Origin of the sequence: Mesorhizobium sp. M1342 (genome assembly GCF_040317955.1) — a bacterium.
GTDB lineage: Bacteria > Pseudomonadota > Alphaproteobacteria > Rhizobiales > Rhizobiaceae > Mesorhizobium.
Map to the genome: position 1 here is coordinate 1 of NZ_JAMYLI010000009.1, position 55,548 is coordinate 55,548.

56 protein-coding genes and 1 pseudogene (1 of these 57 only partly in view) are annotated in these 55,548 nt (G+C 63.6%); 35 read left to right on the forward strand and 22 right to left on the reverse strand.

From position 1 onward, the window contains the following. Positions 1–120: 120 nt before the first annotated feature. The 4 genes from NKH06_RS10880 to NKH06_RS10895 form a co-directional block, all read right to left on the reverse strand. The gene (locus NKH06_RS10880) at positions 121–639 is read right to left on the reverse strand and encodes a YcnI family copper-binding membrane protein (protein WP_023812487.1); all 519 of its coding nucleotides are present in this window, start codon (positions 637–639) and stop codon (positions 121–123) included. Positions 640–669: 30 nt separating this feature from the next. Then, the gene (locus NKH06_RS10885; protein WP_352440836.1) at positions 670–1,209 is read right to left on the reverse strand and encodes a copper chaperone PCu(A)C; all 540 of its coding nucleotides are present in this window, start codon (positions 1,207–1,209) and stop codon (positions 670–672) included. A gap of 97 nt (positions 1,210–1,306) precedes the next feature. Continuing rightward, positions 1,307–1,663 (reverse strand): DUF2946 family protein, encoded by a 357-nt coding sequence (locus NKH06_RS10890; RefSeq protein ID WP_352440835.1) that lies wholly within the window; start codon positions 1,661–1,663, stop codon positions 1,307–1,309. Between the two features lie 194 nt (positions 1,664–1,857). Further along, positions 1,858–2,760, reverse strand: a complete 903-nt coding sequence (locus NKH06_RS10895; protein WP_023812484.1) for a GntR family transcriptional regulator — start codon at positions 2,758–2,760, stop codon at positions 1,858–1,860. Positions 2,761–2,986: 226 nt separating this feature from the next. On the opposite strand from NKH06_RS10895, the gene NKH06_RS10900 reads away from it, so the two are divergent. From NKH06_RS10900 to NKH06_RS10925, 6 genes are all read left to right on the forward strand, one after another. Next, positions 2,987–4,492: a UxaA family hydrolase gene (locus tag NKH06_RS10900; protein WP_352728086.1), complete on the forward strand. Its 1,506-nt coding sequence runs from the start codon at positions 2,987–2,989 to the stop codon at positions 4,490–4,492. A 61-nt stretch (positions 4,493–4,553) separates the two neighbouring features. Further along, positions 4,554–5,552: an aldo/keto reductase gene (locus tag NKH06_RS10905; RefSeq protein ID WP_023812482.1), complete on the forward strand. Its 999-nt coding sequence runs from the start codon at positions 4,554–4,556 to the stop codon at positions 5,550–5,552. Positions 5,553–5,852: 300 nt separating this feature from the next. After that, a complete protein-coding gene (locus NKH06_RS10910; protein ID WP_023812481.1) occupies positions 5,853–6,845 on the forward strand; it encodes an ABC transporter substrate-binding protein in 993 nt (330 codons plus the stop codon). A gap of 182 nt (positions 6,846–7,027) precedes the next feature. Then, positions 7,028–8,581 carry a sugar ABC transporter ATP-binding protein gene (locus NKH06_RS10915; RefSeq protein ID WP_352893053.1) on the forward strand — a complete coding sequence of 518 codons (1,554 nt, stop codon included), beginning with the start codon at positions 7,028–7,030 and terminating at the stop codon, positions 8,579–8,581. Beyond that, positions 8,578–9,543 (forward strand): ABC transporter permease, encoded by a 966-nt coding sequence (locus tag NKH06_RS10920; RefSeq protein WP_352555806.1) that lies wholly within the window; start codon positions 8,578–8,580, stop codon positions 9,541–9,543. The genes NKH06_RS10915 and NKH06_RS10920 overlap by 4 nt, the downstream gene beginning before the upstream one ends. 66 nt (positions 9,544–9,609) lie before the next feature. Beyond that, positions 9,610–10,626 carry a zinc-binding alcohol dehydrogenase family protein gene (locus tag NKH06_RS10925; RefSeq protein WP_352893055.1) on the forward strand — a complete coding sequence of 339 codons (1,017 nt, stop codon included), beginning with the start codon at positions 9,610–9,612 and terminating at the stop codon, positions 10,624–10,626. Between the two features lie 274 nt (positions 10,627–10,900). Here NKH06_RS10925 and phnF read toward each other — a convergent pair whose 3' ends face one another. Further along, positions 10,901–11,650, reverse strand: coding sequence for a phosphonate metabolism transcriptional regulator PhnF (phnF, locus tag NKH06_RS10930; RefSeq protein WP_023812477.1), 750 nt, complete (start codon positions 11,648–11,650; stop codon positions 10,901–10,903). A 132-nt stretch (positions 11,651–11,782) separates the two neighbouring features. Here phnF and phnG point away from each other — a divergent pair, with 132 nt between their 5' ends. The 3 genes from phnG to NKH06_RS10945 are packed head-to-tail and all read left to right on the forward strand — an operon-like array spanning position 11,783 to position 13,971. Next, on the forward strand, positions 11,783–12,244 hold the full coding sequence (gene phnG / locus NKH06_RS10935; protein ID WP_127297041.1) for a phosphonate C-P lyase system protein PhnG: 462 nt from the start codon (positions 11,783–11,785) through the stop codon (positions 12,242–12,244). Next, a complete protein-coding gene (gene phnH, locus NKH06_RS10940) occupies positions 12,244–12,855 on the forward strand; it encodes a phosphonate C-P lyase system protein PhnH (RefSeq protein ID WP_352893058.1) in 612 nt (203 codons plus the stop codon). The genes phnG and phnH overlap by 1 nt, the downstream gene beginning before the upstream one ends. 3 nt (positions 12,856–12,858) lie before the next feature. Continuing rightward, a complete protein-coding gene (locus NKH06_RS10945) occupies positions 12,859–13,971 on the forward strand; it encodes a carbon-phosphorus lyase complex subunit (protein ID WP_352774972.1) in 1,113 nt (370 codons plus the stop codon). Positions 13,972–13,973: 2 nt separating this feature from the next. Here NKH06_RS10945 and NKH06_RS10950 read toward each other — a convergent pair whose 3' ends face one another. After that, the gene (locus tag NKH06_RS10950; RefSeq protein ID WP_023812473.1) at positions 13,974–14,177 is read right to left on the reverse strand and encodes a hypothetical protein; all 204 of its coding nucleotides are present in this window, start codon (positions 14,175–14,177) and stop codon (positions 13,974–13,976) included. Positions 14,178–14,242: 65 nt separating this feature from the next. Between NKH06_RS10950 and NKH06_RS10955 the strand changes: the two are divergent. From NKH06_RS10955 to phnE (NKH06_RS10990), 8 genes and pseudogenes are all read left to right on the forward strand, one after another. Beyond that, a pseudogene (locus NKH06_RS10955) lies at positions 14,243–15,070 on the forward strand (alpha-D-ribose 1-methylphosphonate 5-phosphate C-P-lyase PhnJ); the annotation flags it as partial. Between the two features lie 134 nt (positions 15,071–15,204). Beyond that, positions 15,205–15,981, forward strand: coding sequence for a phosphonate C-P lyase system protein PhnK (phnK, locus tag NKH06_RS10960; protein ID WP_023760811.1), 777 nt, complete (start codon positions 15,205–15,207; stop codon positions 15,979–15,981). A 322-nt stretch (positions 15,982–16,303) separates the two neighbouring features. Continuing rightward, positions 16,304–17,011, forward strand: coding sequence for a phosphonate C-P lyase system protein PhnL (gene phnL, locus NKH06_RS10965; protein ID WP_023812471.1), 708 nt, complete (start codon positions 16,304–16,306; stop codon positions 17,009–17,011). Then, positions 17,008–17,625, forward strand: a complete 618-nt coding sequence (locus NKH06_RS10970; RefSeq protein WP_128306073.1) for a DapH/DapD/GlmU-related protein — start codon at positions 17,008–17,010, stop codon at positions 17,623–17,625. The genes phnL and NKH06_RS10970 overlap by 4 nt, the downstream gene beginning before the upstream one ends. A gap of 277 nt (positions 17,626–17,902) precedes the next feature. Next, entirely contained in the window at positions 17,903–18,760 is an 858-nt protein-coding gene (gene phnC, locus NKH06_RS10975) for a phosphonate ABC transporter ATP-binding protein (protein WP_352723354.1), read from the forward strand. A 92-nt stretch (positions 18,761–18,852) separates the two neighbouring features. Beyond that, a complete protein-coding gene (phnD, locus tag NKH06_RS10980; RefSeq protein ID WP_023812467.1) occupies positions 18,853–19,761 on the forward strand; it encodes a phosphonate ABC transporter substrate-binding protein in 909 nt (302 codons plus the stop codon). A 57-nt stretch (positions 19,762–19,818) separates the two neighbouring features. After that, on the forward strand, positions 19,819–20,775 hold the full coding sequence (gene phnE / locus NKH06_RS10985) for a phosphonate ABC transporter, permease protein PhnE (protein ID WP_128306075.1): 957 nt from the start codon (positions 19,819–19,821) through the stop codon (positions 20,773–20,775). Between the two features lie 2 nt (positions 20,776–20,777). After that, entirely contained in the window at positions 20,778–22,145 is a 1,368-nt protein-coding gene (gene phnE, locus NKH06_RS10990) for a phosphonate ABC transporter, permease protein PhnE (protein WP_352867432.1), read from the forward strand. 253 nt (positions 22,146–22,398) lie between these two features. Here the strand turns inward: phnE (NKH06_RS10990) and NKH06_RS10995 are convergent, their stop codons facing one another. The 3 genes from NKH06_RS10995 to NKH06_RS11005 all read right to left on the reverse strand — a co-directional run bounded on the left by NKH06_RS10995 (position 22,399) and on the right by NKH06_RS11005 (position 25,684). Next, the gene (locus NKH06_RS10995; protein ID WP_352868789.1) at positions 22,399–23,250 is read right to left on the reverse strand and encodes a sugar phosphate isomerase/epimerase family protein; all 852 of its coding nucleotides are present in this window, start codon (positions 23,248–23,250) and stop codon (positions 22,399–22,401) included. A 40-nt stretch (positions 23,251–23,290) separates the two neighbouring features. Beyond that, complete coding sequence (locus NKH06_RS11000) at positions 23,291–24,478, reverse strand: Gfo/Idh/MocA family protein (protein WP_352868792.1); 1,188 nt, start codon at positions 24,476–24,478, stop codon at positions 23,291–23,293. A 150-nt stretch (positions 24,479–24,628) separates the two neighbouring features. Continuing rightward, entirely contained in the window at positions 24,629–25,684 is a 1,056-nt protein-coding gene (locus tag NKH06_RS11005; protein WP_352679512.1) for a sugar phosphate isomerase/epimerase family protein, read from the reverse strand. A 400-nt stretch (positions 25,685–26,084) separates the two neighbouring features. On the opposite strand from NKH06_RS11005, the gene NKH06_RS11010 reads away from it, so the two are divergent. The 5 genes from NKH06_RS11010 to NKH06_RS11030 are packed head-to-tail and all read left to right on the forward strand — an operon-like array spanning position 26,085 to position 30,336. Beyond that, positions 26,085–26,972: a sugar phosphate isomerase/epimerase family protein gene (locus NKH06_RS11010; RefSeq protein ID WP_023812461.1), complete on the forward strand. Its 888-nt coding sequence runs from the start codon at positions 26,085–26,087 to the stop codon at positions 26,970–26,972. Between the two features lie 60 nt (positions 26,973–27,032). Next, positions 27,033–28,202: a mandelate racemase/muconate lactonizing enzyme family protein gene (locus NKH06_RS11015; protein WP_023812460.1), complete on the forward strand. Its 1,170-nt coding sequence runs from the start codon at positions 27,033–27,035 to the stop codon at positions 28,200–28,202. Between the two features lie 2 nt (positions 28,203–28,204). Beyond that, positions 28,205–28,921, forward strand: a complete 717-nt coding sequence (locus NKH06_RS11020) for a FadR/GntR family transcriptional regulator (RefSeq protein WP_127295118.1) — start codon at positions 28,205–28,207, stop codon at positions 28,919–28,921. Positions 28,922–28,926: 5 nt separating this feature from the next. Beyond that, positions 28,927–29,907 carry a hydroxyacid dehydrogenase gene (locus NKH06_RS11025; RefSeq protein ID WP_352440823.1) on the forward strand — a complete coding sequence of 327 codons (981 nt, stop codon included), beginning with the start codon at positions 28,927–28,929 and terminating at the stop codon, positions 29,905–29,907. Positions 29,908–29,949: 42 nt separating this feature from the next. Further along, on the forward strand, positions 29,950–30,336 hold the full coding sequence (locus NKH06_RS11030; protein WP_352440822.1) for a hypothetical protein: 387 nt from the start codon (positions 29,950–29,952) through the stop codon (positions 30,334–30,336). Positions 30,337–30,354: 18 nt separating this feature from the next. Here NKH06_RS11030 and NKH06_RS11035 read toward each other — a convergent pair whose 3' ends face one another. Then, entirely contained in the window at positions 30,355–31,650 is a 1,296-nt protein-coding gene (locus tag NKH06_RS11035; RefSeq protein ID WP_352893065.1) for an amidase, read from the reverse strand. A gap of 106 nt (positions 31,651–31,756) precedes the next feature. Here NKH06_RS11035 and NKH06_RS11040 point away from each other — a divergent pair, with 106 nt between their 5' ends. After that, positions 31,757–32,104, forward strand: a complete 348-nt coding sequence (locus NKH06_RS11040; RefSeq protein WP_023812455.1) for a GFA family protein — start codon at positions 31,757–31,759, stop codon at positions 32,102–32,104. A 96-nt stretch (positions 32,105–32,200) separates the two neighbouring features. Here NKH06_RS11040 and NKH06_RS11045 read toward each other — a convergent pair whose 3' ends face one another. After that, complete coding sequence (locus NKH06_RS11045; protein ID WP_352893066.1) at positions 32,201–33,415, reverse strand: MFS transporter; 1,215 nt, start codon at positions 33,413–33,415, stop codon at positions 32,201–32,203. Between the two features lie 92 nt (positions 33,416–33,507). Between NKH06_RS11045 and NKH06_RS11050 the strand changes: the two genes are divergently transcribed. The 3 genes from NKH06_RS11050 (at position 33,508) to NKH06_RS11060 (ending at position 36,347) form a co-directional block, all read left to right on the forward strand. Beyond that, the gene (locus NKH06_RS11050; RefSeq protein ID WP_352893067.1) at positions 33,508–34,491 is read left to right on the forward strand and encodes an AraC family transcriptional regulator; all 984 of its coding nucleotides are present in this window, start codon (positions 33,508–33,510) and stop codon (positions 34,489–34,491) included. Positions 34,492–34,790: 299 nt separating this feature from the next. Then, a complete protein-coding gene (locus tag NKH06_RS11055; protein ID WP_352893070.1) occupies positions 34,791–35,762 on the forward strand; it encodes an AraC family transcriptional regulator in 972 nt (323 codons plus the stop codon). A gap of 153 nt (positions 35,763–35,915) precedes the next feature. Then, positions 35,916–36,347, forward strand: a complete 432-nt coding sequence (locus NKH06_RS11060) for a DUF4437 domain-containing protein (RefSeq protein ID WP_127293503.1) — start codon at positions 35,916–35,918, stop codon at positions 36,345–36,347. 13 nt (positions 36,348–36,360) lie between these two features. Here the strand turns inward: NKH06_RS11060 and NKH06_RS11065 are convergent, their stop codons facing one another. The 7 genes from NKH06_RS11065 to NKH06_RS11095 all read right to left on the reverse strand — a co-directional run bounded on the left by NKH06_RS11065 (position 36,361) and on the right by NKH06_RS11095 (position 43,085). Next, positions 36,361–37,464: an ABC transporter ATP-binding protein gene (locus tag NKH06_RS11065; protein ID WP_352612886.1), complete on the reverse strand. Its 1,104-nt coding sequence runs from the start codon at positions 37,462–37,464 to the stop codon at positions 36,361–36,363. Continuing rightward, on the reverse strand, positions 37,464–38,567 hold the full coding sequence (locus NKH06_RS11070; protein WP_023812449.1) for an ABC transporter ATP-binding protein: 1,104 nt from the start codon (positions 38,565–38,567) through the stop codon (positions 37,464–37,466). Before NKH06_RS11070 ends, NKH06_RS11065 begins: the two co-directional genes overlap by 1 nt. Further along, on the reverse strand, positions 38,564–38,785 hold the full coding sequence (locus NKH06_RS11075; RefSeq protein ID WP_027037796.1) for a hypothetical protein: 222 nt from the start codon (positions 38,783–38,785) through the stop codon (positions 38,564–38,566). The genes NKH06_RS11070 and NKH06_RS11075 overlap by 4 nt, the downstream gene beginning before the upstream one ends. Then, on the reverse strand, positions 38,782–39,741 hold the full coding sequence (locus NKH06_RS11080; protein WP_027037797.1) for a carbohydrate ABC transporter permease: 960 nt from the start codon (positions 39,739–39,741) through the stop codon (positions 38,782–38,784). The genes NKH06_RS11075 and NKH06_RS11080 overlap by 4 nt, the downstream gene beginning before the upstream one ends. Before the next feature lies 1 nt (position 39,742). Beyond that, positions 39,743–40,648: a carbohydrate ABC transporter permease gene (locus NKH06_RS11085; RefSeq protein ID WP_027037798.1), complete on the reverse strand. Its 906-nt coding sequence runs from the start codon at positions 40,646–40,648 to the stop codon at positions 39,743–39,745. Between the two features lie 65 nt (positions 40,649–40,713). Beyond that, on the reverse strand, positions 40,714–42,030 hold the full coding sequence (locus NKH06_RS11090) for an ABC transporter substrate-binding protein (RefSeq protein ID WP_127293507.1): 1,317 nt from the start codon (positions 42,028–42,030) through the stop codon (positions 40,714–40,716). Between the two features lie 359 nt (positions 42,031–42,389). After that, the gene (locus NKH06_RS11095) at positions 42,390–43,085 is read right to left on the reverse strand and encodes a TetR/AcrR family transcriptional regulator (RefSeq protein ID WP_352893072.1); all 696 of its coding nucleotides are present in this window, start codon (positions 43,083–43,085) and stop codon (positions 42,390–42,392) included. A gap of 111 nt (positions 43,086–43,196) precedes the next feature. Here NKH06_RS11095 and NKH06_RS11100 point away from each other — a divergent pair, with 111 nt between their 5' ends. From NKH06_RS11100 to NKH06_RS11110, 3 genes are read left to right on the forward strand one after another with little or no spacing between them, the layout of a single operon-like run. Continuing rightward, complete coding sequence (locus tag NKH06_RS11100) at positions 43,197–44,393, forward strand: Tm-1-like ATP-binding domain-containing protein (RefSeq protein WP_128304529.1); 1,197 nt, start codon at positions 43,197–43,199, stop codon at positions 44,391–44,393. Positions 44,394–44,406: 13 nt separating this feature from the next. Beyond that, the gene (locus NKH06_RS11105) at positions 44,407–45,270 is read left to right on the forward strand and encodes a phosphoenolpyruvate hydrolase family protein (RefSeq protein ID WP_352440813.1); all 864 of its coding nucleotides are present in this window, start codon (positions 44,407–44,409) and stop codon (positions 45,268–45,270) included. Positions 45,271–45,276: 6 nt separating this feature from the next. Next, positions 45,277–45,693, forward strand: coding sequence for a cupin domain-containing protein (locus NKH06_RS11110; protein ID WP_352440812.1), 417 nt, complete (start codon positions 45,277–45,279; stop codon positions 45,691–45,693). A 130-nt stretch (positions 45,694–45,823) separates the two neighbouring features. On the opposite strand, the gene NKH06_RS11115 is transcribed toward NKH06_RS11110, so the two are convergent. Further along, entirely contained in the window at positions 45,824–47,014 is a 1,191-nt protein-coding gene (locus tag NKH06_RS11115) for a M24 family metallopeptidase (RefSeq protein ID WP_352440811.1), read from the reverse strand. Between the two features lie 370 nt (positions 47,015–47,384). On the opposite strand from NKH06_RS11115, the gene NKH06_RS11120 reads away from it, so the two are divergent. From NKH06_RS11120 to NKH06_RS11140, 5 genes are all read left to right on the forward strand, one after another. Continuing rightward, positions 47,385–48,995, forward strand: coding sequence for an ABC transporter substrate-binding protein (locus tag NKH06_RS11120; RefSeq protein WP_352440809.1), 1,611 nt, complete (start codon positions 47,385–47,387; stop codon positions 48,993–48,995). Positions 48,996–49,259: 264 nt separating this feature from the next. Beyond that, positions 49,260–50,246, forward strand: a complete 987-nt coding sequence (locus NKH06_RS11125) for an ABC transporter permease (protein ID WP_352612873.1) — start codon at positions 49,260–49,262, stop codon at positions 50,244–50,246. Continuing rightward, positions 50,243–51,073 (forward strand): ABC transporter permease, encoded by an 831-nt coding sequence (locus NKH06_RS11130; protein WP_352440807.1) that lies wholly within the window; start codon positions 50,243–50,245, stop codon positions 51,071–51,073. The genes NKH06_RS11125 and NKH06_RS11130 overlap by 4 nt, the downstream gene beginning before the upstream one ends. Further along, a complete protein-coding gene (locus NKH06_RS11135) occupies positions 51,070–52,074 on the forward strand; it encodes an ABC transporter ATP-binding protein (protein ID WP_352440806.1) in 1,005 nt (334 codons plus the stop codon). Before NKH06_RS11130 ends, NKH06_RS11135 begins: the two co-directional genes overlap by 4 nt. After that, positions 52,071–52,847 (forward strand): ABC transporter ATP-binding protein, encoded by a 777-nt coding sequence (locus tag NKH06_RS11140; protein WP_352440805.1) that lies wholly within the window; start codon positions 52,071–52,073, stop codon positions 52,845–52,847. Before NKH06_RS11135 ends, NKH06_RS11140 begins: the two co-directional genes overlap by 4 nt. 171 nt (positions 52,848–53,018) lie before the next feature. Here NKH06_RS11140 and NKH06_RS11145 read toward each other — a convergent pair whose 3' ends face one another. Together NKH06_RS11145 and NKH06_RS11150 are read right to left on the reverse strand one after the other, a co-directional pair. After that, positions 53,019–53,630, reverse strand: coding sequence for an NAD(P)-dependent oxidoreductase (locus NKH06_RS11145; RefSeq protein ID WP_352440804.1), 612 nt, complete (start codon positions 53,628–53,630; stop codon positions 53,019–53,021). Positions 53,631–53,665: 35 nt separating this feature from the next. Continuing rightward, a complete protein-coding gene (locus NKH06_RS11150; RefSeq protein ID WP_352440803.1) occupies positions 53,666–54,304 on the reverse strand; it encodes a DsbA family protein in 639 nt (212 codons plus the stop codon). A 131-nt stretch (positions 54,305–54,435) separates the two neighbouring features. Between NKH06_RS11150 and NKH06_RS11155 the strand changes: the two genes are divergently transcribed. Then, positions 54,436–55,353: a LysR family transcriptional regulator gene (locus tag NKH06_RS11155; protein ID WP_352440802.1), complete on the forward strand. Its 918-nt coding sequence runs from the start codon at positions 54,436–54,438 to the stop codon at positions 55,351–55,353. A 12-nt stretch (positions 55,354–55,365) separates the two neighbouring features. Here NKH06_RS11155 and NKH06_RS11160 read toward each other — a convergent pair whose 3' ends face one another. Further along, a protein-coding gene (locus NKH06_RS11160; RefSeq protein WP_352440801.1) for a GMC family oxidoreductase crosses the window boundary here: on the reverse strand, positions 55,366–55,548 show its final stretch. It continues 1,434 nt past the right edge of the window; 183 of the gene's 1,617 nt are visible here — the last part of the coding sequence; the start codon falls outside the window, past its right edge; its stop codon occupies positions 55,366–55,368.

Below are 55,548 nucleotides of genomic sequence, written 5' to 3' on the forward strand. Positions count from 1 at the left end.
CCCCGCCCGCGTCGCGGTCTCTGTCCCCGCCGCTGTGTGGGGCGGGGGGGGGGCCTCCCCCCCCCGCCCCCCCCCAACCCCCCCCGCCCCCCCCCCCCCCCCCCCCCCCCGCCTTGGAGATCATTTCTTCGGCAACAGCTTGATGCCGGGTGCCGGGTTTTCCAGCGCGTCCTCATCCTGGCCGGCTGCCGGGATTTCGATCCAGCGGTCGGCGGCCCCATCGCATTCCTGCACAACCGGGAAGTAAAGCTTCTGGCCGACAGGGAGATCCGCCGTCAGCGTCGCGCGGAAGACGAACTCGTCGTAGAATTCATCTGGCAGGCTGCCGCCGCTCCAGTCGACCTCCTTGACCCCGTCGGCAACCGCCTGACCATAGAGCTGGTAGGATTTGTCGTACTTGCCCTTCTTGGTCTGCAGCGTCCAGCCAGGCTTCGGCATCGGCTTCACCGCGATCACCCCTTCCGGAATCTGCACGCGCACGGCGATCGTCGCCTTGCCCTCGCAACCATGCGGCACGCGCAAAACGGCCTTGTAGGTCGACCCAACGGCCGCTTCCTGCGTTTCGAACGTGATATGCGCGAAGGCGGCACTGGTTCCGAGCACGAGAAGTACTGCGGCCGACAAAAGATACTTGTTCATGATGGTCCCTCAAATTTCAAACTGGCCGGGTCAATTGGCGTGATCGTCCATGGCGCCACCGCCCATGCCTTCGACAGCGAAATCGACGCTGACGGCGCCGGCCTTTTCGAAGGTCAGGGTAGCGGAGAACTTTTCGCCCTGTTTGGGTTGCCGCTTCAGGCCGATGAACATCAAATGATAGCCGCCAGGCGCAAGGGCTACCTTGCCGCCGGCCGGAATTTCCAGGCCGCCGGCAACCGGCCGCATGGTCATGACGCCGTCCTTGACGCCCATCTGATGCAGCTCGGCCTTTTCAGAGACATCGGAGGAAATCGACACCAGCCGGTCCGGCGCACTGCCGTTGTTGGTGATGGTGAAATAGCCGCCGGCGACCTTGGCGCCGGCCGGCGTGGCGCGCGACCAGGGGTGGCCGATTTCGAGATCGCCAACCTTGAACTCATGCGCGAGGACGGACTGGGCGCCTGTGAACAGCAGCGCAAGAGCCAGCACGGCAATGCCGACACGCTCTTCGATGCCGCGTAGAATGCCGCCGGGCATAAGACGCGCGGCGTCAGGGAAAAAATAGGACATGGTTGCTCCATGAAGTGAAGGTCGCGCCGTTGCCGGTCGCGAGCAGTTTGATCTTTGGATGGGTACGCCCACGAAAGGTTCCGCCGGGCAAACAGGCTCAGGCCGTCAGCGGCGGCGCACGCGGGTTCGACGGCGAGCGCTCACGCGCAAAGTCGAGATGGATGACCGCCGGAAAAACAAAGGCGACCGTTTTGAAGGAAAGGCTGCCCAGCGCCAGGCCAGCACCGGGCGGCGGCGCAAAGGCCGCCGAAACCATGCTGCAGCCGAGCACGCAGCATGCCGGAAGATGGGACGGCGGCTGGTTGTCTCCGGGAAGCTGGGTTGCGCCCTCATGGGTGCAGATGACGTTGCCGAAGGCGTCGAGCTGCGATGCATTGGGACTGGTGCCGAAGGCGAATGCTCCGAGCGTCGACTGGAGCAACAGCAGATAGGCCGCGACCAGCGCGACCGGCATGCTCCACCGTCTCCTCGATACGCCCAAAGCCCTGCCTCTTAGCAGCAATGAACCATATCTAGCACGGCGCCGGCGGGTGGAAAATCGCCAAATCGCCGCGGCGCCAACGCGGCAGGCTCAATGCATGTCGCCCAAAAGTATAGCGGTTTTGGGACAACGACATGCATGAACAAGACACTGAACCGCGATGCGGTTCAGGATTTTTGCAGCGACCGGCTCTCCGGGATCGAGGTCAGCAATGTCTGGCGCGCCGACTTCAGGTGCTTGCGGCAAGCGGCGTCGACCTTGCCGAGATCGCGTGATTTCAGCGCCTCTATGTAGACCAGATGCTCACCGATCGCGACTTCGTTGCGCTCGCGTTCCTGCGCCTTGTTCCACTGGTAATGGTAGTGGAAGATCATGGCGATGACATCGTAGAAATCGACGATGAAGCGGTTGCGCGACGCCCGGTGGATGAGCCGGTGGAAGCGCTCGTCGAGTTCGGAGAACTCGGTGAAGCGGGTGGCGATGTCGTTTGCCAACTGGCGATGCTCGTCTTCCAGACGGTCGAGATCGGTCCAGACCGCGCTGTCCTGCGGTAAAACGGCAAAGGCAGCCGCCGAGCGCAGTTCGAACATTTCGCGGATTTCGGTCAGCTCCAGCGCGAAGGCGCGGGTAAAACCCTTCAGCACCCAGTGACTGTTGCGACGCTTCTCGATCAGGCCGAAGCGGGAGAAGCGGATCAGGAACTCGCGCACGCTGGTGGTGCCGACGCCGATCTCACGCGCCAGTTCGAGTTCGTTGATCTGCATGCCGGCTTCGGCACCGCCGGCGAGCAGCCGACGCATGAACGACCGTTCGATGATCTCGGCCAGCGTGTCGGTCTCCTCCTCGGGGAAGAAATCATCGGGACGCGTCTCGCGCAGCACCGTCTTGGCGCGCTTGTTCCAGGCGATCAGCCCAGTCTCTTCCATGCGCGCCAGAATGGTGCGCACCGTGGTACGGCTGACGCCAAGCAAGGTACCCAGTTCCGGCTCCGAAGGCAGGCTGCGCGTTTCGTCGAGCAGCCGCAGGCAGCGGTTGTAGGCATCCTTGTAGACGTTGTTGCTCTTCGACATCCCTGATCCGTTGCACCCGTCGCTTGCCGCGGCCGGTTTGAAGCGCGATATGACGTTCCCATGGCCCTGAAAAGCGAATTCGCTTTCCGGAACACCCAAGGCATGCGGAACTCCCCGGTGAAAAAACAATTGACGCAAAACTGTTTTTTCACGATAAAAGACAATATCTCTAAACAGACGCGTGTCAATCCGTCCGCGTAACCCAGGATCACCCAGGAAACCGCCCGTGAACGCCTCCAACTGCATTCTTCTGTCCCCCGCCGACAATGTCGCCGTCGCCAACGGCCGCATCGAGATCGGCACCGCGCTGCCGGGCGGTGCCGTCGCCAGTGTGTTGATCGAGCCCGGCCACAAGGTGGCGATCAAGCCGATCGCCGCCGGCGAGGCCGTGGTGAAATACGCCCAGGCGATCGGTCGCGCGACACAGGATATTGCGGCGGGCGAGCACGTGCATTCGCACAATCTGGTTTTCGAATCCGGCCGCTTGCCGGTCGTGCCGCCGAGCGAGGCCGAGCACGCGACGGAGGCCGACCGCGCCCGCACCTTCATGGGCTATCGCCGCGCCGATGGCCGCGCCGGCACGCGCAACTTCATCGGCATCGTCGCCAGCGTCAATTGCTCGGCCACCGTCTGCCATTCCATCGCCGACACCGCCAACCGCACGCTTTTGCCGAAATACCCCGGCATCGACGGCTTCGTGCCGATCGTGCACGGCCAGGGCTGCGGCATGAGCGGCACCGGCGACGGCATGATGGTGCTGCACCGTACACTCGCCGGCTACGCCCGCCACCCGAATTTCGGCGGCGTGCTGATGGTCGGCCTCGGCTGCGAGGTCAACCAGCTCACCCTCTACGGCCAAAAGGGCGTCGCTGCCGGCAAGCGCCATTTCAACATCCAGGACGCCGGCGGATCGCGCAAATCGGTGGAAAAGGCGATGGGCGTGCTGGCCGAGATCGCCGAGGAAGTCGGCCAGCTGAAGCGTGAGCCGATCCCGGTCAGCGAGATCGTCGTCGGCCTGCAATGCGGCGGCTCCGACGGCATGTCGGGCATTACAGCCAATCCGGCGCTGGGCGCGGCTGTCGATATCCTGGCTGGCGTCGGCGGCATCGGCATCCTCTCCGAGACGACCGAGATCTATGGCGCCGAACATCTGCTTGCTTACCGCGCGGCAACGCCGGAGATCGCGCAGAAGCTCGACGGCTTCGTGAAATGGTGGGAGGACCATGTCGCCAAGCACGGCGCCTCGATCGACAACAATCCCTCGCCCGGCAACAAGCGCGGCGGCCTCACCACCATCCTGGAGAAGTCGCTCGGCGCGGTCGCCAAGGGCGGCCAGACGCCGCTCAACGGCGTCTTCGGCTACGCCGAAAAAGTCACTGGCAGCGGCCTGGTGTTCATGGACACGCCCGGCTACGACCCGGTTTCGGCGACCGGCCAGGTGGCGGGCGGCGCCAACGTCATCGTCTTCACCACCGGCCGTGGCTCCTGCTTCGGCTGCCGTCCGACGCCGTCGATCAAGGTCGCCACCAACTCGACGATGTACCACCAGATGGAAGAGGACATGGACGTCAATTGCGGCGTCATCGCCTCGGGTGAAAAGACCATCGCCGGCATGGGCCGCGAGATCTTCGAACTGATCGTCGAAACGGCTTCCGGCCGCAAGACCAAGAGCGAGGACTTCGGCTACGGCGACAACGAGTTCGTGCCCTGGCATCTGGGCGCAACACTTTAGATTTTACTGATATAAAGTAGACTGCGCGCCGGCCAGTTGGCTGGCCACGGGGAGGTTGTGCATGGAAAGACGCCGCATCGGCCAGACAGCGCTGGAAGTCACCGAGGTCAGCTTTGGCGGCGCTGCACTTGGCGGCCTTTACCGCGCCTGTTCGCGCGAAGCGGCGATGGAGACGCTGCAGGGCGCCTGGGATGCCGGCCTGCGCTATTTCGACACCGCACCCTTTTACGGTTTCGGACTGTCGGAGCGCCGCTTCGGCGACTTCCTGCGCTACAAGCCGCGCGATTCCTATGTGCTGTCGACCAAGGTCGGCCGGCTGTTCCGCCCGGTGTCGGAGGATCAGGTTCCCGATCACTCCTATGTCGATCCGCTGCCCTTCGCGCTCGACTACGACTATTCCTACGACGGCATCATGCGGTCGGTCGAGTTCAGCTATGCGCGGCTTGGCCTAAACAGGATAGACATCCTGTTTGTCCACGACATCGGCGCCTACACCCATGGTGTTGAGAAGACCAAGCTGCACTTTCGCGACCTGATGGACGGCGGCCTCAAGGCACTCGAAGAGCTGAAACGGTCCGGCGTCATTTCCGCCTATGGGCTTGGCGTCAACGAGGTGCAGATCTGTCTGGACGTGATGCGCGAGGCGCCGCTCGACTGCATCCTGCTTGCCAGCCGCTATTCCTTGCTCGACCGCAGTGCCGAAGCGGAGTTGCTGCCCCTATGCCGGGCGCGGCAGACCTCCTTGGTCATTGGCGGCGTGTTCAACTCCGGCATCCTGGCGACCGGGCCGGTGCAAGGCGCACATTTCGACTACCGCCCTGCCAGCCATGACGTGCTCGACCGCGTCGGCGCAATGGAAAGGATCGCCGCCGAGGGTGGCTATCCGCTCGCCGCCGCCGCGTTCCAATTCCCCTTGCATGAACCTGCCGTCGCCACCGTGCTGACCGGCACCGCCAAGCTGGCGAACCTGACGCGTAACCTCCAACTGCTCGACATCGACGTGCCGGAGACGGAATACGCCAGATATCGTCCCCACACGCTGGTGCAGGAGCTGGCGTGAAACTTCATATTCTTGCGGTCACACGAAGGAATGAATATTCCATGTTGACGAAATGTTGGAATTAATATTCCATACATTCCCAGAACGGAACGGAAGCGTGACGGCGTCAATGGGGAGCAGCGCGGTGGATTTGCTTCTGCCAGACCTCGCAAGGACTGATCAAACACCGCTTGCATCGATCTGTTCGATGCATTATCAAAACATGGCAATTGTTTTTTATTGATAAAGTTCTGTTTGGGCCACGCCTATCCGGACGGAGCTTCCGTAACGTTCACCGGGCGACTTTAGGGAGGAAACCTCATGAAATTCGCGACCAGCATTCTCAACCGCCGCGCCGTCATGGCGCTGGCAGCAGCTTCGATGCTCGCCGGCGTCATGCATTCGGCGCCGGTTTCGGCGGCGGACGTCACCATTCCGATCATCGTCAAGGACACCACGTCCTTCTACTGGCAGATCGTTCTGGCCGGCGCCCGCAAGGCCGGCAAGGATCTCGGCGTCAACGTGCCGGAACTCGGTGCCCAGGCTGAAACCGACGTCAACGGCCAGGTCTCGATCCTCGAGAACGCCGTTGCCAGCAACCCGGCGGCCATCGTCATTGCGCCGACCGAGTTCAAGGCGCTTGGCAAGCCGATCGATGAAGCCGCTGCCAAGGTCAAGGTCATCGGCATCGACTCCGGCGCCGACTCCAAGGCCTTCACCTCGTTCCTGACCACCGACAACGTCCAGGGCGGCCGCGTCGCTGCCGACGGCCTCGCAGCCGCCATCGGCGCCGCCAACGGCGGCAAGATCGAGGGCGACGTCGCCCTGATCACCAACGCACCGGGCGCAGGCTCGCTCGAACAGCGCAAGCAGGGCTTCACCGAACAGCTGGCCGCCAAATATCCGGGCCTCAAGCTGGTTGCCGACAAATACGCCGACGGTCAGGCCACCACCGGCCTCAACATCGCCACCGACCTGATCACCGCCAACCCGAACCTCAAGGGCATCTTCGCTTCCAACCTGATCATGGCGCAGGGCGTCGGCCAGGCTGTCGCGGAAAACAGCCTTGGCGGCAAACTGGCGCTGGTCGGTTTCGACAGCGACGAGAAGCTGATCAAGTTCCTCAACGACGGCGTCATTTCCGCCCTCGTCGTCCAGGATCCGTACCGGATGGGCTATGACGGCATCAAGACCGCACTCGCCGCCTCCAAGGGCGAGAAGGTCGAAGCCAATGTCGACACCGGCGCCAATCTGGTGACCAAGGACAACATGAAAGACCCCAAGATCGACGCGCTGCTCAATCCGAAGCTCTGAGCCGTCGCATCCGCAATCGTCTCCGGGGCACCTCGCCCCGGAGACACAAGCTGCCGCACAAACGGCTTGGCAATCCGCACGCCTGAGCTAGGCTGTTTTCGAGGCATATCCTTGCCTCGCCGCGTGCCAATCGTGAGGCCAGCCTGGGGAGCCATCGGGGAGGCCAATCTGGGAGGATTGTCATGATTTCGACGGCGCAGGAACTGCATCCCACACCCGTTCTGGAACCGGGGCGGACCATCCTCGAATTGCGCGGGCTGGAGAAGCGCTATCCCGGCACCCACGCGCTGAAGCCGGTCGACCTCGCCTTCAAGTCCGGTGAGATCCACGCCATCGTCGGCGAGAACGGCGCCGGCAAATCCACGCTCATCAAGCTTCTGACCGGCGTCATGCCGCGCACCTCCGGAGAGATCGCCTGGGAGGGCCAGCCGGCCGCCCTGGCGACGCCGCACGAGGCGATGGCGCTCGGCATCAATGCCGTGCACCAGGAAGTCGTGCTGTGCCGTCACCTGACTGTCGCCGCCAACATGTTCCTCGGCGAGGAGAATTCACGCTTCGGCATCCTGCAGCAGCGCGCTATGGTCAGGCAAGCGCAGACGATCATCGACGACCTCGGCTTCGACCTGCCGGCGCATGTCACGCTCGGCGACCTGACCATCGGCCAGCAGCAGCTGATAGCCGCCGCCCGCGCCACCGTGCGCGGCACCAAATTCCTGATCTTTGACGAGCCGACCGCCTACCTCACCCGCAAGGAGGCCGACCAGCTCTTCACCCTGATCCGTCGGCTGAAGGGCGAAGGCGTGACCATCATCTACATCAGCCACCGCATGGAGGAAGTGTTCGAGCTCGCCGACCGTGTTTCCGTGCTGCGCGACGGCACGCTGGTCGGCACCCGCAACATCGCCGAGACCAACGATGCCGAACTGGTCAAGATGATGATCAACCGCTCGATCGAGCAGGTCTATCACAAGGAGCATTTCACGCCGGGCGCCGCCATCATCGAGGCGAGGAACCTGTCCGGCAAGGGCTTCGAGAATGTCTCGATGACGGTACGCGCCGGCGAGATCGTCGGACTCTATGGCCTGATCGGCGCCGGACGCAGCGAGTTCGTCACCACGCTTTACGGCCGCCACCGCAAATCCGCCGGCCAGATCTTCTGGGACGGCAAGGAGGTGCAGGTCAATTCCGAACATGACGCGATCAAGCTCGGCCTGGCGCTGGCGCCGGAGAGCCGCCGCGACCAGGGCCTCTGCCTCAACCTGCCGGTCGGCTTCAACCTGAACCTCCCGATCTACAAGCGTATCTCGAACAATCTGCTGATTTCGAGCACGCAGGAGAAGACGCAAGCCGATCGCCAGATCGCCGATCTGCGCATCAAGACACCGACGCGCGGCGCGCTGGCATCCAGCCTGTCGGGCGGCAACCAGCAGAAGATCGTCATCGGCAAATGGCTGGCGCACGGCGCCAAGCTGTTCATCTTCGACGAACCGACGGTCGGCGTCGATGTCGGCACCAAGGCCGAGATCTACCGCCTGTTCGGCGCACTTTTGTCAAAGGGCGCCGGCATCATCCTGATCTCGTCCTATCTGCCGGAAGTCTATGAACTCGCCGACACGCTGCATGTGTTCCGGCGCGGCAAACTGGTGGCGACGCACGGTTTTCACGCCGCCAGCCACGAGGATATTCTCACTCAGGCGCTCGCCGAGAAACAAGAAAAGCTGGGAGGACAAATATGAGCACCGAGGCGATTGCCATCGAAAAACCGAAGCGCAACTATAATGTCCTGTTTGGGCTGACGCTTCTGGCGCTGCTGGTTCTGCTCTGGATCCTTCTCTCCGTGGCGACGACGAGCTTCGCCTCCGCCAACAACATGGCCAATCTCTTGCGCCAGGGCTCGATGATCGCCATCATGGCGGTCGGCCAGACCTTCGTCATCATCACCGGCGGCATCGACCTGTCGGTCGGCGCCGTGGTCGGTTTCGCCACCGTGGTCGTGGCCATGATGATCAATGCCGGCTTCCCCATCTGGCTCGCCATTCTGGTGACGCTGCTGGTCGGCGTCGCCATCGGCATGTTCCACGGCTTCGGCATCGTCAAGATGGGCCTGCCGCCCTTCATCATCACGCTGGCGACGCTGACCTCGCTGCGCGGCATCGGCCTTTTGATGACCAACGGCAATTCGATCAACATCAACAGCGACACCTTCACCGCCTTCTCGCGCAATTCCTTCATCGGCATCCCCAACCTGTTCTGGATGGTGATCCTGGTCGGCATTCCGGCCTATATTTTCCTGCACCACAGCCGCTGGGGCCGATACCTGTTTTCGGTCGGCTCCAACGCCGAGGCCTCGCGCCTGTCCGGCGTCAATGTCCAGCGCACCATCTACATGGCCTACACGCTGTCGGGCCTGTGCGCCGCCTTTGTCGGCGTGCTGCTGGCGGCCCGCATCGGCATCGGCAACCCGACGCAGGCCGAGGGCTGGGAGCTGCAGGCGATCGCGTCTTCGGTCATCGGCGGCACCTCGCTGTTCGGCGCCGTCGGCTCGGTGCATGGGCCGCTGCTCGGCGCCTTCATCCTGGCCACCATCAACAACGGCGCCAACCTGCTCAACGTCAACTCTTTCTGGCAGCGCATCATCACTGGCGCGCTGATCATCATCATCGTCTACTTCGACGGCCTGCGCCGCCGCGGCAAGTAGCGATCCCGCAATCAACCGCCGGCCCGCCACACCAACGGGCCGGCGATTTCATGACTGGATTAGCGCATGAAAGCCGTCCTCTGCCGTTCGCCCGGCGATCTTGTCCTTGAAGACCGGCCCGCACCAGAGGCACCGCCTCCCGGCTGGGCGCTGGTGGCGGTCAGCCATGTCGGCATCTGCGGCACCGACTACCACATTTTCGAGGGCAAGCACCCGTTCCTCGCCTATCCCCGCATCATGGGCCATGAGGTGTCGGGAACGATCGTCGAGGCCGGCGACGGCGTCGATCTTGCCGTTGGTGAGCCCGTGGTGATCAACCCCTATCTTTCCTGCGGCAAGTGCATCGCCTGCCGGCACGGCAAGCCCAATTGCTGCGTCAGGATCGAGGTCTTGGGCGTGCATCGAGACGGCGCCATGTGCGAACGGATTCTGGTGCCGGCGCAAAATCTCTATCCCGCCAACGGCCTGTCGCTGGCCGACGCCGCCGCAGTCGAGTTCCTGGCCATCGGAGCGCATGCCGTGCGGCGCGCTCGCGCCGACCCTAACGCCCGCACGCTGGTCATCGGCGCTGGCCCGATCGGGCTCGGTACCGCCATCTTCGCCCGCATCGCCGGGCTCGACGTGACGCTGCTCGACATGAGCAGTGAAAGGCTCGCCTTCGCCGCGAACGAGCTTGGTTTCCAGACCCTCGACGGCTCGCGCGGCGCGGTGCCCGATCTGGTCAAGGGAGCGACATCAGGCGAAGGCTTCGATGTCGTCTTCGACGCCACCGGCAACACCCAGTCGGTGCAGTCGGCCTTCGCCCATGTCGCGCATGGCGGAACGCTGGTGCTGGTCTCCGTCGTCAAGGACGACATCAGCTTTTCCGATCCGGAATTCCACAAACGCGAGATGACGCTGATCGGCAGCCGCAACGCGCTGCGCGCCGACTTCGATCACGTCGCCGCCTCGATCCGCAACGGCGCCGTGCCCCTGGCCAAGCTCGTCACACACCGCACCACACTCGCCGACACGCCGCATGATCTGGCTCGTTGGGCACACGAGAAATCGGGCCTGATCAAGGCTGTGATCGAGGTCGGATAGAGGCGCCTGTTCGACACGAATTCGGAGATCGTTGAGCGCCCAACTTGGTAGATCTGATGCTTTGGCGACTAGCCGCAACATCCATCGCTTCGTCATCCTATGGCGGAGCAAGGAGCGAAGCGGCGCAGACCATAGGATCCATGCCGTGACCTGAGAGCGTTGCTTCGGTGCAGAATTCTGCGCCGCTGCGCTCTTCGCCCGAGATCGCGGCATGGATCCTTGGGTCTCCGCGACGGAGCTGCGCTCCTGCTTCGCCCAAGGATGACGACGTTAGCTACAGCGCCGACAGCTTCAGCTCCACCCGTTCGGCCGGGAAGCGCGACTCGGAAAACTGGATCGGCTGGCCGTCCGGCGTCACGTTGACGGCAACCGTGACCAGCACGATGGCGCCCGGCAGCAGGTCGAGGTCGGCAAGGTCCGCCGCATCGGCATGGCGCGCCGACAGCACGGTCGATTGCCGGAGATAGTCGTCGATGCCGAAACGCGCCAGCGATGCGGTGATCGAGCCGGTTTGCGCCATCGCGGCATCGATGCCGGCAAAGCGCCGGGCCTCGAACCAGCCGGCAGCACGCGACACCGGCCGTCCGTCGGCTTCGCCGCGCGTTTCCAACCGGATCACATCGGCTCCCCTGGCAAGGCCAAGGCCCTCGGCGACGCGCTGGCTGGCCGGCTCGATCGACGAGGCGAGCAGGACGATGTGCCGTTCCGTCGTTTGCCCTTGCAGCCCTGTCGAAAAGCGTGTGCGCGCGCCGATCGGATAGGACAGCCGCTTGCGCGACAGTACGAAGGTGCCGCGCCCCTGCTCGGCCCGCAGCACGCCTTCCCTTACAAGGGCCGATATGGCGCTGCGCACCGTGTGACGGTTGACGCCATAGCGTTCTGCCAGCGCCACCTCCGGCGGCAACGCTGCATTCTCCGTGAAATCGCCGATCGCGATCGCATGCAGGATCTTGTCGGCGATCTGCCGCCACAGCGAAACGCCACTGCGCCGCTCGATGCTGTCCGCTGCCAGCCGCCCGACTATCATTGCCCCAACCTTCCAGCGCCCAGTCTTATATCGCTGTCATCCACCCGTCATGGACACGCGTTAGATAATAGGTATAATTTGTATAGTTGTCTATATCAATAGACAAATTGACAAAGAGGAATGCTGCTGATGCGAGGACAGGAAGCCCGCGACCAGGCCGAGCGCAAGGCCGCCATGGCGACACTGGCGCAATCCAGCGGCGATGACATCGTCCGGCTCTGGAACCAAGCCGGGCTGCCTTCGGACGCCGAGTTGCTGCGCGGCCCTGAAACCGGCCTGGTCACCCTGCGCGGGCGCATCGGCGGCGGCGGCGCTCCCTTCAATGTCGGCGAGGCGACCGTCACCCGCGCCACCGTCCGGCTGCCCTCCGGGCAGGTCGGCCATTGCTATGCGCTTGGCCGCGACAAGCAGAAGGCGAAGCTGGCGGCCATTGCCGACGCGCTGTGGCAGGACCCTGCCCGCCGCAATGAGGTCGAGACCGGACTGATAGCGCCCCTGCGGTCGGCTCTGACCGCAGCGCATGAAAAACGCCGCGCCGAGACGGCGGCAACGAAGGTGGATTTCTTCACCATGGTTCGCGGAGAAGACTGATGGACATTGCAGCGCAATCGATCGAGGGCGGTTTCGCCGATCCGGTCTTCAACGCCCAGACCGTGTTCCGCGCGGTCATGGACGCAATGGCGCGGCCAGGCAGCGTGCAGCCGCTGCCGGCCTTCGCCCGCCCGCCGGCGCCGCTCTCGGCGACCGCCGGCGCCATCGCACTGGCGCTGTGCGATAACGACACCCCGCTCTGGCTCGACCAGACCCTGCAAGCTTCCACCGCGATCAGACCCTGGCTTGGGTTCCACACCGGCGCGCCCGTGGCCAACACACCGGCCGATGCGCATTTCGCCTTCATCGCGGCCCCGGCCGAGATGATGTCGCTCGATGGTTTTTCGCAGGGCACGCAGGACTATCCCGACCGTTCGACCACGCTGATCCTGCAAGTCGGCGATCTCGTGTCCGGCACGCCGCTGTTGCTCGAAGGTCCCGGCATCGAAACCAGCGCCACGATCGCGCCGGCACAGATGCCGCGCCATTTCGTCGAGCAGTGGAAGCAGAATAACCAGCGCTTTCCGCGCGGCGTCGACATCATACTCGCCACATCAGATGGCATTGTCTGCCTGCCGCGCACGACGCGCATCAAGACAATGGAGGCGTAAAAAATGTATGTCGCGGTAAAAGGTGGCGAAGCCGCAATCGCCAACGCCCACAGCCTGCTTGCCGACCGCCGACGCGGCGACCGTTCGGTGCCGGCCCTTCGCCTCGACCAGATCGTCGAGCAGCTGGCGCTCGGCGTGGATCGGGTGATGAGCGAAGGCTCGCTCTACGACCGTGAGTTGGCGGCACTCGCAATCGTCCAGGCGCGCGGCGACCTGATCGAGGCGATCTTCCTGGTGCGCGCCTATCGCACCACGCTGCCGCGCTTCGGCTACACCAGGCCCATCGACACCGCCGGAATGCTGGTCGAGCGGCGCGTGTCGGCGACCTATAAGGACCTGCCCGGCGGCCAATTGCTCGGGCCCACATTCGACTACACCCACCGGCTGCTCGATCCCGAGCTTGCCGCCGGCGCCGACGTCGCCGAGCCCTTGCGGCGCGAGACGGAAGCGCAAGCCATGCCGCGCGTATCGGCGATCCTCGCCCGCGAAGGCTTGATCGAACCGGACGGCGACATGCCGCAGGACCATGTCCCCGGCGACATCACCCGCGAGCCGCTGGAATTCCCGATGGCGCGCGACATCCGCCTGCAGGCGCTGTCACGCGGCGACGAGGGCTTTTTGCTGGCGCTCGGCTATTCCACCCAGCGCGGCTATGCCCGCAACCATCCCTTCGTCGGCGAGATCCGCATCGGCGAGGTCGAGCTTGAGCTCGACGTGCCCGAACTGCCCTTCGCTGTCCCGCTCGGCACTGTCCGCGTCACCGAATGCCAGATGGTCAACCAGTTCAAAGGCTCAGCCAAGGCGCCGCCGCAGTTCACCCGCGGCTACGGCCTGGTCTTCGGCCAGAGCGAGCGCAAGGCGATGGCGATGGCGCTTTGCGACCGGGCGCTGCGCGCCTCCGAACTCGGCGAGGATGTCGTCGCCGCCGCGCAGGACGAGGAGTTCGTCATTTCGCATTCCGACAACGTCCAGGCGACCGGCTTCGTCGAACATCTGAAGCTGCCGCACTATGTCGACTTCCAGGCCGAACTCGACCTCGTGCGCCGCATGCGCGCCGAATACGACGCCCGCGGAAATGCCGACATGCTGGAAGACAAGAAGGAGGCGGCGGAATGAGCCTAGTCGCCCGACCCGCCATCACCGCCACCGCTGTCGTGCGAATGGTCGCCATGCCCGCCACTGTAGCCGCCGCCGATGCCAACGCTCTCGCCATGCGCGCCTTCCCTGGCTGCGGGAAAAACCATTCTTCGGAGGATAAACGCGACCACGCCGACGAACGCCAGCAGCAGAATTCCGATATGCAGCCAAGCGGTCTGGGTCATCCGATTTCGCCCCTGTTTCCGCGTCCTGGACGCCAATTCAATAGCACAATGTGGATGTGATCGCCATGACCGACATCGCCACCTACAACTTCGCCTATCTCGACGAGCAGACCAAAAGGATGATCCGCCGGGCGATCCTCAAGGGCATCGCCATTCCCGGCTACCAGGTGCCGTTCGCCTCGCGCGAAATGCCGATGCCCTATGGCTGGGGCACCGGCGGCGTCCAGGTCACCGCTTCAATCATCGGCCCCGATGATGTCTTGAAGGTGATCGACCAGGGTGCCGACGACACCACCAACGCAGTCTCGATCCGTGCCTTCTTCAAGAAGGTCGCCAACGTCGCGGTGACCACCGACACAGCCAGCGCCACCATCATCCAGACCCGTCACCGCATCCCCGAGCGTCCGCTGACGGCGGGCCAGGTGCTTGTTTATCAGGTGCCTATCCCTGAGCCGCTGCGCTTCCTTGAACCGCGAGAGACCGAAACGCGCAAGATGCATGCGCTGGAGGAATACGGCCTCATGCATGTCAAGCTCTACGAGGACATCGCCAAACACGGCCGCATCGCCACCACCTATGCCTATCCGGTCAAGGTCGAGGGCCGCTATGTGATGGACCCGTCGCCGACGCCGAAATTCGACAATCCCAAGATGCATCGCTCACCGGCGCTGCAGCTGTTCGGCGCCGGCCGCGAAAAGCGCATCTATGCGGTGCCGCCGTTCACCGACGTGGTCAGCCTCGACTTCGAGGATCATCCGTTCGAGGTGCAGACCTTCGACCAGCCCTGCGCGCTGTGCGCGGCCGAGAATGTCTATCTCGACGAGGTCATCCTCGACGACCATGGCGGCCACATGTTCGTCTGCTCGGACACAGACCATTGCGAGAAGCGGCGCAACGCCCCTACCTCCCCCTTGTGGGGAGGTCGCGCCGAAGGCGCGGGGGGTCTTGACCAATCTACGGCCCACTCAACCCCCACCCCGGCGCTGCGCGCCGACCCTCCCCACAAGGGGGAGGGTAAGGAGAAGCAATGACCGACGAACCGCTGCTGCGCGTCTCGGCACTTTCCAAATTCTACGGCTCGCGCGTCGGCTGCGACAACGTCTCCTTCGACCTGTGGCCGGGCGAAGTCCTGGCTGTGGTCGGCGAGTCCGGCTCCGGCAAGACGACATTGCTCAACTGCCTGTCGACGCGGCTGCTGCCCTCCTCCGGCACCGCCAGCTACCGCATGCGCGATGGCCAGTTCCGCGAACTCTACCGCATGAGTGAGGCCGAGCGCCGCTTCCTGATGCGCACCGACTGGGGGTTTGTCCACCAAAACCCGGCCGACGGCCTGCGCATGACGGTATCGGCCGGCGCCAATGTCGGCGAGCGGCTGATGGCGGTCGGCGACCGCCACTACGGCAAGATCCGCGCCACCGCGGTCGACTGGCTGTCGCGCGTCGAGATCGACGAGGACCGCATCGACGACGAACCGCGCGCCTTTTCCGGCGGGATGCGCCAGCGCCTGCAGATCGCCCGCAACCTCGTCACCGGCCCGCGTCTGGTGTTCATGGACGAACCGACCGGCGGCCTCGATGTCTCGGTCCAGGCGCGCCTGCTCGATCTGTTGCGCGGGCTGGTCACCGATCTCGGCCTGGCGGCCATCGTCGTCACCCATGACCTTGCCGTGGCGCGGCTGTTGTCGCAGCGCATGATGGTGATGAAGGACGGCCGCGTCGTCGAAAGCGGCCTCACCGACCGCGTGCTCGACGACCCGCGCGCGCCCTACACCCAGTTGCTCGTTTCCTCGATTCTGCAGGTTTGACGATGAAGTCTCAAAGCGCGTGTTCGCGAAACCTTGGCGCGAGGCACCCCCCTCTGGCCTGCCGGCCATCTCCCCCGCAAGGAGGGAGATCGGCTGTCCCTGCTGCGTTCACCAATTACCAAGGCTGCAAGAAAAGCGCCGCGAGTGAAGCTGCCAATCTCCACCCTTGCGGGGGAGATGGCCGGCAGGCCAGAGGGGGGTGCCTCGCGCCGACACCTCGCAAACACCCGCTTCGAGATTTCACCGTTATTCCGCACATGCAATTCCATTGGCCAGAGGGGGGTGCTGGCCCGCAAACCAACAGCGATTGGAGGACCTTCTGATGCCGACGCCCCTCGTTGTCTCAGACGTCGCCAAGAGCTTCACCATGCATCTGCGCGACGGCATCAAATTGCCTGTTATCGCCGGTGTCTCGTTCTCGATCAGGGCCGGCGAATGCACCGTGCTCGGCGGCCCGTCCGGTGCCGGCAAGAGCTCGATCCTGAAGATGCTCTACGGCAACTACGCCGTCGACGAAGGCCAGATCATCGTCAGCCACGATGACGGGCTGATCGACCTCGCCACTGCCAGCCCGCGCACCGTGCTTGCCGTGCGCCGGCAAACGATCGGCTATGTCAGCCAATTCCTGCGCACCGTGCCGCGCGTTTCGGCGCTGGATGTCGTCGCCGAACCGCTGGTCGAGCGCGGCGAGGATCGCGAGATTGCCCGCGGCAAGGCACGCGCCTTGCTGGCGCAGCTCAACCTGCCGGAGAAACTCTGGGCATTGCCACCTGCGACCTTCTCCGGTGGCGAGCAGCAGCGCGTCAACATCGCACGCGGCTTCATCACCGAGCATCCGATCCTGCTGCTCGACGAGCCGACCGCCTCGCTCGACGCCAAAAACCGCGATGTCGTGATTGAACTCATCGCCGCCAAGAAGGCGGCTGATGTCGCGCTGCTCGGCATCTTCCATGACCACGACGTACGCGAGGCGGTTGCCGACCGCATCATCGACGTCACCGCTTTCGCTCCCGGAAAAATCGCCGCATGACCAGGAAATTGTCCGAGACGCCGCTGGTCCATCCGACGGCGGATGTGCAGAATTCGACGCTCGGCCGCTGGACCGAGATCGCCGACCGCAGCCGGGTGTCGGAAAGCGAGCTTGGCGACTATTCCTACATGATGCAGGACTGCGCCGTCTGGTGCGCGACGATCGGCAAGTTCGCCAACATCGCCGCCAGCGTGCGCATCAACGCCACCAACCACCCGACCTGGCGGCCAACGCTGCACCATTTCACCTATCGCGCCTCGGACTACTGGGACGACGCCGAGCACGAGACAGAATTCTTCGCCCAGCGTCGCGCCAGGCGAGTCACCATCGGCCACGACACCTGGCTCGGCCACGGCTCGACCATCCTGCCCGGCGTCACCGTCGGTGACGGCGCGGCGATCGGCGCCGGAGCCGTCGTCTCGAAGGACGTCGCCCCCTACACCATCGTCGCCGGCGTGCCGGCCAAACCGATCCGTGAGCGCTTCGACCGCCGCACCGCCGACCGTTATCAGGCGCTTGCCTGGTGGGACTGGGATCATGCCAGGCTGCGCGCTTCGCTCGACGATTTCCGGGAACTATCGGCCGAGGCCTTCCTGGAAAAATACGAAGGATAATTCTTCACATCATCGTCATGGCAGCCACATGGCAGGACCTGTTCGATGACTCTCTCAAGCTTTTTCGAGCAGCAGGCTCCCGTGATCGAAATCAAAACTCCCGCCTTCTGCGGCTTCAGGGACATGGAGCACTTCGAGGACCTGCTGGCCCTGGGCCGGCCATAACTCCACACCTGTGGAGCGTAACAAAACTGACATCACCGCGACACGGCAGGTTCATGTGGCTGCGTTAGGCGAGTGCCTGACGATCAATATGGTCCAGACTGGAACCTGCCCCATGTCAGCAAATTCCGCCACGCTCGAAATCCGCGGTGTCAGCCGCCGATTTGGTAAGAACACCGCCGTCAGCGACATCAACATTGCGATCCCGCAGGGTCAGATGGTTGGCATTATCGGCCGTTCGGGCGCCGGCAAATCGACCCTTCTTCGCATGATCAACCGTCTCATCGATCCCAGCCAGGGATCGATCTTTTTTGACGGCGCCGAGGTTTCCCAGTTGCGCGGCTCGCCGCTGCGGCGCTGGCAGCGTGACTGCGCCATGATCTTCCAGCAGTTCAACCTGGTGCCGCGCCTCGACGTGCTGACCAACGTGCTGCTCGGCAAGCTGAACCACCGTTCGACCATCACCAACCTGTTCGGCATGTTCTCGCGCGCCGAATGCGCCGAGGCGGTCGCGGCACTCGAGCGGCTCGACATTGCCCGCATCGCGCTGCAGCCCGCAGGCACCTTGTCGGGCGGCCAGCAGCAGCGCGTCGCCATTGCCCGCGCCATGATGCAGCAGCCCAAAGTGATCCTCGCCGACGAGCCGATCGCCTCGCTCGACCCGCTCAACGCCAAGGTGGTGATGGATTCGCTGCAGGACATCAATCTGCGCGACGGCATCACCGTCGTCACCAATCTTCACACGCTGGACACCGCCCGCACCTACTGCAACCGCATCATCGGCATGGCCGCCGGCAAGGTCGTCTTCGACGGCCCGCCGGAAGAACTCAACCGCGAGGCCGTGCGTCTCGTCTACGGCGCCGACAGCAATGGCCAGGAAATCTCCGAGGCCATCACCTCGACCAGCGTTGCCTTCAGCCGAAAGATCGCCGCATCCGCCGGACCGCTCGAGCCCGCATTCCCGGGATACTGAGAGCGGCCTGGATCGACAGCCCGCGTCAAGGGCACCTGTCAAAATCGAGAACGCTGCCGGCGCGGGGCCGGAACCTACAGGAGAGATTACAGATGTTCAGGAAGATGGTTTTCAGCGCCGTTTCGGTGCTCGCCATGGCGACCAGCATGGCCCAGGCCGCCGACATGAAGGAATTTCGCGTCGGCATCCTCGGCGGCGAAAACGAAACCGACCGGCTGCGCAACTACCAGTGCCTCGCCGACCATCTGAAGGCCGAATTCGGCTTCGAAAAGGTTTCGCTGTTCCCCGCCGCCGACTATGACGGCGTCATCCAGGGCCTGCTTGGCGGCACGCTCGACTTCGCCGAACTCGGCGCTTCCGGCTACGCCAGCATCGCTCTCAAGGACCCGAAGGCGGTCACCCCGATCCTCACCACCCAGCAGACCGACGGCGCCACCGGCTACTATTCGATCGGTCTGGCGCTGAAATCCTCGGGGATCACCGATATCAAGTCGGCCAAGGGCAAGAAGCTCGGCTACGCCGATCCGGATTCGACCTCCGGCTATCTGATCCCGCTGACCCAGATCCCGAAGGACACCGGCGCTTCGAACGAAACCTTCTTCGCTTCGACCCAGTTTAACGGCGGCCACGAGAACAACGTTCTGGCCGTGCGCGACGGCAAGGTCGATGTGGCGGTGGACGATTCCTCCGGTATCGGCGACTTCAAGGACGGCTACACCTCGGGCACCTTCCACAAGGAAGTCGCCAAGGGCGCCGTCGACCCCAACGACTTCGTCGAAGTCTGGCGCTCGGGCCTGATCCCGAACGGCCCGCTGGTCGTGCGCACCGCGCTCGGCGACGAAATGACCGCCAAGCTCGCCGACTTCTTCACGCAGTTGCCGAAGAAGGACAAGGCTTGCTTCGAAGGCGTCGAAGGCGGCGACTTTACCGGCTACGTCCCGGTCAAGGCGGACTTCTACAACGTCATCGTCGAAGCCCGTAAGGCAGCCATTGGCGGCTAACGGCGAAATCAGGAAGGGCGGCGTCGAGAAAACGCCGCCCTTCTTGCATGTCCGATCATGACCCTTTCCGTGACAGCCCCTTCCGGCGCCACTCACCAGATGGCCGACGCCTGGCGTCGCCAGACGTCCTTGCGCCGGCTCTACACCGCCATCGGTGTCGGCCTTCTCATCATCGCGCTTGGCAGCACCATGTGGTTCGCCGACGAGGCCAATGCCGGGCATTTCTTCGACCGGTTGCCGCATTTGCTGGACTTCCTGAGCTGGCTCGTCCCCAAGGACTGGAACGATGTCTGGCGGGCGATGTTCGATATCGCTTCCCCGCATGACACCGGCACCCAGGAATTCAACTTTCCGCTTGGCCGCTCGTATGTCTGGGACAGCTTCTACATCCCCGAATATTTCGAGCTGATGCTGACCACGCTCAACGTGGCGTTGGTCTCGACCTTCATCGGCTTCGTCTTCGCCGTGCCGTTCTCCTTCATCGCGGCGCGCAATTTGACGCCGCATCCGGTGCTGAGGCTGATCGTCAAGCGCCTCATGGAACTGCTGCGCGCCTTTCCCGAGATCGTCATCGCGGGCCTGTTCGCCGCCATCGTCTCGATCGGCCCGATCGCCGCCATCATCGCCATCGGCCTGCATTCGATCGGCGCGCTGGGCAAGCTGTTCTACGAGATCAACGAGAATATCGACATGCGCGCCGAAGAGGGCCTGAGGGCTGTCGGCGCCAACTGGTTCGAGCGGGTGCGCTTTGCCGGCCTGCCGCAGGTGCTGCCCAACTTCATGTCCTACACGCTGCTGCGTGTTGAGATAAATGTCCGCATTTCCACCATCATGGGCGCGGTCGGCGGCGGCGGCATCGGCGAGGAGTTGAAGCTGTCGATATCGCGCGGCTTCGGCGCCAAGACGATAGCCCTCGTGCTGCTCCTGTTCACGACGATCTTCATCGTCGACCAGTTCTCCGCCTGGCTGCGCCGCAAGCTGGTCGGCGAGCAGGCCTTCGTGGTGGGGGCTTGACCATGGCTGCCTTGACCGCCGATCAAATCCAGTCGATCGAAGAGCGCTTCCCGCAGGTGTTCCAGCAGCCGTTCCACAAGCGCTTCGGGCCGCTGATGCTGCTTGGCGGCATCTTCCTCTACCTGCTCTATGCCCTGTGGTTCTTCAACCTGCCGCAGGTCATGCGGGAATCGCACTGGGAGCGGCTGCCGCTGTTTCTGACCCAATGGATCAGCTACGACGTGCAGCCGATCTTCCGCCTCGACGAAACGCGGATCACCGCCAAATATCCACGCTTCTCGGTGCTCGGCCCGAACCCAGATCCGGACTGGGTCAAGACCAATGCCGATGGTTCGGTGACGGTCCTTATCGACGGCGCCGCCAAGTCGGTCACCTTCAGCAAGACGCAAGCGACGATAACTGCCAATGGTGAGACCGTTGCGGTCGCGCTAGGCAGCGGCAAGCCGCTGATCTCCGGATCGGTTCCCGGCTGGATCACCGCGCATGAAGATGAGGTCGTCGCCGACATGGGCTTTGCCGGCGAGGCCCGCGTCGCCGTTGACCGCGTCAGGATCCGAAAGCGATTTCTCGGCTGGGCAAACTTCGTCTTCGACACCCGCTCGCCCTTCTTCGGCAAGTCGGCAAGCGAAGTCGCCTCGCTGATCGTCTCCGGACCGGAACTGAAACCAGGCACGTCCAATCTGGCGCTGGCCGGCGACAACATCTGGAACAACGCCCAGTGGCAGCATGGCGATGTCTGGACGAAGCTCTTGCAGACCATCGTCATGGCCTTTCTCGGCACCATGCTTGGCGGCATCGTCGCCTTTCCGCTGGCCTTCTTCGCCGCCCGCAACATCACGCCCAGCCGGCTGGTCAACCAGGTGCTCAAGCGCTTCTTCGACTTCATGCGTTCCATCGACATGCTGATCTGGGCGCTGTTCTTCACCCGTGCCTTCGGGCCGGGACCGCTGGCGGGCAGTGCAGCCATCTTCTTCACCGAGATCGGCACGCTCGGCAAAACCTATTCCGAGGCGCTGGAGAACATCGACGACAAACCGCGCGAGGGTATTACCTCGACCGGAGCCAACGGCCTTCTGGTGCAGCGCTACGGCGTGCTGCCGGAAGTGGTGCCGGTGTTCATCAGCCAGACGCTCTACCAGTGGGAATCCAACACCCGCGGCGCGACCATCATCGGCGCTGTCGGCGCCGGCGGCATCGGCCTGAAGCTGTGGGAAGCGATGCGCACCAACTCCAACTGGGCCAACGTGTTCTACATGGTGCTGCTGATCCTGGCCGTTGTCTTCATCTTCGACAACATCTCCAACTTCCTGCGCCGCCGGCTGAGCCAGACGATCCACGACTACAACAGGATCCAGGCCGAGCAGGGGTAGGCGCCGGCTGCCGTCTCATGAGAAGCCGGCGGGACAGCACCCCCCTCTGTCCTGCCGGACATCTCCCCCGCAAGGGGGGAGATCAGATGTCCGTCGGCCTTCGCTAGTCTCCAGCGTTGGAAGGAAGGCGCCGCCAGCGGAACCGCCAATCTCCCCCTTGCGGGGGAGATGTCCGGCAGGACAGAGGGGGGTGTGAAGGAACGCGGCGGCAGGTGTTGGGCGGCTTCGCTCAGTCCCACTATAAGGAAGGCGCCTACGCCGCCTTCTTCCACCCATTTTTGATATGCTTATACCCTTCCCGATAGACCGCTTCCGGTGTCTCGGAAAAATCGCGCCACACCTTGGTTGCCGCCGCCAAATCTTTCAGCGAACGGCCGAACGCTTCGATCGTCAGCCAGTCGTTATAGCCGCTCTTGCGGATGGCCGAGAATGTTTCCTTCCACGGAATGTTGCCGCGCCCCGGCACGCCGCGATCGTTCTCCGAAATATGGATATGCACGACATTCCGGCGGTGTTTCGTGTAGGCGCCGATCGGGTCGGCCTCCTCGATATTGGCGTGGAAGGTGTCGTACATCGCCTTGATGTGCGGCCGGTCGATGGCGTCGATATGCTCAGACAAATCAGCCATCGTGTTGAGGAGATAGCATTCGAAGCGGTTCAGCGCCTCGAGCCCGATGGTGACGCCCTTGTTGCCGGCATGGTCGCCGATCGCCCGCTGCGAGGCGACGGAGCGCTTTTTCTCGGCAGCGGTCGGTCCGGAGCCGGAAAACGACCCGAGCGTCGAATGCAGCGGGCCACTCAGCGTGTCGGCGCCAAGTGCCTGCGCGCAGTCGATCGCCCATTTCATGTAATCGACACCGGCCTTGCGCGTCGCCGCGTCGGCCGAGATCAAATTCATCCCTGGATCGCCCATGGCCGAAACAGCGGTCCGCTCCAGTCCGATGCGGTCGAGCAGATCGCCGAGTTTTTTATAGTCGTCCGGCGTGCCGGCGAAGATCGGTATCTCAATGCCATCGAAACCGGTTGCCTTGATGTCGCGCAGCAGTGGCTCGTGTGTCTTCGACACGGCCGTCGTCCATAAGAACATGCACATGCCGATTTTCATCGACGCCCCCTCCCCTTGGATCCCCCGGACCGCCTCTATTTCAGAGCTTCGTCCACGCCCCATTCTTCTTCGACGACTTCACGCAGGCCTCGATGAAGGCCATGCCCTCGACGCCGTCCTGGATGGTCGGGAAGACGACGGCCTTGGCCGGCTTGCCGCCCTTGCGGCGTGCCGCGCGGATGGCGCGCGCGGCCTCCTGGTAGATGTTGGCGAAACCTTCGAGATAGCCCTCGGGATGGCCTGACGGCACGCGGCTGACACGGCCCGCCACCGGCAGCGCGCCGGCGCCATTGCGGGTGATCAATTGTTTCGGCTGGCCGAACGGCGTGTACCAGAGATAGTTCGGGTCGGCCTGCACCCATTCCAGCCCACCCTTCGAGCCATAGATGCGCAGCTTCAGCCCGTTCTCATGGCCGGGCGCCACCTGGCTTGCCCAGATCATGCCCTTGGCCGGATGCGTCTTGCCGATAGGCTTGAAGCGCAGCATGACGTTGACGTTGTCGTCGAGTAGCCGGCCCGGCACGAAGGCGTCGAGATCGGCCGACAGGGAGTCCAGTTCCAGCCCCGAGACGAAGCGGGCGAGGTTGTAGGCATGCGTGCCGATATCGCCCAGCGCACCGCCGGCGCCTGCCTGCTTGGGGTCGGAGCGCCACGCCGCCTGCTTCTGGCCTGTCGCGGCCAAATCCTCGGTCAGCCAGTCCTGCGGATATTCGGACTGCACGATGCGGATGTCGCCGAGCACACCCTTGGCGACCATTTCGCGTGCTTGCCGGATCATCGGATAGGCGGTGTAGTTGTGCGTCAGCACGAACACCTTGCCGGTCTTCTCGACTATCGCGGCAAGCTTTTTCGCTTCGGCGAGCGTCGTCGCCAGCGGCTTGTCGCAGATGACGTGGATGCCGGCCTCGAGGAAGGCTTTTGCCGCCGGCACATGGACATTGTTGGGCGTGACGATGGCCACTGCCTCGATGCCGTCGGGGCGCTTCGCCTCGGCCATGGCCATCTCGGCATAGGATGCATAGCTGCGTGCGGGGTCGAGCCCCAGTTCGGCGGCCGAGGCCTTGGCACGGGCCGGGTCGGCTGACAAAGCACCGGCAACCAGCACGAAATCATTGTCCAGCCGCGCCGCGATCCGGTGCACCGCGCCGATGAAAGCGCCTTGCCCGCCGCCGACCATGCCATAGCGGATCGGGCCGCCTCCCGTTTCCGACTTCGATGCGCCGACCATATCTTGCTCCTCGCTGTTGCTCACCTCCCCCTTGAGGGGAGGTCGATCCGCGCAGCGGATCGGGTGGGGTCGTTGAGGCAGAGCTCGGCATGAACCGACCCCTCCCGGCCCTTCGGGCCACCCTCCCCTCGAGGGGGAGGGGAAACCGCGTCAGATTCCCATCATGGCGCGCAGCAACTTCTTGTCGGTAGCGCCGCCGGCGAAGTCGTCGAATGCCTTTTCCGTCACCCGGATGAGGTGATGCTCAATGAAAGGCGCGCCCTCGGCCGCACCATCCTCCGGATGCTTCAGGCAGCACTCCCACTCCAGCACCGCCCAGGAATCGTAGCCATACTGGGTGAGCTTGGAGAAGATGCCGCCGAAATCCACCTGTCCATCGCCCAGCGAACGGAAGCGCCCGGCGCGGTTGGTCCAGCTCTGATAACCGGAATAGACGCCTTGCCGGCCAGTCGGGTTGAACTCGGCGTCCTTGACGTGGAACGCCTTGATGCGCTCGTGATAGATGTCGATGAATTCTAGATAATCGAGCTGCTGCAGCAGGAAGTGCGACGGATCGTAGTTGATGTTGCAGCGCTTGTGGCCGCCGACCGCATCGAGGAACATCTCGAAGGTCGCGCCGTCGAACACATCCTCGCCGGGATGGATCTCGTAGCCTAAATCGACACCATTATCCTCATAGACATCGAGGATCGGCTTCCAGCGCTTGCCGAGCTCAGCGAACGCTTCCTCGATCAGCCCTGCCGGCCGCTGCGGCCAGGGGTAGAGGTAGGGAAAGGCCAGCGCTCCCGAGAAGCTGACCGAGGCCTTGAGGCCAAGGTTCTTCGAGGCCTTGGCCCCGAACTCCATCTGTTCGACCGCCCATTTTTGCCGTGCCTTGGGATTGTTGTGCACTGAAGCCGGCGCAAAGCCGTCGAACTGCGCGTCATAGGCAGGATGCACCGCCACCAGTTGCCCCTGCAGATGCGTCGACAGTTCGGTGATCTCGACGCCGGCATCCGCGCAGATGCCCTTCACCTCATCGCAATAGGCCTTGGAAGAAGCCGCCTTCTTGAGGTCGAACAGCCGCGCGTCCCAGGTCGGGATCTGCACGCCCTTGTAGCCGAGACCGGCCGCCCATTTGGTGATCGACGCCAGTGAGTTGAACGGCGCGGCGTCGCCCGCGAACTGCGCCAGAAACAGCCCGGGGCCCTTCATTGTCGTCGGCATCGGCATCCTCCCTCATTTCTCTCGCGACCGAGCATAGCGCCGATTGGAAACAGGGCCAGCCACTTTGGTCTTTTCTCAACGGGTGCTTGCACGCACCGCCATTCTGGTATTACCAAATGTGGAAATTTGGTCAAGCCATGCAATGCGCCGTCAAGACCCCAAAATCACCCGGTGCAGGCCTATATATCTCAATATAATCAAGCAAATAATCCACAACGAAAGTTGCATCCCAGCGCTTCTTGCCGATCTGGAGAATTTGCTGTAGACCTCGCTTTAGGCCCAATTGGTCGAACCAGTTTGCGAGAAAAGGCTGGGAACGCCTTGGGGAGGAACCTTTGTGTCGCCTTTTGGCGATGCATGTCGCAGGCGAACCATAGAGACGATTTGGGAAGGACAGACCATGCATCTTTCGACGCACAACTGGATGCGCGCGGAACCCTTGGAGACGACGCTCAAGCGCATCAAGAAATTCGGCTATGAGTCGATCGAGATTTCCGGCGAGCCCGAGCAGTACAAGACCAAGGAGACCCGGGCGCTGCTGAAGGAGCATGGTATTCGCTGCTGGGGCGCGGTGACCCTGATGCTGGGCGAGCGCAACCTTGCCGCCAGGAACCAGGGCCAGCGCGAGCGTTCCGTTCAGTATGTCAAGGATGTGCTGACCATGGTCAGCGAACTCGATGGCGAGATCATCACGCTGGTTCCGGCGACCGTCGGCAAGGTTGTGCCTGACGGGACCGAGGAAGAGGAATGGAAGTGGGTAGTCGACGCCACTCGCGAGTGCTTCACCCACGCCAAGAAGGTCGGCGTCAAGATCGCTGTCGAACCGCTTAACCGCTTCGAGACCTATCTGTTCAATCGCGGCGCCCAGGCGCTGGCGCTGGCCGATGCGGTCAGCCCCGAATGCGGCGTCTGCCTCGATGCCTATCACATCCACATGGAAGAATTTAACGTCTATGACGCGATCCGGCAGGCCGGAAAGCGCCTGTTCGACTTCCATGTCGCCGACAACAACCGGTTTGCCGCCGGCCTCGGCCAGATCGACTGGCCGAAGATCGTCGCCACCTTGCGCGAGATCGGCTACGACGGCGCGCTGACCAACGAGTTCGTCGCGCCCGTCGACCGGACGCCGGCAGCCCCCTATCCCGACATGGTCGAGCGCAATCCGGTCGACATCTCGCCCGAACAGCTGAAGTTCATCCAGGACCACGGCTCCAGCGTGCTCACCGAGAAATTCTACACCGACCAGATGCGCATCAACGCCGAAACGTTGCTGCCGCTGATCAAGTAGTCGACTGCCTCTGGGAAATTCGCCCTTCCGCCCTGACCGGCGGCGGGGCTGGGGAAGAATATGCGTATCAAGTCCGTCCAAGCCTGGTGGATCCGCGTTCCGATCGAAGCCGCTCGGCAGCACCGCAGCGACTTCGGTCAGGTGACGACCTTCGACGCCGCCATCCTGCGCATCGAGACCGATGACGGGCTGGTCGGCTGGGGCGAAGGCAAGAACGCCGCTGGCAGTGCCGGCAGCTACGGTGCGCTCGTCCACATGCTGAACCATGAGGTCGGGCCGCAACTGGTCGGCCGCGATCCGGCCGACATCGGCGTCATATGGGAGATGCTCTACAATGGCGTGCGCCACGACAGCGCCGCGCGTGGCGGCCACGCCATGCCGCAACTGGCGCGGCGCGGCATGAGCATCGCCGCCATCAGCGCCGTCGACATCGCGCTGTGGGACATTCTTGGCAAATCGCTTGGCGTTCCGGTCTGGCGGCTGCTCGGCGGCCGCAAGCTCGATCGCATGCCGGCCTATGCGTCCGGCGGCTGGGCAGCCGCCGACGCCATCGGCGAGCAGTTGAAGTCCTATATCGCCAAGGGCGGTTTCAAGGCACTGAAGATGCGCGTTGGCGCCATGGATGGCGCGGCACACATTTCCGCCACCCGCGTGCGGGCCGCACGGCAGGCGCTCGGCCCCGATGTCGAACTGATGGTCGACGCGCACGGCACCTACACGGTGGCCGAGGCCAAGCGCTTCATCCACCTTGTCAACGATTTGGACCTCGCCTGGTTCGAGGAACCTATTATCGCTGACGACAAGCCCGGCATGGCTGAAGTGCGGGCGTCAGGTGCCGTCCCGATCGCCACCGGCGAAAGCGAGGCGACACGCTATGCCTTCCGCGACCTTGCCGTGCTCAAAGCCGCCGACATCTTCCAGCCTGATCCCGCTTTCTGCGGCGGCATCAGCGAGGCGATGAAGATCGGCACCATCGCCAGCGCCTTCAATTTGCGCTTTGCACCCCATTTGTGGGCCGGCGCGCCTTGTTTTTTCGCAGGCTTGCATGTCTGCGCCGCCTCGCCGTCGAGTTTCACCGTCGAATATTCGCTTGGCGCCAACCCGATGATCCATGATCTGGTCGAAGAGACTGTCGAAGCCAGGGACGGTATGATAGCGATCCCGGAAAAACCGGGTCTGGGATTCACCATTTCGGAGCGGTTCCTGGAGGCGCACGCGCAACGCGGTTGACGATGAAAGAAAAGAACCTCCTCGCAGAACTCGCTGCCTACCTGTTCTCCCATTCAGACAAGGAGAGCGGCCGAACGCCTTCGGAACGCGAACTGGCGGAGCATTTCGCCGTCAGCCGCGGTCAGATCCGCGAGGCGCTGGCCATCCTGGAGGCCATGCGCATCGTCGAGCGTCGAGCCAAGTCCGGTATCTACATCGACACCAAGCAGGCCAGTGTGGAGGCCATGGCGCTTTTTGCCCGCGCAGGCCTGCCGCTCGACCCGATCCAGATCTACGAGACGGTCGAACTGCGCAAGATCCACGAGATCAAGGCGGCCGAACTTGCCTGTTCGCGCGCCACCGAGGAGAATTTCGAGCGGCTGCGCGAAATCCTGAAGGCTTCGGAAGAGCGCATCGCCGCCGGTGAAGGGCTTGCCAGGGAAGACCGCGAATTCCACCTCGAAATCGTGCGCGCCACCAAGAACAGCGTCTTCCACAATGTCTGCAGCGTCTACTACATGATGGGCGAGCAGCGCCTGCCGATCTATTTCAACGACCCCGAGCGCAACCTGCGCTCGCATGCCGAGCATATCCAGATTTATGAGGCGCTGCTGCGCCGCGACGGCAATCTCGCCCAGGCGCTGATGAGCGCCCATCTGCAAGGGGCTGAGAGCTACTGGAAAGGCCTGATCGAGGGCCATGGCGAGGAACCGCAAAGCCCGGCGCTCGAAAAAGCCTGACCGACATGGCCCGTATCCTCACGACACACCCGCTACACCCGCGCGCCTCGGCCATGCTGGCCGGCGCCGGCGAACTCGTCGTCGCTTCCGCCATCGATCCGGCCACGCTGGCCGCCGAGGCGAGGAATGCCGACATCGTCATCGTGCGCGCGCCGCTGCCACCACAGCTTTTCGACGGCGCAAAGCTGCTGAAGGCGGCAATCCGCCATGGCGCCGGGCTCGACATGATCCCCATGGAAGCAGCGACCGCCGCCGGCGTGCTGGTGGCGAATGTGCCGGCGGTCAATGCCCGCTCGGTTGCCGAGCACGTCATGTTTGCGGCGCTTGCTTTGCTGCGCAATTTCCGCGCCGTCGACCGCGACCTGCGCACCAAAGGCTGGCTCGCCGGCCGCGAGCACGCCAATTCCAACATCGAGCTTGCCGGCAAGACGATCGGCATCGTCGGCCTCGGTGCCGTCGGCCAGGCGGTCGGCCATATCGCCGCGCACGGCTTCGACTTGAAGGTGGTGGCAACGACGCGCAGCATGCAGCCGGCGCCGGACAAGGTCGGCTTCCTGTCGATCGACGCGCTGGTCGAGCAGAGCGACATCATCGTGCTCTGCTGCCCGCTGACGCCGGAAACGCGCGGCCTGATCAACCGTGAGCGGATCGCCCGAATGAAGCCCAATGCGCTGCTGATCAACGTGTCGCGCGGACCGGTCATCGACGACGACGCGCTGATCGAGGCGTTGCAGAAACGCCGTATCGGCGGCGCCGCGCTCGACGTGTTTGCGACGCAGCCGCTGCCGTCGAATCATCCCTATTTCGGCTTCGACACTGTCATCATCACGCCGCACATGGCCGGGATCACCGAAGAATCGATGATGCGCATGGGCGTCGGCGCGGCGGGTGAAGCCTTGCTGGTGCTGGCCAACAAGCTGCCGGTCAATCTGCGCAATCCGGAAGTGGTCGATCACTACCGGCGGCGGTTTCCGGCGAGCCTGTAGCACATCGCGGTTTCGCCCCAATTCTCCGCGACGTTGAGAGCCATGTCCGATCCACGCCTCGCATCCCTGGTAGCCGTCGTGTGTTCGCTCTGCGCCATGCCGTCATTCGCGGCCGAAAGCAGCTATGTCTATTGTGACAACGGGCTGCGCTGCTTCAAGGCGCCCTGCCCATCCAACAGCGCACTCGACCTTGCCACCGGCACGATCATCAAGGGCGTGTCGATCGACCCCAGCGGATTGCCGCAGGCCGACAAGGCGATAACCGATCTTTCCGACGCGCTTTATGCCGGCAAGATCGTCGTCAGAGGCTCGATCGAGCACCGCACCCAGACGATCACCGGCAAGGAGCACAATCTGCCCTGGCTGGTCGCGACCCGCATCGTACGGACAGCCAAGGATAGCGAACGCAGGCACTGTTCGTCGCACTGATCGTCGGTCCAACCCCGGTCACGCGCCAAGCAGCGACTCAATTTCAGCAGCAATCCGCAGCAGGCGCCGGTCATGCCCGTTGCGCGCCACCAGCATCAATCCGGCGGGCAGCGGAGTGCCCGGCATCGGCAGCGAGATTGCGCAGAGATCGAACTGGTTGGCAACCTGCGTGTTGCGCAACAGCAGGCCTTCGACGTGGTCGCGCAGCTCGGCATCTTCGGTCATCGAAACGATGGTCGGCGCCGTCACCGGCGTGGTCGGCAGAGCCAGCACATCGACCGATGCCAGCCGCTCGTCCATGGCGGCAACGAGCGCTGTGCGGCGGCGCATTGCCCTGATGTAGACAGGCGTCGGCAGCATTGCCGCCCGCGACAAAGGTCCGCTGACATGCGGGTCGACCGGCACCGAAGCCCCAGCCGCCAGCCAGTCGGCATGCACTTCGGCCCCTTCCATGGCAGCGATCGAGCCACGCTTGGTGGCGGCCCGCAAATCGGCAAGCAGATCATCGATCGATAAGCCCGCGATCCGCGCGCCTGTCTGTTCGATCTTGCCAAGGCAGCGGTCGAACGCGGCCGCCACCTCGTCTTCCGTCTCTTCGAAAAGGACGCCGCGCGGAATGCCTACGCGAAGCCCTGCAAGGGCAATCGGCGTCAGCGCGGTCGGCACTTCACCGGCCATTACGGCGTCGGCGGCGGCACATTGGGCGACGGTTCGGGCAAGCGGACCGATCGAGTCCAGCGTGGCGGACAGCGGGAACGCGCCGGCAAGAGGCACGCGCCGCGCAGTCGGCTTGAAGCCGACGACACCGTTGAGTGAAGCCGGAATGCGTATCGAACCGCCGGTGTCGGAACCGATCGATATTTCGCTCGTCGCCTCACCGACCGAGACGCCGGCGCCTGAGGATGAACCGCCCGGAATGCGGCTGGTGTCCACGGCATTGCCGGGCGTGCCATAGTGCTGGTTGTCGCCGATCGCGGTGAAGGCGAATTCGGTCATGTTGGTCTTGCCGATAATGACCGCGCCGGCTTGCCGCAGCCGGCTGACGATCACGGCATCGCGCAGCGGAGGTGCTGCGGTCCTAAGCATCAGCGAGCCAGCCGTGGTTGGCTCGCCGGCGACATCGAACAAATCCTTGATCGAGACGATGGTGCCGTCGAGCGGCCCTAGCGTCACACTTGCCCGCTTGCGGGCATCGCTGGCATCAGCCGCGGCCCGTGCGGCTTCGGCATAGAGCTTCGTGAACACGCGCTCTTCGCCGGCACGGGCGGCGAGGCGCGCGAGAATGGTTTCCAGATGATCACGAACGGATTGCATTTTCGGTGTCGGACTCCGAACGCCTTGAACGTCCTTGGGGCATGGCTTGCCGAGACTTAACCCGGCGCAGGCGGTTTTGCACCCTGTCTATTGTGAGGAAAATCCGATGCTCTACAAAGGCAGCTGCCACTGCGGCAAGGTCGCCTTCGAATTCAAGGCCGAACTGACGGGCGCCTTGCGGTGCAATTGCTCGATCTGCTCGCGCAAGGGCGCCCTGTTGTGTGCCATCCCGCACGGGACCTTGCAGGTCCTGGCCTGGGGCGACGATCTCGGCACCTACACATTCGGCAATCATGCCATCGCGCACCGGTTCTGCCGGGCCTGCGGCATCCATCCCTTTGCGGAGGATGTCCGCGAAGGCAGCGAACGCAGTGCCTACATCAACATCAACTGCGTGGCCGATCTCGACCCCTCGACCCTGTCGGTTTTCGATTTCGACGGGCGGTCGGCCTGAGTTTGTTCGCCCCTGCCATCACAACGGCAGCGGCCCGAGAACCGTGACAGTTCTCAGGCCGACGCGCAGTGTCAGGGAAGCCTGATCGCGTCCAGGCTACTCGGCGCGCTTCGGGCCGCGCAGGAACACCACGATGGCCGCCAGCAGTGTCGCCGCGCCGCAATAGGCGAAGGCGCTGGCCACGCCGGTATGGTCGACCAGCAGACCGCCGAAGACTGCGCCGAGCGCAATCGCCACCTGGAACGTCGCCACCATCAGCCCGCCGGCGCTTTCGGCCTGATCGGGCGCGGCCCGCACCAGCCAGCTCTGCAGCCCGACCGGCACCGCGCCGAAAGCAAAGCCCCAGACCGCGACGGCGGCAGCGGCGATCGTCGGCGAAGCCCCGAAACCCAGCATCGAGGCGGCGGCCAGTGCGATCAGCAACGGCGCCAGCGCAACGGCTGCCTTGAGGCTGCGCTCGGCCAGGATACCGCCGGCGACATTGCCGAAGAAACCGCCAATGCCATAGGCCAGCAGCACCAGCGAGATCGTCTCGATGTCGAGCACGGGGACCTTCTCGAGGAAGGGACGGACATAGGTGAAGCCGGCAAAGTGTCCCGAAGCGACCAGCAGCACGACCAGCAGCGCCACCCTGATCGACGGACGCTTCAGCACGTCGAGCAAGGTGCGGAAGCTCGCCACACCCACGGGGGGCAATTTCGGAATGGTGGCCAGCTGCACCAGCAGCGCCAGGGCGGCGACGACGGTCGCAATCATGAATGCCGTGCGCCAGCCCCAGACGTCACCAACATAGGCGCCGACCGGCGCCGCGCAGACGGTCGCCAGCGAAACGCCTGTCAGGATGATCGACATGGCGCGCGGCATCAATCGCATCGGCACCAGCCGCAGCGCCATCGCCGCCGACATCGCCCAGAAGCCGCCAAGTGCCACGCCGAGCACGACACGGGCAAGCAGAAGCACGGGCAGCGATGAGGCAAAGGTGGCCAGGAGATTGGACAGGATCAGGAATACGGTCAGCATCCACATCACCAGCCTGCGATCCATACGCCTGGTGATGATGGCCATGGTGGGTGCGGCAATGGCTCCGACGATCGCGGTTGCCGTCACCGCCTGTCCGGCCACGCCTTCGCTGATGCCGAGATCGCGCGCCATCGGCGTCAGCAGGCTGGCGGGGAGAAATTCAGCGGTGACGAGGCCAAAAACACCAAGTGCCAGCGAAACAACGGCGCCCCAGGCCGGCTCGGTTCGTTCGTCGGAGTCCGCAGGGTTCAAAAGTGTGGCGTCGATGACGCCTGTCGCCTGTTCGGCCATGGTCAGTCTCCGAGTTGTTTTGCAGCGCAGCATTTGGCTGCAACGCAACATAGGGAGTGACCACCTGGAGTTTCCATGCTAGAAACCCCATCATGCTTGACAATTCGTCCAAAATTCCGATCACTGGCGACCCGCTCACCGACATTTTGCGCGGCCTGCGCCTCGATGGCGTCGAATACGGCCGCTTCGAACTGAAGGAACCCTGGGGCATTCAGTTTCCAGCCCAGCCAGCGGCGCGGTTTCATTTCATCGGCCGCAAAGGCTGCTGGCTGAAGCAGCCATCCGGCGAATGGGTGGAACTCAAGGCAGGCGACGCGGTGCTGCTGCCGCGCGGTGCGGCGCACGTGCTGGCCAGCGAGCCCGGCGCCCAGGCCTGGCCGATCCACGGCTACGAAGTCGAGGAGGTCTGCAAGGACGTCTACTGCACGTCGAACGAAGGCATGTCGGAATGCTGCCGGCCGGGAACCCTGTTGTTTTGCGGCAGCATGTACTTCAATCTCGATGGCCTGCACCCCCTGCTCGGCATGATGCCGGATGTGATGCACACGCATGAGTTGGAAGCCTATGAGCCCGGCATTCCGCATCTGCTGGAATCGATGGAGCGTGAGGTGACGATGGAGCGCGTCGGCTCCGGCGGCATCCTGGCGCGGCTGGCCGACGTACTGGCCGCCACCGTCATCCGCTCATGGGTCGAGCGCGGCTGCGGCGACGCCTCCGGCTGGATCGCCGCCGTCAGGGACCCGGAAATCGGCCGCGTGCTGGCCGCCATCCATCTCGAGCCAAACCATGACTGGACGGTCGAGTCGCTGGCCAGGATGATGGGCGCCTCGCGATCGGGATTTGCCGATCGCTTCGCCACCATCGTCGGCGAAACCCCGGCAAAATATGTCACCCAGGTCAGAATGCATCAGGCACGACAATGGCTGGTCCGCGACCGGATCAAGATCTCCGTCGTTGCGGCGCGTCTCGGCTATGAATCGGACGCCGCCTTCAGCCGCGCCTTCAAGCGCGTCATCGGCTCGGCGCCCAGCCATCTCCGGGCCGAGGAACAGGCCGATATCCGCCAGGCCAGCTGACGCACAGGGTTCCGAACTCAGCTTGACAAAGGCAGCACCCAGTTCGGCGGTCCCGGCAGTTTTTTTTGCCGGCAGCTTTTCGCGATAGGAATTTTTTCTTGACTCGGTGACCTCAGCTATGCTACATTTTTGCCCATGGTGCTGATTTGCGCCAGTGACCCGCCGCACAGGTGGGTTTTGCGTTTGATGCTACGTCAGCCGACACCCCGGCGGAAGAACCCGTTGGCCCGAGTTTGTTGCCCCTGAGCTGACGCATGGAGGCCGTGACGGACTGGTGATTCCAGGCTAGAGAAATCAGCATGGTTTTCACCTCGCCCAAGACTGCCTTCCCGGCCTCGGACGGTCCGCTAACCGACATCTTGCGCGGATTGCGGCTTGATGGCGTCGACTATGGCCGCTGCGAACTTTCAGACCCATGGGCCGTGTTGTTTCCTGCCCAGAAGGCAGCAAGGTTTCACTTTATCGGCCGCCGCCACTGCTGGCTGTTTTCGCCAGCCGGGGAATGGATTGAGCTGACACCCGGCGATGCATTGCTCTTGCCGCGCGGTGCCGAGCATGTCGTTGCCAGCGCGCCTGGCATTCCGGCCGTGCCGATCGAAAGCTACACTGTCGAGCCTTTGCAGGACAATGTCTTCAATGTCTCCAACGGCGGCCACGGCCCGAAAACCTTGCTGTTTTGCGGCAGCATGCACTTCAACCTGAACGGGTCGCACCCCTTGCTGGGCATGATGCCGGACATGATGCGCGCCAAGGAATTGATGGCTGGCGAGCCAGGTATTCCGCATCTGCTGGAAGCCATGGCCGCCGAAATCACCATGAACCGGGCCGGCTCTGGCGGCATGCTGGCGCGACTGGCCGACGTGCTGGCTGCAAGCATCATCCGTTCCTGGGTAGAAAACAGTGGCGGCGACACCAGAGGCTGGATCGCGGCGATCAAGGATCGCGACATCGGCCGCGTACTTGCCGCCATTCATCTGCAACCCGACAGGAACTGGACCGTCGAAGCGCTCGCGCGCGAAATGGGCGCCTCGCGATCGGCCTTCGCCGAACGCTTCACGGCCATCGTTGGCGAAACACCGGCGAGATATGTCGCCCGCATACGCATGCACCAGGCGCGGCAATGGCTGATCGACGATCGGATGCGGGTATCAGTGGTCGCCGCCAGACTGGGTTACGATTCCGAAGCGTCGTTCAGCCGGGCGTTCAAGCGCATCATAGGCATCGCGCCCAGCCACCTGCGCACTGTCGACGGTACCTCCGGAAACCGCTGAGGCGATCCCGGATCCGCGGCCGCGGATTGCCGGGTCTGGATGAATTGCCAAGCCTTCCGGACGCAATGCCATTGCCGGGCCACCCGCATGCAATAGCTTGCCAGAACCAAGCAGCGAGAGGCCGGCGGCCAGTCGGTCCGAAGAGGAGAACCAATGCCAAATCATCCGAAGGTCATCGCACTCGCCGTCATGCTTGCGGTTCCCGGGCGCGCCTTTGCCCTCGAGGACAGCTACCTGCCGGCCGACAAGATCCCCTATGTGGCGGAAGTACCCGACCAGCCGCATCGTCTTGGCCCATTGTGGGGCGAGCGGGCCAAGGGCCCGGCAGGCACGTTGCTGAAGGTTCCCGGCAACTGGCGTGCACCGGTCCATGCGCACACCGCGGATTATCGCGCGGTGGTCATAAAGGGGCTGTGGGCGCACTGGCAGATGGATGGCGGCGAGGCGACCAAGGTCGAACTGCCTCCTGGATCCTATTGGACCCAGAAGGCCGATGAGATGCATGACGACGCCTGCGTCTCCGACACGGAATGCGTGATCCTGCTGATCAACGACACGCCCTACGAAACCTACTTCCAGAAATAGGCTGGGATGCAGCCTATGAGGCGTGTCGCAAACTGACGCCGCTGCCCTTGTCGAACAGCACCACCTTGTCGGGGTTCCAGGCAAAGCGCACCGCCTGCTCGATGGCGACGTCGGTCCTGGCCGGCACGGTGGCACGCAGCGTCGCGTCGCCGACGCGCAGCGTCAGGATCTTTTCGACGCCGTGGTTCTCGACGTCGTGGACGCGCGCCTCGACCGGCGCGCCGCTCTCGAGATAGACGTCCTCGGGACGAATGCCGAAGACGAGCGGGCGACCGTCGGTCGCCGCACCCGCCTTTAGCCCCCCGAAAATCTTGGCGCCCCCTGAAAATGGCAGTTCGAAATTCAACGGAGCCATCACCGCGCGGCCGTTCACAAGCTTGCCGTCGATGAGGTTCATCGGCGGCGAGCCGACGAAGCTCGCCACATAGGTGTCGCGCGGGTTGTTGTAGATCTCGTGCGGCGTACCGGTCTGGACGATGCGGCCATGGTTGAGCACGCCCACCTTGTCGCCCATCGACATCGCCTCGATCTGGTCGTGGGTGACGAACAGGAAGGTGGCGCCGAGCTGCATCTGCAGGTTCTTCAGTTCAGTCCGCAGCGCCTCGCGCAGCTTTGCGTCGAGCGCCGACAGCGGCTCGTCCATCAGGAACACACGCGGCTTGCGCACGATGGCGCGGCCGATCGAGACGCGCTGCATCTCGCCGCCGGACAGCCGATCCGTCTTGCGGTCGAGCAGATGCTCGATCCGCAGCGTACGGGCGGCACGGTCGACGCGATCCTTGATCTCGGCGTCGGGCAGCCGGCGGATTTTCGGCTTGAGCGGGAATTCGAGATTTTCGCGCACCGTGTAGCGCGGATAGAGCGAATATTGCTGCAGCACCAGCGCCACGTCACGCTCGGCCGCACCCCAGTCGGCGACGTCGACGCCGTCGATGAAGACCTGGCCTTCGCTCGGCTTTTCCAGGCCGGCGATAAGCCGCAGCGTCGTCGTCTTGCCGGCGCCCGTCTCGCCCAGCAGCACGAAGAACTCGCCATCGGCAATGTCGAGATCGAGCCCGGTGAGCGCAGTGTGGTTGCCGAAGGTCTTCGAGATGTTCTTGAGCTGGATATGGGCCATCAGAGTCTCACCTCAAGCGACTTGCCGCTTGCCTTGTCGAAGAAGTGCGCCTGGGTCGGGTCGATCCTGGCGAAGACCCTTTCACCGGGTCCGGCAACGAAGCCGCTCTTGGTGCGGGCCCGCAGCAACTCGGTTCCGACCTTGAGATCGACGATGTCGAAGGAGCCGAGCGGCTCGACGATATGCGTGTCGACAGGCACGAAGCCCTCGGTCGCCTCGCGCCGAATGAGCACGCCCTCCGGGCGGATGCCCAGCGCGAGCTGCCGCCCGGCATGGCCGTTGAGCTTCGACAGCAATGCCTGCGGAAATTCGAAGCCGGAAGCCGCGCCGCCGACCGTTACCGAGACCGCGGATCCGGTCTCGGCGACCGCGGCATCGGTGACATTCATCACCGGGCTGCCGACGAATTGCGCCACGAACAGATTTGCCGGCTGCGAATAGACCTCGTCGGGCGTGCCGACCTGCTGCAGGACGCCTGCGTGCATGATGACGATGCGGTCGGCCAGGCTCATCGCCTCGATCTGGTCGTGCGTGACATAGATGGTGGTCGAGCCCTGCTTGATGTGCAGCCGCTTGATTTCCGCGCGCATCTCCTCGCGCAGCTTGGCGTCGAGCGCGCCGATCGGCTCGTCCATCAGCATGGCCTTCGGCCGCCGCACCAGCGCCCGGCCGATGGCGACGCGCTGCATGTCGCCACCCGAGAGCGCCGACGGCTTCTTGTCCAGCAGGTCGGTGATCTGCAGCGTCTTGGCGACGGAGCGAACCTCGCTGTCGATCTCCGTCTTGCTCTTGCGCGTGGCACGCAAGGGGAAGGCGATGTTCTCGTAGACGCTCATATGCGGATAGAGCGAGAACGACTGGAACACCATGGCGATGTCGCGGTCGGCGGCCTTCAAATGCTGTACCGGCTTGCCGTCGATGAAGATGTCGCCCTCGTCGATGGTTTCCAGCCCGGCGATGGCGCGCAGCGTTGTCGTCTTGCCGCAGCCCGACTGGCCGAGCAGCACGATGAACTCGTTGTCGGCGATCTTGAGGTTCAGGTCCTTGATGACCTGGACGGCGCCGAAGAATTTCTGGACGCCGCGAAGCTCGATCTGGGTCAATGCTGTGCTCCCGGATTGCGCACCTGGCCGGTGCCGGCCTTTTCCTCGGGCGCGATCTTGGAGGTTACGTTGAAGCCGACGAGTCCGATCAGGATGATGGTCAGTCCATAGCTGTGCAGCAGCATGCTCCAGGGCTGGCAGAGCGCGATGATGCCGAGCACCATCAGGATCTGCGATCCGGGCTCGAGGTATTTCTGGTTGATGGCGCGAAAACTCATTTGCGGATCGCTCCGAAGGACATGCCGCGCAACAGATGGTTGCGAAGCAGGAAGGTGAAGATGGCGACCGGCAGCAGGAACAGGAAGGTTCCGGAGGCGATCACCGTCCAGTCCGGCAGGCCCGAACCGACCTGGCTCGGGATGAAGGGAGGCGCGGTCTGGGCGCGGCGGTTGGTCATGATCAGCGCAAAGGCGTATTCGTTCCACGCGGTGATGAAACAGAACACGGCGGTGGCGGCGATGCCCGTGGCGGCCTCCGGCAGCACGATCTTGAAGAACGCCTCCATGCGCGTGTAACCATCGACAAGCGCTGCCTCTTCATACTCCTTCGGGATCTCGTCCATGAAACCCTTCATCAGCCACACGGAGAAGGACAGGTTGAAGGCGGTGTAGAGAATGATCAGGCCCAGATGCGTGTCGTTGAGCCCGACGGCCCGGTACATCAGGAACATCGGAATGGCCACCACCACCGCCGGCAACATGCGCGTCGACAGGATGAAGAAGAGCAGGTCCGCCTCCCCTTTCACCTTGAAGCGCGAGAAGCCATAGGCGGTGAATGTCCCCATGCCGACCGCCAACACCGTCGAAGTAATGGCGATGATGAGCGAGTTCAGGAAGCGGCTCGGATATCCCGACCATTGCACCTGGCCCTTGCCGTCGCGCACGATCTTCTCGCCGCCGTCGAACACGACGCGCTCCCACCACGGGGCGGCGGCATATTCTTCGGCCGACGGCGGGCTGCGCAACTGTGAGCGCTTTGTGAAGAGTTTGACGAAAGGCGAGATGGTCGGCTCGAACATCACGGTCGGCGGGATCGTCGTGGCCAGGTTGCGTGGCTTGAACGAGGTCGACACGATCCAGTAGATCGGCGCCAGGAAGATGATCGTCACCAAAAGGACGGCGACAATAGCGACCTTGTTGAGCGCCCGTTCACCCGAAGTCTGGACGGCCGCCATCTCAGCGCTCCTTAACTTTGTTGAGGTATTTCACATAGATGTTGGTAATCGCCAGCACCATGATCAGCACGATATAGGCAAGCGCGCAGGAGCGCCCCGTCTGCCATTCCTGGAAAGCCATCTTGTAGAGACGGATGGAAATCACCTCTGTGCTCGGCTGCGTCGACAGCACATAGGCAAGATCGAAAGTCTTGAAGGCTTCCATGGTGCGGAAGATGACCGCGATCATCAGGATCGGCGCGACCAGCGGCAGCGTGATGCGGAAGAAGGTATAGAACGGCCCGGCGCGGTCGATCGCGGCAGCTTCATAAAGATGCTTCGGCACCGCCGAAAGCCCGGCGAGCGACAACAGCATGACGAAGGGCGACCACATCCAGATGTCTGTGAACGCGACCGCGTAGAGCGCCATCTTCGGATCGCCGAGCCATTGGAATTTGCCGAGGTCGAGCACGTAGTTGATGACACCCCAGGACGGATCGTAGAGCAGTTTCCAGAACAGGCCGACCACCGCCATCGAGAGCATCATCGGCAAGAGCAGCAATGTCGTGATCAGGCCCTTGAGCGGAATGGTGCGATTGAGCAGCATCGCCGTTCCAAAGCCGACGACAACCTGACCAAGGACCGAGACGATGACGTATTTCGCGGTCACCGCGAAATTGTTCCAGATATAAGGATCGCTGAGGAGCTCGCGATAGTTCTTCAGTCCGACGAAATTGGCCGGCGCATTGGTCGATGCGCGGAAGTCGGTGAAAGAATAGCCGAGCGAATAGATCAGCGGAAAGATGTTGAAGACGATCAGGAACACGATCGTCGGGATGATGAAAAGGTTGCGTATCGAAATGTCGCTGAGGCCGCGAGAGGCGGCTCTGGAGGAGGTATTCAGCGGTGTGATCATTGTGGTCGCCAAGACCTGCTCCCATTCCTGAAAAAGAAAACGGAGGAGGCACGGGCCTCCTCCGCACTACATGTCGGTTATTGGCCGCGGCCGTATTTCTTGAACGTGGCGTCCCAATCCTTCGCCAGCGCATCCAGCATTTCCTTGGCCGTACCATCGCCGTTTACGATGTACGGATAGACACGCTGGTTGAGCTGCTGCAGCAGTTCCGCATATTCCGGCACCGCCCAGAAGTCCTTGACCTTGAACATCGTGTCGTAGAAGGCCTTGTTGTAGGGCGTGGCGTTCTGGAACTCGGCCGATTCCAGCACGGCCTTGTTGCAGGTGTAGCCGCCGAGGGCCGCCCACTTCTTCTGCGTATCGTCCTGGATGAACCACTTCAGGAATTTCATCGCCTCTTCCTTGTTGTTGGAATAGGAGACGACGGAAATGCCCTGGCCGCCGAGCGCGGCGAATTGCTCACCACCTGGACCTGCCGGGTTGGCGAAGAAGCCGGTGTTCTTGGCATGCGGGTTCGACGCCTCGTTGATCAACGAGGGGAAGAAGGCGAAGTAGTTCATGCTCATCGCCGCCAGGCCTTCGGTGATGGCCTGGTTGTTCTCGACGAAAAAGGCGTTGGTCCAGCCCGGAGGCGTGAAGCCGAACAGCTTGCGGTAGTTTTCTGCCGCGGCTACCGCCTTGTCCGAGTTGATGATGCCGTCGACCTTGTAAGTGCCGAAGTCGCCGAGCTCACCGCCATACGAGAACAGCGCGTTCTCGAAGCCCATCGCCAGGCCGTCATACTGGTTCTGGGTGTAGATGGCGATGCCGTAGCGGTTCTGGTCGGGCCTATTGAAGAACTCCGCGATGTCGGTCATTTCCTTGAAGGTCTTGGGAACGGCAAGTTCGTAGCCATACTTGGCCTTGAACGCTTCCATTTCCTTCGGGTCCTCGAACCAGTCCTTGCGGTAGGCCCAGCCCACTGCGTCGCCCTCGGCGGGGATCGACCAGTATTTGCCGCTGTTGCCGGGATATTCGGAGTAGAACTTGACCGTCGCCGGAGCCATCTTGTCGAGAACCTGGTTCTCTTTGACGAAGTCGGTGAGGTCGACATAGTGACCGCCCTCGGAGGCGGCACCAAGCCATTGCGAGTCGCCGACGACCAGGTCATAGGCGCTGCCCTTGGCGTTGAACTCGGTGAAGGCCTTGGTCTGGAAGTCGGCCCACGGGGTGGTTTCCACCGTGATCTTGACGCCGGTTTGCTTCTCGTACTCGTTGCCGAGCTCCTGCAGATAGTTTGCGGGATCCCATTCAGCCCAGAAGATGGTGAGTGATTTTTCCTGCGCGTAAACGGACGTTCCGCAGGCAAGCGTTAAGCCGATACCAGCAAGTACGCTGGTCACTAACTTGCGCATAATGATTTCCTCCCTTGTGCGCGTTCTACCTTATCGTGCGAGCCGGCGAAGTGGCCGGCCCTGGTAGTTCCTCCCGTGATCGCACCTTTCCGGTTTGGAGCCTCCTCGCCCCGCCGGAAAATGGATCGCAGCCCTCACTTTCGATCCGCTTTTCTGATCCAATCTGGTATTACCAATTTTGCACGCACGTCAAGCCCTTTCTTGGCAGCTTGACATGGCCATTGCCATGGGATTCCCGCTTTATCTGCCTGTTTTACCAAGATTTTCCTACTCAGTGATATGATTGGGTATTGTCCGATACCCCACCCAACGGCTAAGATCGGTAGTGCGCATGCCAATCTGGTCGAACCAGTTAGGCTCTATTTCATGACTGCCTTCGGATCGAGGCTGCCTCCTTCATCGACCGATTCCGCGACTGCCGCACGCACCAGCGCCCCGGCCGCCCACTGTGCGACCGACATCGTCCGGCGGCTGTCCAGCCCCCAGATATCCTTGAGCACGATCAGCACCTCGACGCCGAAGATAAGCGACAGCGCCTGCGCCAGCCGCTTGAAGTCGCGCGGCGGCAAACGGCCCTTGAGCGGCGCGATCGCCTCCTTCAGCAAGTCGATGCGATGGCCGCGCGTGAAGGCGGGCTCACCGCCCAGCGTGCCGGCCTGACGCCGCGCCCATTGATCGAGCGACAGCTTCAGTGCTGCCTTGAACGTGGCTTCGAAGGCCTCGATGCGCGGCATGGCCGTGTCGAACAGCTCCGCGACTCGGCGCTCGGCATCGGCGGAGGTAGATTGCCAGGTGAGGATCGGCCCCAGCCCCTCGTCGACGACGGCCTGCACCAGTGCCGACTGGCTCGGGAAGTAACGATAGGCGGTGGCGCGGGAAACCTCGGCCGCCTCGGCGACCTCGCTGACCGAAGGTGTGACGCCCGCCTGCATCAGCCTTGTTGCCGTCTCCAGCATCAGCCGTTTCGTCCGCGCGCGCGGCCCACGTTCGGGCACTGGACCGGTTGCCCGTTCAGCGTCGTCGCTCGCAGCGGATTGTTGACGTGAGACATTCATGCCAATACGATACGCGCGTCTCAAAAATTTGCAATGGCGTCCGCATCGTCGAGCGGCCCGGGCAATGAGCGATGGAGGCGGCATCGCGCCTGCCAGGATTGGGAGAGCGCAATGAAGCGTATCTATGTGGTGGGTACCGCGGACACCAAGGGCGAGGAACTCGCCTTCCTGGCCGATGCGATCGCTGCTGCGGGCGCCCTCGTTAGCCGTGTCGATGTCGGAACGCGCGGCGCAACCATCCCCGTCGATATCAGCGCGAGGGAAATCGCCGACCATCATCCCGGCGGCCGTGACGCCGTGCTCGGCGGCAATGATCGTGGCGCCGCGGTCGCCGCGATGGGCATCGCCTTCGCCCGCTTTGCCCAATCGCGCAACGACATCGCAGCCATGATCGGCATCGGCGGCGGTGGCGGCACATCGATCATCACGTCGGGCATGCGCGCCCTGCCGCTCGGCTTGCCCAAGATCATGGTCTCGACGCTCGCCTCCGGCGATACCGCACCCTACGTCGATGTCTCCGACATCATCATGATGCCGGCGGTGACAGACATGGCCGGACTGAACCGGCTCTCCCGTGTCGTGCTGCATAATGCGGCTCAAGCCATATCAGGCATGGCGGCCAGACCGGCGCCGCCGCCAGACGGCCGGCCGTCGATCGGCCTCACCATGTTCGGCGTCACCACACCTTGCGTGACCGCCATCGCCGACCAGCTCCGTTCTGGATATGACTGCATGGTCTTCCACGCCACCGGCACAGGCGGCCGCAGCATGGAAAAGCTGGCCGACAGCGGCTTGCTGTCCGGCGTCGTAGACATCACCACGACCGAAGTCTGCGACCTGCTATTCGGCGGTGTGCTGCCGGCGACTGACGATCGTTTCGGCGCCATCGCTCGCACGGGGCTGCCCTATGTCGGCTCCGTCGGCGCGCTCGACATGGTGAACTTCTGGGCGCCTTCGACCATCCCGGAGCACTATCGCGATCGGCTGTTCTACGAACACAATCCCAATGTCACGCTGATGCGCACCACGGCGGACGAATGCCGTGCGATCGGCGAGTGGATCGGCACCAGGCTCGCCCGCTGCGGGGGGCCGGTGCATTTTCTCATCCCGGAAAAAGGCGTCTCGGCGCTCGACATCGAAGGCGGCGCCTTCTTCGACCCGGAAGCCGACGCCGTTCTGTTCGATGCCATCGAGCGCACCATCAAGCCCAACAGCAAGCGCCGCGTGACGCGCCTGCCGCTGCACATCAACGATCCCGAATTCGCAAAGGCTGCAACATCAGCCTTCCTCGACATCGCCAGACAGTGAGAGATCTAAAAAAATGCCCGCCATACCGCGCAAGGACATATTGAAGAAATTCAGGGGAATGATCGACAAGGGCGTGCCGATCGTCGGCGGCGGCGCCGGCACCGGCCTGTCGGCGAAAGCCGAGGAAGCCGGCGGCATCGACCTCATCATCATCTACAATTCCGGCCGCTACCGGATGGCCGGGCGCGGCTCGGCCGCCGGCCTGCTCGCCTATGGCAACGCCAACGAGATCGTCAAGGAAATGGCCTACGAGGTGCTGCCGGTAGTCAAGAAGACGCCGGTGCTGGCCGGCGTCAACGGCACCGATCCCTTCATCATCATGCCGCTGCTGCTGGCCGAGCTGAAGACCATGGGCTTTTCCGGCGTGCAGAACTTTCCAACCATCGGTCTGTTCGACGGCAGTATGCGGCAGAGTTTCGAGGAGACCGGCATGGGCTTCGGGCTTGAGGTCGACATGATCGCTGAGGCGCACAAGCTCGACCTCTTGACCACACCCTATGTCTTTAATCCCGACGAAGCGCGCGCCATGACCAAAGCCGGCGCCGACATCGTCGTCGCTCATATGGGTGTGACGACCGGCGGTTCGATCGGCGCGACGTCGGCCAAGTCGCTCGACGACTGCGTTGTCGAGATCGACGCCATTGCCAACGCAGCCCGCTCGGTGCGCAAGGATGTCATCCTGCTTTGCCATGGCGGCCCGATCTCTATGCCGGACGACGCCCGCTACATTCTCGACCGCTGCAAGGGCCTGCACGGCTTCTATGGCGCAAGCTCGATGGAACGGCTGCCGGCGGAAGCTGCGATCGCCAGACAGACCGCTGATTTCAAATCGGTGACGTTTGGTGGCGAGAAGACCACGAAGAAAAAGAAGGGATGATGAGAGATGACCGACAAAAGCAAAGTGTTCGTGTACCCGGAGGAAGTCAGCGCCTTCGCCTTCGACTGGGGTAGGCTGGCGTTGACCGTGGCGCCCGAGGTGAATGGCGCGACCCGCTTTTCCGGCGGCGTCGTCGACCTGCCGTCCGGCAAGGGCCACACACGCCACAATCATCCCGGTGCCGAGGAAATCATCTTCGTCATCTCCGGCAACGGCGAGCAGATGGTCGAGGACGAGCAGGGCAATCCTGTAGTCGCAAAAGTCGGCCCCGGCTGCACCATCTATGTCCCGGAAAGCCGCTTTCATTCGACGCTCAACACCGGCGACGGGCCGATGCAGCTTTTCGTCGTCTATTCGCCGGCAGGGCCCGAACTGGTTTTGCGGGAATTACCGGACTTCAGGCTGCTTCCGGCGGGGCAGTGATCTTTCCTCCGTCCCGCGTTTGCTGGGAGGCCCCCTCATCCGGCCGCTTCGCGGCCACCTTCTCCCCGAGGGGAGAAGAGACGAGCATTATCGCCGGCTCCGGGTGAGGGGGCAGCAGCCTCAATACCAGCTAGGCGCTCGCACCCCTGTTCCACCCCCGGCCCCGATCACCGAACATCGCATAACCAGCATCCGTCACCGCCAGCGTGTCCTCCAGCTTGATGAAGCCGCGCGTCGGGTGGAGCATGGTTGTCTCCACCGAAAGCACCATGTTCTTCTCCAGCGGCTTGGCCGCATAGGTGCCTTCATAGGTCACCGGGTGGTTGGTCATCAGGAACGGCGCCTCATGTGTGATCAGGCCCATGCCATGGGCGAAGAAATCCGTGTAGGGCGCGACCTTCGAGGCCTTCAGCACGCCCTCGGCATGGGAAATCATGTCGCCGCCCAGCGTGCCCGCTTTGACCTTGGAGAAGGCCGCCTGCTGCACCGTCTCGACCTCGGCCAGCAAATCTCTAAGTTCGGCATCCAGTTCGCCGAGGATGCCCATGCGGCAGAGGTCGCCGATATAGCCGTGATAATTGCCGCCTGAATCGATCGACAGCACCTCGCCTTGCTTCCACGCCTGCGGTGAAGCGGCGCGGTTGTGGCTGGAGCCCAGCGTCAGCAGGCAATATTCGAAATGAATGCCGCGATTGGTTTCCTCGCGCCGCAGCTGCTCGATGATCTCGGCCTTGGTCGTGCCTTCGCGTGCCCAGGCAATGGTCGCCAGCATGGAATCGGTGATCAGTTCGGAGGCCGTGCGCAGCTTCTCCAGTTCGGCATCGGTCTTGATGGCGCGCATGCGCTCCAGCATATCGGTCGCATCGATCAGTCTGGCGTCCGGCAACGCCTTGCGGATCAGCGTATAGGCATCCGACGGCAGGAAGCCAGGCTCGATGCCGATGCGGGCGCCGGCCTTGCCGATCTTCTGCAGATGTTCGACGGCGAGATTGGCAGCGTCGAGCGTGCCCCAGCAGGCGGCGTGCAGCGTCGGCGTCCAGAACGGGTTGTTCTGATGTTCGCCGCCTTCCATGCGGTTGCCGATATAGGCGGCATGGTCCGGCCCGCCCTTTTCGTACACGACGATCGGCAGATACCGGCTGTGGCCGATCGCATCCATGGCGGCGAAGAAGATGAACTTGTAGCCGCCCAGCAGGTATTGCGTGTTGTGCTTGGAGGTGGCGAGCAGCACATCGATGCCGGCGTCCTCCATCAGCCGGTCGACCCTTGCCTGGTCGAACGGGATATTGCCGACCGCATTCTTGCCCGGAGCAATGTTCATCTCTCTCTCCCTGAATAGCCGGATCGCCGCTGTTCCGCTCCCGATCCCTTGGCAGTGGTCAAATCTGCACCATTTTGCCCGTTCTGGTCCAGCCAGAAAGAGATGAAATGTCGTCTCTCTATGTCTCTTTGTTGTCATTCGTCGCATATTCAATCAATCTGGTCCTACCAGAATGATCAAATGAGCCACGCCCTCCAAACTGGTCCAGCGGACGAAAATTTCAAAGCCAAGCGAGGATGCGCCAATTCCGTCTCTGGCGAAACCCTCGGCAAAGCTCATAATCACCGCCGCAAGGGATGCTGGCGGGCTTGCCGGCGTCCGAGGGGTATTGGCGCACCCGACCGGGTCGCGGAGAGGACGGAGTTCGATCATGTCAGGTTTCACGATTTCCAGACGCACGATGCTTGCCGGCTCGGCAATGCTGCTGGCCTCCACCGCCATGCCGACATCGGGCTGGGCGCAGACGCCGAAGAAGGGCGGGCGGCTGGTGCTTGCCGCCGATTCCGAACCGCGCAACCTCAACCCGGCGATCGTCGCCTCCAACGGCGTGTTCTTCATCTCCAGCAAGATCGTCGAAACGCTGGCCGAAGCCTCATTCGACGGCAAGGACGGGCTTGCGCCACGGCTGGCGCTGAGCTGGGAAGGTGCCGCCGACGGGCTCTCGGCGACGTTCAAACTGCGCGACGGCGTCAAATGGCATGACGGCAAGCCGTTCACCTCGGCCGACGTCGCCTTTTCGGCGCTGCAGATCTGGAAGCCGCTGCAGAATCTCGGCCGCACTGTGTTCAAGGATCTGGCCAACGTCGACACCCCTGACGATCTCACCGCCGTCTTCAAATTCGCCAAGCCGACGCCGTTCCAGCTGATCCGCAACGCGCTGCCGGCGCTGAGCAGCGTGGTGCCGAAGCACATCTACGAGGTCGGCAAGATCGAGGAAAACCCGGCCAACAACGCGCCCGTCGGCACCGGGCCGTTCAAATTCGGCGAGTACAAGGCCGGCCAATATTACCGGCTGACCAAAAACACCGACTACTGGGGCAAGGACGAGCCCTATCTCGACGAGATCATCTATCAGGTGCTGCCGGATCGCACGTCAGCGGCGAGCGCGCTGGAGGCTGAAGAGATCCAACTGGCGGCCTTCTCCGCCGTGCCGCTGGCCGACCTCGACCGCATCTCCAAGGTGCCAGGCCTGAAGGTGATCTCCAAGGGTTACGAAGGGCTGACCTATCAGCTCGTCGTCGAGATCAACCATCGCCGCAAGGAACTGGCCGACCTGAAAGTGCGCCAGGCGATCGCGCACGCCATCGACAAGGATTTCGTCGTCAAGACGGTGTTCCTCGGCTATGCCGCCACGGCCACCGGTCCGGTGCCGAAGAACGATCCGCAATTCTACACCGCCGATGTGCCGACCTATGCCTTCGACGTCGCCAAGGCCAACGCGCTGCTCGACGAGGCCGGCTACAAGAAAGGTCCGGACGGCAAGCGCTTCACGCTAAAACTGCTGCCTGCGCCCTATTTCAACGAGACCAAGCAGTTCGGCGACTATCTGCGCCAGGCGCTCGCCGCCATCGGCATCGACGCCCAACTGGTCAACAACGACTCGGCCGCGCACATCAAGGCGGTCTACACCGACCACGCCTTCGACCTCGCGGTCGGCCCGCCGGTGTTCCGCGGCGACCCGGCGATCTCGACCACCATCCTGGTGCAGAGCGGCATTCCGGACGGCGTGCCGTTCTCCAACCAGGGCGGCTACAAGAACGACGCGCTCGACGCGCTCATCGCCAAGGCATCAGAAACGCTCGACACATCAGCCCGCACCGACCTCTACAAGGAATTCCAGAAGGAGGTGGCCACCGACCTGCCGCTGATCAACGTCGCCGAATGGAGTTTTATCAGCGTCGCGCGCGACACTGTCGGCAACATAGCAAACAACCCGCGCTGGGCGGTGTCGAACTGGGCGGACACGTATCTGGAATCGTGACAGAATTGCGCGGATGAAAGTTCGCGAGAAAAGGGGAATTTGGCCGAAGGCCGAGTTCCTTCACACCCCCCTCTGTCCTGCCGGACATCTCCCCCGCAAGGGGGGAGATCGGCTATTTGTCCGCCCCGCCAATTATGCAACCTCGAAAATTGGCGAAGCCGTCGGTGACATCCAATCTCCCCCCTTGCGGGGGAGATGTCCGGCAGGACAGAGGGGGGTGCCCAGACACCGCACCTCTCACGATCAGGCCGGCGTCCTTTTCCCATGACCCGCGCCCTCACGCTCATCCGCCGTCGCCTCGTCGGCAGCATCTTCGTGCTGCTGATCGTCGTCATAGGCACCTTCCTGCTGCTCGAAGCAGCTCCCGGCGACGCGGTCGACGCCTATATCGTCTCGACCGGCGGCGACGCCGGCATGATCGAGCTGTTGCGTCATCGCTGGGGTCTCGACCAGTCGGAGCTGACGCGGCTCGCCAATTACCTCTGGGCGCTGCTGCATCTCGACCTCGGCCAGTCGGTGACCTTCTCCCGGCCGATCCGCGACGTCATCCTCGAGCGCCTGCCCAACACGCTGCTGTTGATGGTCAGCGCCACCGCGCTTTCCTTCGGGCTCGGCTCGGCACTCGGCATCTATGCCGGCGCGCGGCCGGGCAGTTTTCGCGATCGCTTCCTGTCGATCGGTTCGCTGGCGCTTTATGCCGTGCCTGGGTTCTGGCTCGGACTGGTGCTGATCGTCGTCTTTGCCGTCGATCTGCGCTGGCTGCCGATCGGCGGCATCGAGACGTTGGCCTCTGACAAGACCGGCCTTGATCGCGTCGCCGACATCGCTGTCCATCTTATCCTGCCCGTTTCCGCCCTCGGCTTCATCTATCTGGCGCTCTATCTGCGCATGATGCGCGCCGGCATGGCCGAGGTCTGGCGGCAGGATTTCGTCCTGGCCGCACGCGCCAAAGGGTTGTCACGCCGTCGCATCGTGCTCGCCCACGTCGCCCGCAATGCGCTGCTGCCGCTGGTCACCATGCTCGGCCTGCAGTCGGCGCAGATGCTCGGCGGCAGCGTCGTCATCGAGAGCGTCTTTTCCGTGCCCGGCCTCGGCCGGCTGGCGCAGGAGGCGGTCGCCTCCCGCGACACCCCGCTTCTGCTCGGCATTATCCTCACCAGCGCCGTCCTGGTCATCGTTATCAATTTGCTCGTCGACATCGCCTACGCCTTCCTCGATCCGCGCGTCGGCGCGAGCGAGGCCCGCGCATGAGCCCGCTCCGCCGCTTTCTGCGCGTGCCTGAGGCGGTTGCCGGTGCCATCCTCCTCGCGGCGCTGATTGCCATGGCGCTGTCGGCGTCGCTGCTGTTCCCAGGCGATCCCCAAGCCATCGCCGGCCCCGCACTGCTGCCGCCGTTCCAGGACTGGTCGCTGCCGCTCGGCACCGACCGGCTTGGCCGCAACGTGCTGGCCGAGCTTTTTCATGGCGCCCGCACGTCGCTGGCCGTCGGGCTCGCGGCCGCGGCGGCGGCACTTGTCGTCGGCGCGGTGGTCGGCACATTGGCCGGCTTTGCCGGCGGCCTCGTCGACGAGGTGCTGATGCGCGTCACCGACGCCTTTCAGACCGTGCCGAGCTTCCTGTTGGCGCTGGCCTTCGTCAGCGTCGTCGGACCGTCGCTCGGCGTCGTCGTGATTGCCATCGCTCTCGGCACCTGGACCGGACCGGCTAGAGTAGCCCGCGCTGAAGTCCTCTCCATTCGCGAACGCGATTATGTCGCCGGGGCCAGGGTCATCGGCATGCACCCGCTGGCGATCGCCTTTCGCGAGGTGCTGCCCAACGCCTTGCCACCGGTGCTGGCGATGTCGTCGGTGATCGTCGCCGCCGCGATCCTCACCGAAGCGGCCTTGTCTTTCCTCGGCTTGGGCGACCCCAACCGGGTCACCTGGGGCGGCATGATAGCAGAAGGCCGCGCCGTGCTGCGCACCGCGCCCTTCCTGTCGATCGTCCCGGGCATAGCGTTGGTTCTGACCGTGCTCGGCGTCTATCTCGCTGGTGAAGGCATCGTCGAGACGACGGCAGTCAGGAGAGGCCTTTCGTGACCGCCCTGGCTACGATCCGCGACCTGACGGTGACCTACCGCCGCGACGGCAGCGAGGTGGCGGCACTGAAGAGCGTCAGCCTCGACATCGCCGCTGGCGAACGCCTCGCCATCATCGGCGAAAGCGGCTCGGGCAAGAGCACGCTGGCACTGGCCATTGCCGGGCTGCTGCCGGCTTCTGCCAAGGTTGGAGGTCGCATCGATTGGTTTTTGTCCTCATCGGGCGCCAAGGCACCCCCCTCTGTCCTGCCGGACATCTCCCCCGCAAGGGGGGAGATTACGCTCTCACCTCTGCCTTCGCCAATCACCAATGTCGCGGAAGGGGAGCGGTCGGCGAAGCTGCTGATCTCCCCCCTTGCGGGGGAGATGTCCGGCAGGACAGAGGGGGGTGTGACGGAACGCCAGCCTTTCAAACCCGAACTCAACAAAATCCCCCGCCTCGGCCGCGACATCGGCTTCGTCTTCCAGGACCCGTCCGCCAGCCTCGATCCGGTGATGACCATCGGCAAGCAAATCGCCGAAGTGGCGCGCACGCATCTCGGCCTCACCTGGTCCCAGTCCTATGCCAGGGCCAAAAGCCTGCTCGAGCGCGTCCGCCTGCCAGATCCGGACTCGGCCTTGCGCGCCTTCCCGCATCAGCTCTCCGGCGGCCAGAAGCAGCGTGTGGCGATCGCCGCCGCCATTGCGGCCGGTCCGAAGTTGCTGATCGCCGACGAAGCGACCAGCGCGCTCGATACCATCGTGCAGGCCGAGATCGTCGCCTTGATCAGACGACTGGTGAACGAGGACGGCATGACGCTGCTGTTCATCAGCCATGACATCGCGCTGGCGGCCGAGCTTGCCGAGCGCATCGCCGTTTTCCGTCATGGCCAGTTGGTCGAGCTTGGCATGACGGCGCAGATTGTCGGCGCCCCGGCCCAGCCCTATACGCGTGCATTGCTCGACGCCCATATAGGCCTCGACACCAGGCCGTTGCTGAACCGAGCCAGGCTCCACGCATGAGCCTGCTGGCGGTGTCCAACCTCACCAAGCGCTACCGTCGCGGCGGCAAGACCATCGCTGCCGTCGACGATGTCTCCTTTCACATCGACCCCGGTGAGACGCTGGCGTTGGCCGGACCTTCGGGCAGCGGCAAGTCGACGATCGCGCGGTTGGTGCTGCGATTGATCGAGCCGGACGACGGACGCATCGAATTCGAAAGCGACGATTTCCTGGCCTTGAGCGGCGCCGCGCTGCGAGCACGCCGCGCACGCCTGCAAATGGTGTTCCAGGATCCATTGGCCGCCTTCAACCCTCGCGCCACGGTGGCGCGTGTGCTCGACGATCCCTTGCGCATCCATGGCATCGCCTCCCGCGCCGAGCGCCCGCGCCGCATCGCCGCGTTGCTGGAGCGCGTCGGGCTGACGGCTAATCTCGCGCCGCGCGCCATTCATGAAATCTCCGGCGGCCAGCGGCAGCGTGTCGCCATTGCCCGCGCCATCGTCACGAAGCCGTCGCTGATCGTGCTCGACGAGGCGGTGTCGGCGCTTGACGTCTCCGTGCGCGGGGAGATCCTCGAGCTTTTGCTCGACCTGCAACGCCAGGAAAAGATCGCCTATCTCTTCATTTCACATGATCTCGGCGTCATCAGGTCGGTCGCTCACCGCGTCATCCTTCTCGACGCCGGCCGAATTGCCGAAAACGGCGATGCCCAAACCGTCATCGGCGCGCCGCAATCAGCCATCGGCAAGGCGCTGGTGGCGGCCGCGCCAAGATTGAACCGGGCCGGACCATGATCCCGAAAAGTGAGATCGCAGGCATGACAGCCCAGCATTTGCTTTGCCCAAGGCACCGAGACGGGACGGCGTCGGCACCGATGACCTACCGGGGCGTCGCCGCCCGCGAAATCTTGATGCGGCTGGCGTCGGCCGGCCTCGATTGAGTTCCGGCCGCCACCACCCGTTCGCTCAATAGCCGACGGTGAAGCGCTGCCTGATGTGGGCCGGCTTCTCGATCTCATCGACCATGACGATCGCGTAGTCCTCGAAGGAAATGCTGCTCCCCTTGTCGGAGGCGAGAAGCGTGTCCTTGCCGAGGCGGAATTTGCCGGTGCGCTCGCCCGGCACGAACATCGCGGATGGCGACAGGAACGTCCAATCGAGGTCGCTGACCGTCTTCAATCTGTCGAGAAAGTCGGCGCCCTTCTGCGCTTCTGCCTTGTAGATCGCCGGGAAGTCGGGGCTATCGACCAGCCGCTTGCCCGGTGCGGCTTCGAGACTGCCGGCGCCGCCGACGACGAGATAGCGCTTCACGCCGGAGGCCCGCACAGCGGCAATCAGCGTGTCGGCGTCGCTGTCCAGAAAATGCACCGTGCTGATCACCACATCATGGCCGCGGATCAGATCGGCAAGACCCTGCTCGTCGAAGACGTCGCCCTTCCTGGCCGTCACGCGTGGCAGCGCCGCGATCTTTTCCGGGTTGCGCGCAATGCCGGTGACGGTGTGGCCGCGATCGGAGAGTTCTTTGAGAAGGCGCGAACCAACTGCGCCGGATGCACCAATGAGAGCGACTTTTGCCATGTCTTTCAGTTCCCTTGTTGAAGATTTGCTGGGGATCACGCCGCCGCGATATGGGCGACGAGATTGTCGAAGCTGCCGAACAGTGCGTTCGAACCGATGAGCCGGGGCGCATCGTTGCGGATGACCGCCAGCGAAGGCACGCCATCGGCATGCAGGCGCTGTAACAGCGCGCGGCCGCGGCCGACCATCTCGCGGTAGGCCGTCAGCAATGTTTCGGTCGGCGCCTTGAGCATCTCGGCGGCGTCCGCCATGCCGGCGGCGGCGAGCACCTCGGCCACACCGCCGATCGTCACGACATCGCGTCCATCCACGTAGCGCGCCCGCTGGATCGTCTTCAGCGCGGCAAGCCGGCGGCTGGGATCTTCCAGGCCGGCGGCACTGATACCGAGCGTGGCGGCATGCGAGTCGAGCAGGGTTCCGCGGACGCCAAGGACATTGTGCCGGTAGGCCGGTGTGAACACTTGTCCGGTCAGGCGCTCGATGCGCTGGTCGTTCGCCCAGGCATGGGCGGCAAAACCTTCATCCATCGGACGCGCGCCGGCGCCGGAGAACAGGCCGGTCGGCAGCAGTTCGACGTTCAGGCCGGCGGCCGGCAACCGGTCGAGCATCGGGGTGGCGCCATAGCACCAGCCGCAGAGCGGATCGAAAAGATAGGTCACTTCTGAATTGCTCATAGTCGCTGCCATTCCTGTCCGGCCACCGGACTCATCGAGGCCGTCGCTCGTATGTGGCAGACGGCGGCCTTGCGATAAATGGCGCCCAATTATACAAACTGTCTGATCTGATCATACAAAGGGCAGCCAGCTTGGCCGAACTTCTGAACCTCAATCGGCTGGCTTATTTCACCACGGTGATGGAAACCGGCTCGTTCACTGCCGCGGCCGACCGGCTTGGCGTCGCCAAGGCCGTGGTCAGCCATCAGATCGGCAAGCTCGAAGAGGAGCTGGGCGCAACGCTGCTGCAGCGCACGACCCGGCGTGTCACGCCGACCGAAGAGGGTCGCCTCTTTTATGACCGCGCGATGATCATCCTGCGCGAAGCGGAGGCGGCCTATGGCGAAATCTCGCGCGGAGCCGTCGAACCGAGCGGAACGCTGAGGCTCACGGCGCCACTCGACTACGGCACCAAGATGGTGGCTCCGGTCATGGCGGCCTATCTCAGAACCTATCCGCATATGCGCGTCGAGGCGATCTTCGACGACGCCGTCAGCAATCTGGTGGACGAGCAGATCGATCTCGGCATCCGCGTCGGCTGGCTCACCGATTCCTCGAACCAGGCGCGGCGCCTGGGGACGATCCGGCAGATCGTGGTGGCGAGCCCTGGCTTCGCGGCGAGCCTGCCGCCCGACGTGACGCCGCGCCAGGCAAGATCGCTGGCCTGGGTCGGCAACACCCAGTTGCGCGGCATCGGCCAATGGCTGTTTTCCAGGGACGGCGAAACGGTGCTGACCGAACTCAATCCGGTCGTCATGTGCGACAAGAGCCCCGCCGCCCTGGCTTGTGTGCTCGCCGGCATCGGGCTCGGCGTCTTTCCGGACTACAGCGTCAGCGACGATATCGCCGAGGGGCGACTGGTGCCGGTGTTTGCCGACTGGAGCCTGCCGTCAGGCGGCATCCACGCGGTCTTTCCGCCGGCCAGGTTCCGGCCCGCCAAGGTGCGCACCTTCGTCGATCTGCTCGCGGCGGCCGAGAGACGGCGATCGCGCGGTGTTGCCGCGGCCTGAAGCCGATGGCGGTCAGCGGGCCTCTTGCAGGATCATCTCGGCTGCCTTTTCCGCGATCATGACGACCGGCGAGTTGGTGTTGCCCGAGACGATTGTCGGCATGATCGAGGCATCGACCACGCGCAGCCCGCCAAGCCCGTGAACACGCAGGGCCTCGTCGACCACCGCCATCGTATCCGAACCCATCTTGCAGGT

Coding starts and splice junctions, on each gene's coding strand:
- NKH06_RS11035 (WP_352893065.1), bottom strand. CDS start 31,650: ATGCAATCCGTTCGTGATCATCTGGAAACCATTCTCGCGCGCCTCGCC.
- NKH06_RS10920 (WP_352555806.1), top strand. CDS start 8,578: ATGAGCACCGAGGCGATTGCCATCGAAAAACCGAAGCGCAACTATAAT.
- NKH06_RS11055 (WP_352893070.1), top strand. CDS start 34,791: ATGGTTTTCACCTCGCCCAAGACTGCCTTCCCGGCCTCGGACGGTCCG.
- NKH06_RS11080 (WP_027037797.1), bottom strand. CDS start 39,741: ATGGCGGCCGTCCAGACTTCGGGTGAACGGGCGCTCAACAAGGTCGCT.
- phnD (WP_023812467.1), top strand. CDS start 18,853: ATGTTCAGGAAGATGGTTTTCAGCGCCGTTTCGGTGCTCGCCATGGCG.
- NKH06_RS10945 (WP_352774972.1), top strand. CDS start 12,859: ATGTATGTCGCGGTAAAAGGTGGCGAAGCCGCAATCGCCAACGCCCAC.
- phnH (WP_352893058.1), top strand. CDS start 12,244: ATGGACATTGCAGCGCAATCGATCGAGGGCGGTTTCGCCGATCCGGTC.
- NKH06_RS10895 (WP_023812484.1), bottom strand. CDS start 2,760: ATGTCGAAGAGCAACAACGTCTACAAGGATGCCTACAACCGCTGCCTG.
- NKH06_RS11065 (WP_352612886.1), bottom strand. CDS start 37,464: ATGGCCCATATCCAGCTCAAGAACATCTCGAAGACCTTCGGCAACCAC.
- NKH06_RS11060 (WP_127293503.1), top strand. CDS start 35,916: ATGCCAAATCATCCGAAGGTCATCGCACTCGCCGTCATGCTTGCGGTT.
- NKH06_RS11025 (WP_352440823.1), top strand. CDS start 28,927: ATGGCCCGTATCCTCACGACACACCCGCTACACCCGCGCGCCTCGGCC.
- NKH06_RS11145 (WP_352440804.1), bottom strand. CDS start 53,630: ATGGCAAAAGTCGCTCTCATTGGTGCATCCGGCGCAGTTGGTTCGCGC.
- NKH06_RS11020 (WP_127295118.1), top strand. CDS start 28,205: ATGAAAGAAAAGAACCTCCTCGCAGAACTCGCTGCCTACCTGTTCTCC.
- phnL (WP_023812471.1), top strand. CDS start 16,304: ATGCCGACGCCCCTCGTTGTCTCAGACGTCGCCAAGAGCTTCACCATG.
- phnG (WP_127297041.1), top strand. CDS start 11,783: ATGCGAGGACAGGAAGCCCGCGACCAGGCCGAGCGCAAGGCCGCCATG.
- NKH06_RS11005 (WP_352679512.1), bottom strand. CDS start 25,684: ATGCCGACGACAATGAAGGGCCCCGGGCTGTTTCTGGCGCAGTTCGCG.
- NKH06_RS11125 (WP_352612873.1), top strand. CDS start 49,260: ATGACCCGCGCCCTCACGCTCATCCGCCGTCGCCTCGTCGGCAGCATC.
- NKH06_RS10950 (WP_023812473.1), bottom strand. CDS start 14,177: ATGACCCAGACCGCTTGGCTGCATATCGGAATTCTGCTGCTGGCGTTC.
- NKH06_RS11100 (WP_128304529.1), top strand. CDS start 43,197: ATGAAGCGTATCTATGTGGTGGGTACCGCGGACACCAAGGGCGAGGAA.
- NKH06_RS10970 (WP_128306073.1), top strand. CDS start 17,008: ATGACCAGGAAATTGTCCGAGACGCCGCTGGTCCATCCGACGGCGGAT.
- NKH06_RS11110 (WP_352440812.1), top strand. CDS start 45,277: ATGACCGACAAAAGCAAAGTGTTCGTGTACCCGGAGGAAGTCAGCGCC.
- phnK (WP_023760811.1), top strand. CDS start 15,205: ATGACCGACGAACCGCTGCTGCGCGTCTCGGCACTTTCCAAATTCTAC.
- NKH06_RS11010 (WP_023812461.1), top strand. CDS start 26,085: ATGCATCTTTCGACGCACAACTGGATGCGCGCGGAACCCTTGGAGACG.
- NKH06_RS11045 (WP_352893066.1), bottom strand. CDS start 33,415: ATGGCCGAACAGGCGACAGGCGTCATCGACGCCACACTTTTGAACCCT.
- NKH06_RS10905 (WP_023812482.1), top strand. CDS start 4,554: ATGGAAAGACGCCGCATCGGCCAGACAGCGCTGGAAGTCACCGAGGTC.
- NKH06_RS10995 (WP_352868789.1), bottom strand. CDS start 23,250: ATGAAAATCGGCATGTGCATGTTCTTATGGACGACGGCCGTGTCGAAG.
- NKH06_RS10880 (WP_023812487.1), bottom strand. CDS start 639: ATGAACAAGTATCTTTTGTCGGCCGCAGTACTTCTCGTGCTCGGAACC.
- NKH06_RS11105 (WP_352440813.1), top strand. CDS start 44,407: ATGCCCGCCATACCGCGCAAGGACATATTGAAGAAATTCAGGGGAATG.
- phnE (WP_352867432.1), top strand. CDS start 20,778: ATGGCTGCCTTGACCGCCGATCAAATCCAGTCGATCGAAGAGCGCTTC.
- NKH06_RS11000 (WP_352868792.1), bottom strand. CDS start 24,478: ATGGTCGGCGCATCGAAGTCGGAAACGGGAGGCGGCCCGATCCGCTAT.
- NKH06_RS11040 (WP_023812455.1), top strand. CDS start 31,757: ATGCTCTACAAAGGCAGCTGCCACTGCGGCAAGGTCGCCTTCGAATTC.
- NKH06_RS11075 (WP_027037796.1), bottom strand. CDS start 38,785: ATGAGTTTTCGCGCCATCAACCAGAAATACCTCGAGCCCGGATCGCAG.
- NKH06_RS11120 (WP_352440809.1), top strand. CDS start 47,385: ATGTCAGGTTTCACGATTTCCAGACGCACGATGCTTGCCGGCTCGGCA.
- NKH06_RS10915 (WP_352893053.1), top strand. CDS start 7,028: ATGATTTCGACGGCGCAGGAACTGCATCCCACACCCGTTCTGGAACCG.
- phnC (WP_352723354.1), top strand. CDS start 17,903: ATGTCAGCAAATTCCGCCACGCTCGAAATCCGCGGTGTCAGCCGCCGA.
- NKH06_RS11090 (WP_127293507.1), bottom strand. CDS start 42,030: ATGCGCAAGTTAGTGACCAGCGTACTTGCTGGTATCGGCTTAACGCTT.
- NKH06_RS11115 (WP_352440811.1), bottom strand. CDS start 47,014: ATGAACATTGCTCCGGGCAAGAATGCGGTCGGCAATATCCCGTTCGAC.
- NKH06_RS10925 (WP_352893055.1), top strand. CDS start 9,610: ATGAAAGCCGTCCTCTGCCGTTCGCCCGGCGATCTTGTCCTTGAAGAC.
- NKH06_RS11095 (WP_352893072.1), bottom strand. CDS start 43,085: ATGAATGTCTCACGTCAACAATCCGCTGCGAGCGACGACGCTGAACGG.
- NKH06_RS10910 (WP_023812481.1), top strand. CDS start 5,853: ATGAAATTCGCGACCAGCATTCTCAACCGCCGCGCCGTCATGGCGCTG.
- NKH06_RS11140 (WP_352440805.1), top strand. CDS start 52,071: ATGAGCCTGCTGGCGGTGTCCAACCTCACCAAGCGCTACCGTCGCGGC.
- phnE (WP_128306075.1), top strand. CDS start 19,819: ATGACCCTTTCCGTGACAGCCCCTTCCGGCGCCACTCACCAGATGGCC.
- NKH06_RS11015 (WP_023812460.1), top strand. CDS start 27,033: ATGCGTATCAAGTCCGTCCAAGCCTGGTGGATCCGCGTTCCGATCGAA.
- NKH06_RS11030 (WP_352440822.1), top strand. CDS start 29,950: ATGTCCGATCCACGCCTCGCATCCCTGGTAGCCGTCGTGTGTTCGCTC.
- NKH06_RS10885 (WP_352440836.1), bottom strand. CDS start 1,209: ATGTCCTATTTTTTCCCTGACGCCGCGCGTCTTATGCCCGGCGGCATT.
- NKH06_RS11130 (WP_352440807.1), top strand. CDS start 50,243: ATGAGCCCGCTCCGCCGCTTTCTGCGCGTGCCTGAGGCGGTTGCCGGT.
- NKH06_RS11150 (WP_352440803.1), bottom strand. CDS start 54,304: ATGAGCAATTCAGAAGTGACCTATCTTTTCGATCCGCTCTGCGGCTGG.
- NKH06_RS10890 (WP_352440835.1), bottom strand. CDS start 1,663: ATGCCGGTCGCGCTGGTCGCGGCCTATCTGCTGTTGCTCCAGTCGACG.
- NKH06_RS11050 (WP_352893067.1), top strand. CDS start 33,508: ATGCTTGACAATTCGTCCAAAATTCCGATCACTGGCGACCCGCTCACC.